This window comes from Corynebacterium sp. (assembly GCF_030532715.1).
GTDB lineage: Bacteria > Actinomycetota > Actinomycetes > Mycobacteriales > Mycobacteriaceae > Corynebacterium.
Genome location: NZ_JAUNKO010000002.1, coordinates 372,756 through 430,426, shown reverse-complemented (window position 1 = coordinate 430,426; position 57,671 = coordinate 372,756). Strand labels below are relative to the sequence as shown.

At 59.9% G+C, this 57,671-nt stretch carries 54 protein-coding genes and 1 riboswitch (2 of these 55 cut by a window edge); of the genes, 15 read left to right on the top strand and 39 right to left on the bottom strand.

Going from position 1 to position 57,671, the window contains the following annotated elements:
- From Q4D83_RS05045 to Q4D83_RS05035, 3 genes are all read right to left on the bottom strand, one after another.
- A protein-coding gene (locus tag Q4D83_RS05045) for a hypothetical protein (protein ID WP_303173518.1) crosses the window boundary here: on the bottom strand, positions 1 to 4,113 show its 5' portion. It extends 396 nt beyond the left edge of the window; the window shows 4,113 of its 4,509 coding nt (coding positions 1-4,113); its start codon is at positions 4,111 to 4,113; its stop codon lies off the left edge, out of view.
- A gap of 3 nt (positions 4,114 to 4,116) precedes the next feature.
- Positions 4,117 to 5,004, bottom strand: coding sequence for a DUF4132 domain-containing protein (locus Q4D83_RS05040; protein ID WP_303173516.1), 888 nt, complete (start codon positions 5,002 to 5,004; stop codon positions 4,117 to 4,119).
- Between the two features lie 177 nt (positions 5,005 to 5,181).
- Positions 5,182 to 6,210 (bottom strand): ATP-dependent 6-phosphofructokinase, encoded by a 1,029-nt coding sequence (locus Q4D83_RS05035; protein ID WP_303173514.1) that lies wholly within the window; start codon positions 6,208 to 6,210, stop codon positions 5,182 to 5,184.
- Positions 6,211 to 6,591: 381 nt separating this feature from the next.
- Between Q4D83_RS05035 and Q4D83_RS05030 the strand changes: the two genes are divergently transcribed.
- Positions 6,592 to 7,038: a winged helix-turn-helix domain-containing protein gene (locus tag Q4D83_RS05030; protein WP_303173513.1), complete on the top strand. Its 447-nt coding sequence runs from the start codon at positions 6,592 to 6,594 to the stop codon at positions 7,036 to 7,038.
- 283 nt (positions 7,039 to 7,321) lie between these two features.
- A complete protein-coding gene (locus Q4D83_RS05025; RefSeq protein ID WP_303173511.1) occupies positions 7,322 to 8,671 on the top strand; it encodes an HNH endonuclease in 1,350 nt (449 codons plus the stop codon).
- A 49-nt stretch (positions 8,672 to 8,720) separates the two neighbouring features.
- Here the strand turns inward: Q4D83_RS05025 and Q4D83_RS05020 are convergent, their stop codons facing one another.
- The 5 genes from Q4D83_RS05020 to Q4D83_RS05000 are packed head-to-tail and all read right to left on the bottom strand — an operon-like array spanning position 8,721 to position 14,216.
- On the bottom strand, positions 8,721 to 10,097 hold the full coding sequence (locus Q4D83_RS05020) for a DHA2 family efflux MFS transporter permease subunit (protein WP_303173510.1): 1,377 nt from the start codon (positions 10,095 to 10,097) through the stop codon (positions 8,721 to 8,723).
- A gap of 10 nt (positions 10,098 to 10,107) precedes the next feature.
- Positions 10,108 to 11,286, bottom strand: coding sequence for an MFS transporter (locus tag Q4D83_RS05015; RefSeq protein ID WP_303173508.1), 1,179 nt, complete (start codon positions 11,284 to 11,286; stop codon positions 10,108 to 10,110).
- Between the two features lie 50 nt (positions 11,287 to 11,336).
- Positions 11,337 to 12,368: an ABC transporter substrate-binding protein gene (locus Q4D83_RS05010; RefSeq protein WP_303173602.1), complete on the bottom strand. Its 1,032-nt coding sequence runs from the start codon at positions 12,366 to 12,368 to the stop codon at positions 11,337 to 11,339.
- 34 nt (positions 12,369 to 12,402) lie between these two features.
- Positions 12,403 to 13,164, bottom strand: coding sequence for an ABC transporter ATP-binding protein (locus tag Q4D83_RS05005; RefSeq protein WP_303173507.1), 762 nt, complete (start codon positions 13,162 to 13,164; stop codon positions 12,403 to 12,405).
- Complete coding sequence (locus Q4D83_RS05000) at positions 13,164 to 14,216, bottom strand: iron ABC transporter permease (RefSeq protein WP_303173506.1); 1,053 nt, start codon at positions 14,214 to 14,216, stop codon at positions 13,164 to 13,166. Before Q4D83_RS05000 ends, Q4D83_RS05005 begins: the two co-directional genes overlap by 1 nt.
- A 48-nt stretch (positions 14,217 to 14,264) precedes the next feature.
- Positions 14,265 to 14,473, bottom strand: a riboswitch (cobalamin riboswitch).
- 20 nt (positions 14,474 to 14,493) lie between these two features.
- On the opposite strand from Q4D83_RS05000, the gene Q4D83_RS04995 reads away from it, so the two are divergent.
- Both Q4D83_RS04995 and Q4D83_RS04990 read left to right on the top strand, forming a co-directional pair.
- The gene (locus Q4D83_RS04995; RefSeq protein ID WP_303173505.1) at positions 14,494 to 14,808 is read left to right on the top strand and encodes a hypothetical protein; all 315 of its coding nucleotides are present in this window, start codon (positions 14,494 to 14,496) and stop codon (positions 14,806 to 14,808) included.
- Between the two features lie 266 nt (positions 14,809 to 15,074).
- Positions 15,075 to 16,289 (top strand): RtcB family protein, encoded by a 1,215-nt coding sequence (locus tag Q4D83_RS04990; protein ID WP_303173504.1) that lies wholly within the window; start codon positions 15,075 to 15,077, stop codon positions 16,287 to 16,289.
- Here the strand turns inward: Q4D83_RS04990 and Q4D83_RS04985 are convergent.
- Positions 16,270 to 17,319, bottom strand: a complete 1,050-nt coding sequence (locus Q4D83_RS04985; RefSeq protein WP_303173502.1) for an NAD(P)-dependent alcohol dehydrogenase — start codon at positions 17,317 to 17,319, stop codon at positions 16,270 to 16,272. The two genes, Q4D83_RS04990 and Q4D83_RS04985, sit on opposite strands and share 20 nt — an antisense overlap.
- 125 nt (positions 17,320 to 17,444) lie before the next feature.
- Between Q4D83_RS04985 and Q4D83_RS04980 the strand changes: the two genes are divergently transcribed.
- Together Q4D83_RS04980 and Q4D83_RS04975 are read left to right on the top strand one after the other, a co-directional pair.
- Positions 17,445 to 17,672, top strand: a complete 228-nt coding sequence (locus Q4D83_RS04980) for a hypothetical protein (protein WP_303173500.1) — start codon at positions 17,445 to 17,447, stop codon at positions 17,670 to 17,672.
- A 166-nt stretch (positions 17,673 to 17,838) separates the two neighbouring features.
- On the top strand, positions 17,839 to 18,030 hold the full coding sequence (locus Q4D83_RS04975; RefSeq protein ID WP_303173497.1) for a hypothetical protein: 192 nt from the start codon (positions 17,839 to 17,841) through the stop codon (positions 18,028 to 18,030).
- Positions 18,031 to 18,091: 61 nt separating this feature from the next.
- Here the strand turns inward: Q4D83_RS04975 and gatA are convergent, their stop codons facing one another.
- Together gatA and gatC are read right to left on the bottom strand one after the other, a co-directional pair.
- Positions 18,092 to 19,582, bottom strand: a complete 1,491-nt coding sequence (gatA, locus tag Q4D83_RS04970; protein ID WP_303173496.1) for an Asp-tRNA(Asn)/Glu-tRNA(Gln) amidotransferase subunit GatA — start codon at positions 19,580 to 19,582, stop codon at positions 18,092 to 18,094.
- Positions 19,583 to 19,586: 4 nt separating this feature from the next.
- A complete protein-coding gene (gatC, locus tag Q4D83_RS04965; protein ID WP_303173495.1) occupies positions 19,587 to 19,880 on the bottom strand; it encodes an Asp-tRNA(Asn)/Glu-tRNA(Gln) amidotransferase subunit GatC in 294 nt (97 codons plus the stop codon).
- Positions 19,881 to 20,057: 177 nt separating this feature from the next.
- Between gatC and Q4D83_RS04960 the strand changes: the two genes are divergently transcribed.
- The 3 genes from Q4D83_RS04960 to Q4D83_RS04950 all read left to right on the top strand — a co-directional run bounded on the left by Q4D83_RS04960 (position 20,058) and on the right by Q4D83_RS04950 (position 22,324).
- Positions 20,058 to 20,717, top strand: coding sequence for an amino acid-binding ACT domain protein (locus Q4D83_RS04960; RefSeq protein ID WP_303173494.1), 660 nt, complete (start codon positions 20,058 to 20,060; stop codon positions 20,715 to 20,717).
- Between the two features lie 79 nt (positions 20,718 to 20,796).
- Positions 20,797 to 21,792 (top strand): UDP-glucose 4-epimerase GalE, encoded by a 996-nt coding sequence (galE, locus tag Q4D83_RS04955; RefSeq protein WP_303173492.1) that lies wholly within the window; start codon positions 20,797 to 20,799, stop codon positions 21,790 to 21,792.
- Positions 21,793 to 21,892: 100 nt separating this feature from the next.
- Complete coding sequence (locus tag Q4D83_RS04950; protein WP_303173491.1) at positions 21,893 to 22,324, top strand: hypothetical protein; 432 nt, start codon at positions 21,893 to 21,895, stop codon at positions 22,322 to 22,324.
- Here Q4D83_RS04950 and ligA read toward each other — a convergent pair.
- A complete protein-coding gene (ligA, locus tag Q4D83_RS04945; protein ID WP_303173490.1) occupies positions 22,321 to 24,357 on the bottom strand; it encodes an NAD-dependent DNA ligase LigA in 2,037 nt (678 codons plus the stop codon). The two genes, Q4D83_RS04950 and ligA, sit on opposite strands and share 4 nt — an antisense overlap.
- An 84-nt stretch (positions 24,358 to 24,441) precedes the next feature.
- Here ligA and Q4D83_RS04940 point away from each other — a divergent pair, with 84 nt between their 5' ends.
- Positions 24,442 to 25,131 carry a 3'-5' exonuclease gene (locus Q4D83_RS04940; protein ID WP_303173489.1) on the top strand — a complete coding sequence of 230 codons (690 nt, stop codon included), beginning with the start codon at positions 24,442 to 24,444 and terminating at the stop codon, positions 25,129 to 25,131.
- Here the strand turns inward: Q4D83_RS04940 and Q4D83_RS04935 are convergent.
- The gene (locus Q4D83_RS04935; protein ID WP_303173488.1) at positions 25,128 to 26,102 is read right to left on the bottom strand and encodes a hypothetical protein; all 975 of its coding nucleotides are present in this window, start codon (positions 26,100 to 26,102) and stop codon (positions 25,128 to 25,130) included. The genes Q4D83_RS04940 and Q4D83_RS04935 overlap by 4 nt on opposite strands.
- Positions 26,096 to 27,193: a tRNA 2-thiouridine(34) synthase MnmA gene (gene mnmA / locus Q4D83_RS04930; protein ID WP_303173487.1), complete on the bottom strand. Its 1,098-nt coding sequence runs from the start codon at positions 27,191 to 27,193 to the stop codon at positions 26,096 to 26,098. Before mnmA ends, Q4D83_RS04935 begins: the two co-directional genes overlap by 7 nt.
- A gap of 117 nt (positions 27,194 to 27,310) precedes the next feature.
- On the opposite strand from mnmA, the gene Q4D83_RS04925 reads away from it, so the two are divergent.
- Positions 27,311 to 28,615, top strand: a complete 1,305-nt coding sequence (locus Q4D83_RS04925) for an MFS transporter (protein ID WP_368502180.1) — start codon at positions 27,311 to 27,313, stop codon at positions 28,613 to 28,615.
- Here Q4D83_RS04925 and Q4D83_RS04920 read toward each other — a convergent pair.
- The 5 genes from Q4D83_RS04920 to Q4D83_RS04900 all read right to left on the bottom strand — a co-directional run bounded on the left by Q4D83_RS04920 (position 28,612) and on the right by Q4D83_RS04900 (position 33,509).
- Positions 28,612 to 29,721, bottom strand: coding sequence for a cysteine desulfurase family protein (locus Q4D83_RS04920; RefSeq protein ID WP_303173485.1), 1,110 nt, complete (start codon positions 29,719 to 29,721; stop codon positions 28,612 to 28,614). The genes Q4D83_RS04925 and Q4D83_RS04920 overlap by 4 nt on opposite strands.
- The gene (locus tag Q4D83_RS04915; RefSeq protein ID WP_303173484.1) at positions 29,718 to 30,668 is read right to left on the bottom strand and encodes an electron transfer flavoprotein subunit alpha/FixB family protein; all 951 of its coding nucleotides are present in this window, start codon (positions 30,666 to 30,668) and stop codon (positions 29,718 to 29,720) included. The genes Q4D83_RS04920 and Q4D83_RS04915 overlap by 4 nt, the downstream gene beginning before the upstream one ends.
- 13 nt (positions 30,669 to 30,681) lie before the next feature.
- Complete coding sequence (locus Q4D83_RS04910; protein ID WP_303173483.1) at positions 30,682 to 31,461, bottom strand: electron transfer flavoprotein subunit beta/FixA family protein; 780 nt, start codon at positions 31,459 to 31,461, stop codon at positions 30,682 to 30,684.
- Positions 31,462 to 31,545: 84 nt separating this feature from the next.
- Positions 31,546 to 32,682: an SAM-dependent methyltransferase gene (locus Q4D83_RS04905; RefSeq protein WP_303173482.1), complete on the bottom strand. Its 1,137-nt coding sequence runs from the start codon at positions 32,680 to 32,682 to the stop codon at positions 31,546 to 31,548.
- Positions 32,679 to 33,509, bottom strand: coding sequence for an ABC transporter ATP-binding protein (locus tag Q4D83_RS04900; protein ID WP_303173481.1), 831 nt, complete (start codon positions 33,507 to 33,509; stop codon positions 32,679 to 32,681). Before Q4D83_RS04900 ends, Q4D83_RS04905 begins: the two co-directional genes overlap by 4 nt.
- A gap of 130 nt (positions 33,510 to 33,639) precedes the next feature.
- Here Q4D83_RS04900 and Q4D83_RS04895 point away from each other — a divergent pair, with 130 nt between their 5' ends.
- Both Q4D83_RS04895 and glgB read left to right on the top strand, forming a co-directional pair.
- Positions 33,640 to 35,670 carry an alpha-1,4-glucan--maltose-1-phosphate maltosyltransferase gene (locus Q4D83_RS04895; RefSeq protein WP_303173480.1) on the top strand — a complete coding sequence of 677 codons (2,031 nt, stop codon included), beginning with the start codon at positions 33,640 to 33,642 and terminating at the stop codon, positions 35,668 to 35,670.
- A gap of 151 nt (positions 35,671 to 35,821) precedes the next feature.
- On the top strand, positions 35,822 to 38,005 hold the full coding sequence (gene glgB, locus Q4D83_RS04890; RefSeq protein ID WP_303173479.1) for a 1,4-alpha-glucan branching protein GlgB: 2,184 nt from the start codon (positions 35,822 to 35,824) through the stop codon (positions 38,003 to 38,005).
- A gap of 22 nt (positions 38,006 to 38,027) precedes the next feature.
- Here the strand turns inward: glgB and Q4D83_RS04885 are convergent, their stop codons facing one another.
- From Q4D83_RS04885 to Q4D83_RS04875, 3 genes are all read right to left on the bottom strand, one after another.
- Entirely contained in the window at positions 38,028 to 38,717 is a 690-nt protein-coding gene (locus Q4D83_RS04885; protein ID WP_303173478.1) for a CPBP family intramembrane glutamic endopeptidase, read from the bottom strand.
- The gene (locus tag Q4D83_RS04880; protein WP_303173477.1) at positions 38,717 to 39,601 is read right to left on the bottom strand and encodes a tetratricopeptide repeat protein; all 885 of its coding nucleotides are present in this window, start codon (positions 39,599 to 39,601) and stop codon (positions 38,717 to 38,719) included. The genes Q4D83_RS04885 and Q4D83_RS04880 overlap by 1 nt, the downstream gene beginning before the upstream one ends.
- A gap of 65 nt (positions 39,602 to 39,666) precedes the next feature.
- The gene (locus tag Q4D83_RS04875) at positions 39,667 to 39,963 is read right to left on the bottom strand and encodes a thiamine-binding protein (RefSeq protein ID WP_303173476.1); all 297 of its coding nucleotides are present in this window, start codon (positions 39,961 to 39,963) and stop codon (positions 39,667 to 39,669) included.
- Between the two features lie 67 nt (positions 39,964 to 40,030).
- Here Q4D83_RS04875 and mce point away from each other — a divergent pair, with 67 nt between their 5' ends.
- Complete coding sequence (gene mce, locus Q4D83_RS04870; protein ID WP_303173475.1) at positions 40,031 to 40,486, top strand: methylmalonyl-CoA epimerase; 456 nt, start codon at positions 40,031 to 40,033, stop codon at positions 40,484 to 40,486.
- A gap of 13 nt (positions 40,487 to 40,499) precedes the next feature.
- Here mce and Q4D83_RS04865 read toward each other — a convergent pair whose 3' ends face one another.
- From Q4D83_RS04865 to rho, 17 genes are all read right to left on the bottom strand, one after another.
- Positions 40,500 to 40,781, bottom strand: a complete 282-nt coding sequence (locus Q4D83_RS04865; protein WP_303173473.1) for a hypothetical protein — start codon at positions 40,779 to 40,781, stop codon at positions 40,500 to 40,502.
- Positions 40,781 to 41,473 carry an endonuclease NucS gene (gene nucS, locus Q4D83_RS04860; protein WP_303173472.1) on the bottom strand — a complete coding sequence of 231 codons (693 nt, stop codon included), beginning with the start codon at positions 41,471 to 41,473 and terminating at the stop codon, positions 40,781 to 40,783. The genes Q4D83_RS04865 and nucS overlap by 1 nt, the downstream gene beginning before the upstream one ends.
- Positions 41,474 to 41,493: 20 nt before the next feature.
- The gene (locus Q4D83_RS04855) at positions 41,494 to 41,958 is read right to left on the bottom strand and encodes a DUF2550 domain-containing protein (protein ID WP_303173470.1); all 465 of its coding nucleotides are present in this window, start codon (positions 41,956 to 41,958) and stop codon (positions 41,494 to 41,496) included.
- A gap of 253 nt (positions 41,959 to 42,211) precedes the next feature.
- Positions 42,212 to 42,583 (bottom strand): F0F1 ATP synthase subunit epsilon, encoded by a 372-nt coding sequence (locus Q4D83_RS04850; RefSeq protein ID WP_303173467.1) that lies wholly within the window; start codon positions 42,581 to 42,583, stop codon positions 42,212 to 42,214.
- Positions 42,584 to 42,596: 13 nt separating this feature from the next.
- Entirely contained in the window at positions 42,597 to 44,042 is a 1,446-nt protein-coding gene (gene atpD, locus Q4D83_RS04845; protein WP_303173465.1) for a F0F1 ATP synthase subunit beta, read from the bottom strand.
- A gap of 3 nt (positions 44,043 to 44,045) precedes the next feature.
- On the bottom strand, positions 44,046 to 45,023 hold the full coding sequence (locus Q4D83_RS04840; RefSeq protein ID WP_303173463.1) for a F0F1 ATP synthase subunit gamma: 978 nt from the start codon (positions 45,021 to 45,023) through the stop codon (positions 44,046 to 44,048).
- A 52-nt stretch (positions 45,024 to 45,075) separates the two neighbouring features.
- Positions 45,076 to 46,719: a F0F1 ATP synthase subunit alpha gene (atpA, locus tag Q4D83_RS04835; protein ID WP_303173460.1), complete on the bottom strand. Its 1,644-nt coding sequence runs from the start codon at positions 46,717 to 46,719 to the stop codon at positions 45,076 to 45,078.
- Between the two features lie 60 nt (positions 46,720 to 46,779).
- The gene (locus Q4D83_RS04830) at positions 46,780 to 47,598 is read right to left on the bottom strand and encodes a F0F1 ATP synthase subunit delta (RefSeq protein WP_303173458.1); all 819 of its coding nucleotides are present in this window, start codon (positions 47,596 to 47,598) and stop codon (positions 46,780 to 46,782) included.
- Positions 47,599 to 47,603: 5 nt separating this feature from the next.
- The gene (locus tag Q4D83_RS04825) at positions 47,604 to 48,176 is read right to left on the bottom strand and encodes a F0F1 ATP synthase subunit B (RefSeq protein ID WP_303173457.1); all 573 of its coding nucleotides are present in this window, start codon (positions 48,174 to 48,176) and stop codon (positions 47,604 to 47,606) included.
- 20 nt (positions 48,177 to 48,196) lie between these two features.
- Positions 48,197 to 48,439, bottom strand: coding sequence for an ATP synthase F0 subunit C (locus Q4D83_RS04820; protein WP_303173455.1), 243 nt, complete (start codon positions 48,437 to 48,439; stop codon positions 48,197 to 48,199).
- Between the two features lie 106 nt (positions 48,440 to 48,545).
- Positions 48,546 to 49,331: a F0F1 ATP synthase subunit A gene (atpB, locus tag Q4D83_RS04815; protein ID WP_303173453.1), complete on the bottom strand. Its 786-nt coding sequence runs from the start codon at positions 49,329 to 49,331 to the stop codon at positions 48,546 to 48,548.
- Between the two features lie 363 nt (positions 49,332 to 49,694).
- A complete protein-coding gene (locus tag Q4D83_RS04810) occupies positions 49,695 to 50,123 on the bottom strand; it encodes a hypothetical protein (RefSeq protein ID WP_303173452.1) in 429 nt (142 codons plus the stop codon).
- A gap of 12 nt (positions 50,124 to 50,135) precedes the next feature.
- Positions 50,136 to 51,308, bottom strand: coding sequence for an MraY family glycosyltransferase (locus tag Q4D83_RS04805; RefSeq protein WP_303173451.1), 1,173 nt, complete (start codon positions 51,306 to 51,308; stop codon positions 50,136 to 50,138).
- A 1-nt stretch (position 51,309) separates the two neighbouring features.
- A complete protein-coding gene (locus Q4D83_RS04800) occupies positions 51,310 to 51,960 on the bottom strand; it encodes an L-threonylcarbamoyladenylate synthase (RefSeq protein WP_303173450.1) in 651 nt (216 codons plus the stop codon).
- A 30-nt stretch (positions 51,961 to 51,990) separates the two neighbouring features.
- On the bottom strand, positions 51,991 to 52,824 hold the full coding sequence (gene prmC, locus Q4D83_RS04795) for a peptide chain release factor N(5)-glutamine methyltransferase (RefSeq protein ID WP_303173449.1): 834 nt from the start codon (positions 52,822 to 52,824) through the stop codon (positions 51,991 to 51,993).
- Positions 52,821 to 53,894 (bottom strand): peptide chain release factor 1, encoded by a 1,074-nt coding sequence (gene prfA / locus Q4D83_RS04790; protein WP_303173447.1) that lies wholly within the window; start codon positions 53,892 to 53,894, stop codon positions 52,821 to 52,823. The genes prmC and prfA overlap by 4 nt, the downstream gene beginning before the upstream one ends.
- On the bottom strand, positions 53,894 to 55,807 hold the full coding sequence (gene rho, locus Q4D83_RS04785) for a transcription termination factor Rho (RefSeq protein WP_303173445.1): 1,914 nt from the start codon (positions 55,805 to 55,807) through the stop codon (positions 53,894 to 53,896). The genes prfA and rho overlap by 1 nt, the downstream gene beginning before the upstream one ends.
- A gap of 301 nt (positions 55,808 to 56,108) precedes the next feature.
- On the opposite strand from rho, the gene Q4D83_RS04780 reads away from it, so the two are divergent.
- Positions 56,109 to 57,671 carry the 5' portion of a long-chain fatty-acid--CoA ligase gene (locus tag Q4D83_RS04780; protein ID WP_303173443.1) on the top strand. Its footprint extends 153 nt past the window's final position, so the window shows 1,563 of its 1,716 coding nt (coding positions 1-1,563); it begins with the start codon at positions 56,109 to 56,111; the stop codon falls past the right edge of the window.

Genomic DNA, 57,671 nt, shown 5'->3' with positions numbered 1-57,671 from the left:
GGCGTCGAAACTCACCTCATGGTGCTTCGCCACGGCGTCAACAATTTCCGGTGCGCTCACCGCAGGGTCGTGGGGGTCGCCTGGGCGCGCGTACACCTCACGCAGGTCGTCGATCAAGGCATCGAAGTGTCCTTCCGCCAGCAACCGCGCCTGGAAATCCGCTTGCCTGGCGTTCGGGAGTTTTTCAAATTCCGAGCCGAAATCCACCGCAACCAGCTTCTCCCGCGCGTCGGCCGCCATCTGACCCAAATTGCGCTCCGCAAGCCCACGCAACCACGCCAAACGCTGCGCCAACAATGGTCGAGTTGGATCATCCAAACTCCGCTGCTCCGCCAACGTCAACAGCCAACCCAACAATTCCTCACGCTGCCACGCAGACAAGGACTCACCATTGCCCAATGCGGAAGCCTCGCCCATGATCATCCGAAATAATGTCGAACCCGACCACTCCACCTGGGAATTCAGGGTCGTGTACTCCTTATTAGTCAACGAAAGTTCCACCGGGCCGTACATTTGCTTCCAGTAACTCAGCACGGCGTCGGCATCCGGGCCATGGTGAATATAGTCCGCCACATTATCCTGCGGCACCGCCGCCGAAAGCACACCGCGAAGATGCTCATCAAACGCACGTACCTGAATGCGCGCGGCCGTTGCCGTGGTGGCTTTCCAACCGTAAACCTCGCGTTGCTCCGCGCTCAAAAATGACGTGTCCCACGTGCGCAAACCAAACATACCCGTGAACATGTACATCACACCCTCGGGCGTCAGCGGCGTGTGCTGTGCCAACTTCGACAACGTCTCCACCCGCAAACGGCGACCGGTCAACTGCTCCTCAATCGCATCCAGCCCGGCAAGAAACGCAGGCGCATCCAGCGAAAAATCCTTGCCCTCGTTCATGACGGACAATGCACCAAACTTCGAACGTCGTGTCGCTGGGACCCACGCCTTGACTACATGCCATGTGCTTGTGCTCCCCCAAACATCGGTGAACGCCAACACATTGCAATCGTGTAACTCCGCAATCACCTCCCGCTTACTCACCACGCGATCCTCGAGCGGTTGGAGCTCAACATAGCGGCGACCAGCAGCGAGCACACCGAGTTCCACACACCGGCGCAAGAAAAAGATGAGATCACGCAGCACCTGCTCCCCATACACCTCCGCAAACATCGGTGAGCCCACCAAGGCGAGCAGGAACCGTTCTTGACCGGATAACCGCAACCAGCCCAACTGATTCGAGTACTTTTCAAACACCTCGGTGTCGGTGCCACCGTCCCGCAACGCCCCGATGGCGAGCGCAATCTCCGAAACACTCTGCGGGGTGTAGGAATACCCAAAGTCCGCAAAGTCTTTCAGGGCCGCAAGCGCCTCCGTAGTGACCAGCGTGTTCCCCGGCTGTCCCGGTATCCCAAGCGCGGGTTGCATGCTCTCAGAGAGCATCTTTTCAAACCGAGATGTGTACTGGTGCACTGTCTCTGCGATGCTCACGACAGGTTCGATAACGGATGGATCGGTGGTGCCCAACTGCTGCGCGAGAACGTCCCGCACATCCGCATCAGCCGATGTGGTTTGCAACGCCGCCAACACCCGCTCCGCCTGTTGGCGCGTGTACGCGCGCATCACCGCGCTAGCCTTCACATCTCGAGGTTGCAGCTGATGCCAACCAGCCTCCGGCAAATACTCAACATCGGCCTTCACACCGGCAACAGTGGCAACAGCAACGGGAAGCCCAGAATCAATATCTGCTAACCGCGACGAGCCATCAGTACTCCCCAGCCAAAAACCGCCACCTGGTCGCCGCACAACAAAGCCGCATGCATCGCCCACCTCGAAGTTTCCAAGTGCACTGAAAATCTTGCACTTGCCCCCATCGAGCACAGCAAGGCTGATATGCACCCCGTCAAGTTGACCAAACGGGCTGTCCTGGGTAGTAGGTTGCGCCGGGATAACCACGCACGAGTTTATGGCGAATTTCGCGCTCTCGAAATAAGTTGAGGCATCAAAACCAAACCGGTCAAGGCCAAGCAATTCAGCCAACGGTTTAATGCCCTCCAGTGTCCACGGGTAGCGCTGGTGCCCATCCCACCGATGCATGCTCCACTCGTAACGCACGCCCACCGAAGGCGCACCCGTGGCGTCCGAAGCCAACACCGAACCGGCATCGGAACCGAACGAAACGTCACCGGGCGTAATCAAACCATGCGCAGTCAACCGGCCCTGTGCGACAGGCAAAGAATACCGCTGAAGCGAACCATTAATGTAATCAACAACCTTGGGCGCGCCGCCGTCAAGCCATATCACTTGCGTGCGATAAGTATTCTGGGGCATGTACGTCACTACCACGTCCCCATCGACGAAACGTGCGGAAGAGACCCTACTATGCGTGACGGGCAGCTCGCCGCTGTACAGAACTTTTTCACCGTCAATGACCTCAACGAACGATCCGCTGGCCACTGCCACCGCCGGGTACGATTCGAACACTCGCACATCGTTGGTGCCGGAACGCTCACGCACCCGCGCCAAGGCTTGCTCATACGTCGGCCACGTGTATTCAGCCAGCGTACCGCTTCGGATGGCGAGCTGGAGCGATTCCGCGGCGTCGAAATCCAACAATTGCTCAATCCGCCCACCGGCAGCTGCGCGCAACTTCGGGTCGGACAATTCCGTGGCCACAGAGTCAAGGAACGAACCTATCCGCGGAATACTGCCAGCCTCCCGGGAGCGCTGCTCAATGTACTCGTCCAACCGTTCAAGCACGATCTCAAACGCAGGTTCGTTAGCTAAGAACACGTCGACGTGCGTAGCGATAGCCTTAGGCGTGAGGTCATTCAGCAAATCACGCCGGAACGTAGGGTGCTTCGCAAGAAACGCCAATGGGCGACGATCGGCAGCGTATTCGGATTCCAACCAGGTATCCCAACAAGGGTGCGAGTAATAGTGCGTCCCACCGACAGTGTGGAAATGCACCCCATACTCAAGCAACGCATCAAGCACACTCAGCGGCAACCATCGAAGCGCCGCCGTAATCGTGCGATCCTGCAACGCGTCCGCCGCAAGATTTACCTCGCTGAGCACAAGGCTCGCCTCATCGCCACCGTGCACCGAATACCTATTAATGACGTCGATTAACCATGCGGCGTGCTTCGGCCGATCCTGCCGCAGCTTCACCAAAGCCTCAGCCGCATTGAGCAACTCAAAATACTGCTCGAGCGTAAAACTAGCCGGCTTGGTGGCCAGCAGAAATGCCGCAACCGCCGGCACCTCCGCCGCACGAGGCACCAACGAACGGCGAATCGCCTTCCAAAAACCCGCCGGCGCATGATACGTCGCTTTGAGCTCCATAAAAGCATCAATAATGCGGTTATCCACCTCGGCGGCAGCAATACCGGCCGCTTTCCCGGCTTTGCGCAAATCACGCACCAGGTACGCGTATGGCTCCACACCAGCACGCACCCGCTCCAAGTTCACCGTGAACAAATATTCATACGCGTCCTTGGGGTCGGCGAAACGCTGCAAGGCAGCAGTCGTTTCAATGGTCATATCACGCGCCGAAACCACACCCGCAATCGCAAACTCTAAAAACACCGCTTGGTGCCGGTCAGGGTCAACAGGAATATCGTACGAACGCTCGATCTCACGGGCTTTACTAAAATACTGGCGCGCAAGCTTGTCACTATCCGCCTCGTAGAAAATCCGACTCAACTCTTCCAACAACGTCGGCACAAAATGCGGCGCCGACGCCGTGAGCTCGGTAGTGAGAGCATCAAAGCGCTCCTTCACCTGCTTCGGCCGGTTGCGGGCACTTTTACGCGCCCATTCAAGATCGCCCACAAGGTTCAACGCGTGCCGCGCATTGTCAGGATCATGCATAATCGGCCACGCCGGAAAACCCACCGCACGCTGCACCACCGCCCCCACCTCACGGGAACATTCACTCGACACTCCCAGCGCTCCGAGCGTCAATTCCTCCGCCGTAACAAGTTCCTCCGCGACCAATCGCACGATCGGACGGCCATGGTAATCAAACTGCACCGCCAACAAGTGACTCGCCTGATCAGGGCACCCTTGATCGAGCGGCAAAATACCGCCCAATTCCAGCACATCATTCCCCATTGCTTACTGCCCTCCATCCGTAGTAATCGTGCGACCCGCATACACAAACTCACACATTCTGACCCCCTCAGACCAAGCGATCGGACCGACCCTATCCGCCGGCAACAACACCCCACGTTCCGTAAACGACAACGACCCAATGATGGCCTCTTCGCCCATGTCATACGCATCAATGCCCAACTCCGCAGAAACCGTCCTGCCATCTTCATGCACATCGATGGAAACCTGATTCATGGTGACCACAAAACCGCCGCCACGCGCACGACCAAACAAATGCGCCGCACGACCATAATTCCCGTCCGAATAGGCAGCCATAGCCCGCTTTTGACCATCCGAATCAGCAGGCTTACGGTACACATCGCGGAACAATTGATCTAACCCTTGACTAATGCCCAGCTCAACGGCGAATTCGCGCCATTCCTCAAGCTCCGCCATCACCGCAGGGTGCTGCAACATGACGGTCGCCGCCTCACTATAAGCAATTGTGTTCGACTCGCCGTCGAGATCCACGATCTGCACCCCGGCATCATCCGCCGCGCGCAAAAAACCGGTGATCTGGCCATCAGAAACGACCACATCGCGCAAAAACTTGCGCCACGACGGATCCGGCCACACCGCGCACAGCACACTCACGGGCACCGGCAACCCATGCAAAAACCAGCGGCGTACGGTATACAGGCAATGCTCCTCATGCTGGGCAAGAAACACGCGCAAACCATCAATTTGTTCGAACTGCGGCAGCTTCTTCGCCTTCGCTGGAACCGTCTTCAACACCCGGCCCTTATCATTGCGGGCAACGATCACGCCGTCCTGAAGTTTAAAACTATAACTACCAGCGTCCACCCAGCCATCATCGGCGACAGTTGGGGACGCGGTCTTCGTATCTGCCACGGCGCACAACACCTCTCAACATCGGAACAATTTCCAAAGATCAAGATAACAACGCGGCCATACAAAACCGGTCCCAGCTGGGAAAATCGCACACTTTTGCGTAAGAAAAACACCCCTGAAATACCCCACGTCGACTGCCCAACATGGTTTTTCAGGGGTGATTTAACAACCAAACAATTACCCGAACAACGCCTGTGCGGTCCGATAGCGGCCGTTCGGCACAACCTTCAACGTGCCCACCGCCTCCTGCAAATCGATCAGCTCAATGTGCTCGCCACGCAACGCGACACACTTGCCAAAATCGCCATTCTCACAAGCCCGCGCCGCGTGCACACCGTACCGGGTAGCAAGCACGCGATCGTACGCCGTCGGGGTGCCGCCGCGCTGAATGTGCCCCAGCGTCGTCGTGCGCACATCGTGGCCCAAACGCTGCTTGATTTCATCACCGATAACCTGGCCGATGCCGTTGAAGGTTTGATGCCCAAACTGATCCACCCCGCCCTCATCAAATTGCATCGTGCCTTCCTTCGGCAACGCGCCCTCCGCGACGACAATAATGCCGTACTTCTCCCCCATCTGGAAACGACGCTCCATAGCCTTACAAATCTCGGCAATATCGAACGGAACTTCGGGAATGACAATGTAGTGGGCGCCACCGGCCATGCCCGCATGCAACGCAATCCAGCCGACGTGACGGCCCATGACCTCCACAATCATCACGCGATTATGGGATTCCGCCGTAGTGTGCAACCGATCAATCGCATCCGTAGCTACCGACACCGCGGTATCAAAACCAAAAGTGTAGTCCGTGCCATTGACGTCATTATCAATAGTCTTAGGCACGCCGACCACGGGGATACCGTTATCGGACAACCACTTCGCACCCTTCAACGTACCCTCACCGCCGATAGGGATCAGGGCATCAATCTCAGCATCCGCAAGGTTTTCCTTGATCTGCTCCAACCCCGCCTTGAACCGCTCGGGGTGCAACCGACCCGTACCCAAAATGGTGCCGCCGCGGAGCAAAATCCGGTCAATTCCCTCATCGTCATACAGCTGAATTCGGCGATCCTCCATCAAACCAACCCAGCCATCTTCATAACCAACAACCGTCGACCCATACGAGGAGGCGGTACGGACAATTCCGCGGATAACAGCATTCAATCCCGGACAGTCGCCGCCGGAGGTCAGTGTGGCAATACGCATAGTTCCGATACTAGCCGGTACGATTTGAATCTGCCCGAACGGAAGTGAACCAGAACTCCGATCTGTGGCGAACCCCTCACCAAAACCACCCACAACCCGCCGTTGCCCACACCCAACGACCCCCGCGCTCCGAAGAAACCCCAGCACAGCGACGCCAAACGGCAACCGCTTCACGACGCCGCGCGCAAACCCCACCAAAATGCAAACCAAACGGGCACCCAAACAAGCGATAACAATCACAACGATTCCCCAGCCGGACAAACCACAGTGGGCGTGTGAGCAAGGTGGCTAGGCGGGGCGTCGAGAGGCGACGTACCTGTGATCGGGGACCGGCGATCAAACCAAAACCCAGAATTTTAAAATATTGCTAGCGTGTACACCATGCCTCACACGAGCGAACTCGACGCCCGAATCGCCGCGCTAGAAACACGAATCGCGGCACTCGAAGACGCCTACAACGCCGAACACCCCGCCGCGCCAACCACCGGAACCATCGAATTCTCCGGCGACGTCGAACTCCCCATCGGCCACATCAGCTACCAGCGAGTACGACCCGCCGCAGCACTCACCGACGCCGCTTGGAACGAATCCCTCAACCGAATTTCAGCACTCTCACACCCCATTCGCACCGACATCATACGGCACCTCCTCCAACAACCCGCCAGCGTAATGGAACTAGTAAACGAAAAAGTGGTGACCTCCGCAGGCACCGCATACCACCACATTTCCACCCTCGAAAGCGCAGGCTGGGTAGCCAAAAAACGCGGCATCTACAGCATCCCAGACTCCCGCATCGTGCCCCTCCGGGGATTGGTCGCCTGGGTCTAACACCCGGGGGGGGGGTTTTTGGGGGGGTGGTGGGGGGGGTGGGTGTGTGGGTTTGGGGGGGGGGGGGGTTTGGCGTGGGCTGGTTGGTTTTGTGGGGCGGGAGGGTTTTGAGTGAGGGAAGCAGCGTTCGATTGAGAGCGCAGCGGTTCAGTTTCGCGCCGAATATAACTGTGATGAAGTGCACATTTTTGGCTCTTGTCAGGTTTGCAGCCTGACGGTAGAATAAGTGGTAACAACATCGGGAGCAGGGAAACATTAACAACCAATTATCGGAGGGTCCCCCATGGAAACCATTACCCGCGAGGAGCTCGTCGCCCTCATGGGGCCAAAGGGGGAGTTCTACGGTCTGAATAACCCCGACGGTGATCCGCTCACTATGGCGTATCACCGCGGCATCCTGCGGAAGCATTTAGAACACCACATCGACCCATTAGGTGAAGATGTGGGCACGCATTGCTCGAAGTATGCGGTGATCTACAACACGAGCGCGCACGTGCAACGCAACTGGTTGTACTGTATTGAAACCCTGCTGCGCCTGCCCCACCTAACAAAGCACGCACTCAACCTCGGCCACTTAGACTATTCGCGCCTACGTGCGATTGAATCCGCCACCAAGTTCGTGCCGCTCGACAACGCGGACGCATGGCACAGCATCGACGTGTTCCTCGTGCGCGCACTGACTGCATCGCGGGCCAACCAAGCTGTGCCGAATGCATCGAAAATCAAGGCAATCACCACAGAGTTCGTTAAGAAACTACAGCTTGCAGGTGAAGTGGACCAAGAACTCACCCCGAGCTCAAGTGTGTTAATCTTCCCCTCATACATTCCCGGCTACTCCCACCTCAATATTGAGGCTCCCACCGAAGTGGTAGAAGCCGTAGCCCAAGCAGTAGACGCACTTGCCACAAAACACGACCTCACCCACGCGGAAGCATTCGCACTGCCATTCCTCAAAGATGAAGTGCTGGAATTTCCAAAATCTTGGACAGTGCACTTCTTTGGCACCGGCCCGCAACCGGTGGACTTCCAACCAGACTATGTGGAAGACATCGGGATCCTCACCGCCGCACAACAGGAACTGTTCAAGCAAAACTACACGTACTTCGACCTTGAAAAACTTACGCAAATCCGGTTGACGTGCTACACACCGCCGCGGGAATTGAAAGAAGCCGTGCGGCTACGAGACGGGCATTGCCGGTACCCCGGGTGCAACGTTCGCGCCACCGAATGCCAAATAGACCACGTTATCCGCTACCAAGACGGCGGATGGACCACCTACGTGAACCTGCAATGCCTGTGTAAAAAGCACCACAACTACAAAACCGACCAGCGGGTCTCCTGCACCATGGCCAACGACGGGACCGTCACCTGGGTCATCGCAGGAGAAACGATTGTCACGCCACCGGAAGGCAGAATCGCGGGCATCATAGGCAACCCGCTAGGAAACCTCACGCTGCGGCCAGGATTTACGTTCCCAGTGCCGCTGCGACTCGCTAAACGAGGCGGGCTCGGAGACTGGGGCACAAACCTCAACTCCCTGCTGGAAAAACGGCGCACACCGAAACCACCGCCGAAACCCATTGAGCCGATACCGGCGGAACCCCCACCAGACGAGGGCGATCCCCCGTTCTAAAGCTAGCGCGCCCCGAAACACCCAGCGTGACGGGGCCGCCCAGCCATGCCTACAGGCGATTGCGGAACCGCGACACCGCAAACAAACCCAAACACAACGCAACCACCGCCGGAATCACAGAATTACCCATAGCAGAAGCAATATCCGTCGCCGCAACACCCATCTGCATCGCCGCCCCAATAATCGCCGCGCCAACCACGGACCCCACCTGCCGAGTCGAGTTATACACACCCGACGCCGCGCCAACACTACTCACCGGCAAATCCCGCATCGAAGTCGCCGAATTTGGCGACCACACCAAACCATTACCAAAACCCAGCACCGTAATCGGGAGCATAACCCACCAGAATCCAACACCATCACGCATCACCACCACCAGCAGAAGCACCGCCACCGTCATGCATGAAAAACCACTCACCGACAAAATCCGCGGATCCAAGCGATCAGACAACCTCCCCACAAACGGCGCCAACAACCCCGAAATCACCGCCATGGGGACCAGCATAAAACCCGCCTCCTGGGCGCTCAACCCATGGCCCTCCTGCAAGAAAATCATCACCGGCAGCATCGTTCCGCTCACCGCGAAACCCATCATCGAAATCGAAAACGCGCCAATAGAGAAATTGCGATTACGGAAAATATCCAGCGGTACCAGCGGATCACGGCCACGCGCCTCCGCGGTTTTCTGCAACCACACAAACACCCCCACGAAAACGAAACCGGCAGCAAGCACCAACCAGATCCACGCCGGCCAACCCAGTTCCGGGCCCTCCTGCACCGCAAACACAACGCCGAACATAGCAGCGATTGAGACGATAACGCTTGCGAAATCGATCCGGCGGGCCATCCGCGGCATCTTCGGCACCCACATCGCCACCAGCGTGAGAGATAGCACGCCGAGGGGAACATTAATGAAAAACACCCACTGCCAGCCCACGGAATCCACGATGACGCCGCCAAGTACGGGGCCAGCAAGCGTGGCCAAACCTGCGACCGCGCCCCACATCCCCATAGCCGATCCCCGACGCTCACGTGCGAACACACGGTTGATTACGCTCATCGTTTGAGGTGCCATTATCGACGCCCCGAGCCCCTGCGCCGCGCGAGCCACAATCAACGTCACAACATCCCCCGCCAAGCCGCAAGCCAACGAACTCAACGTGAACACCGTCATGCCGACAAGGTACACATTCCGCTGCCCAAACCGATCACCTAACCGGCCGGTGACCAGCAACGGGACCGCGAAAAACAGAAGGTAGATGGATGTCACCCACACAACCTGGTTGATGCTCGCCCCCAGCTCCACCTGAAACTGCGGAGTAGCCACTGCAACAACTGTTTGATCCAGCAGGATCATAAAGAATCCTATGCACAGCGCCGCCAACGCGCGCCACGCCTGCCGCTGAGGCAATACCGAACTACTCACCCCCGAGATGTTACGCCGACGGTGCCGGTTCGGAAATTTTTACCAATCCACGCTGCGTCAAAACGATCGCCGATAGCATCCACGCCCCCGCCAAGCACACGGCCACCGTATAGATTGAGAGTTGGGTGAGCATCACCGTGGTTACCGCAAACCCCAACGGGGCAGAAACCTGGCCGATCGCCATAAAGAGGGAAAACGCCCGGCCACGCAAGTTTTCGGGAACTGACTCGGTGACTAAAATCATCTGCAAAGGGCCGATCACGCCCCCACCAATGCCGGCGATGGCCATGCCCGCAAGCAAGATCCACTGATTGGACAAAAAGCCCATACCCACGAACCCCAATGTGAAGCACAGCATGGAAACAGACCACACCAGTTTGCGGTTGCCGGACCCCGTAGCCGCAATCGCGGCGCCGCCGACCATCATGCCCACCGCGTAGCCAGCGTGGACGACACCCATCATTGTCGGGTTATTCACATTCTGAAAATGCGCCGGCACAAGCACCATCAAATAGGGAGTGACCAGCATAGAACCAATGAATTGCGCACTAGCCATAATGCGGATCATTGGGGCTTTCAAAATGCTCAACCACGCGTCCAATGAGAAAGCTTCGGAAGTCATCTCGCCCGCAGTTACACGCACTAACGAGGTCAAAGCCGCGGCAAGCAATGAACACGAAGCCGTCACCACCAGCACCTGGGAAATAGGAAGATTCGCCAACAGCAAGCCCGCCAACACCGGCCCAAGGAACATCGACATCCCAATGAGCGTCTGCTGAACACCCGAAATCATATCCAAAGATTTTCCGGACGCCTTCGCCACATCTCCGGCGAGGGCGGCGCGCGCGGCCATGCCCGGGACGTCGCCAAGCGCGCCGAGAATGCCAATAGCGATAAACCACGCGAGGTTTAACTGACCCCAAGTGTCCACAGCGATCAGCGCAATTACCGACGCCCCGCTCACCACATCCGAAACAACACTCATGCGCTTACGCCCAAAAGTGTCAATCAAATGGCCGCCAAAAATGGCGAAAATCAGTGAAGGGACAGCAATCGCCGTGACGACAGTGCCAGCGGCCGCCGGATCACCTGTACGTTGCAAAACAAGCCACGGCCACACCACCATCGCCAAACTATTGCCCACCAACGATATCGCAGCCGATCCTAAGTACAAGGAAACTGTTTTCAAGATGAATCCTCCTAGGATCGTCGCGAAATCTTAGCTACGTAGACTTCAGATTATTGAAAGTACTCCGTACCCGGGAGATTGTCCGGCAACGCCAGAGCAGGCTTAATATCCGACTTCGGGGCAAGCTGGAACTTTTCCAAACCCTTGCGCACATGTTCGGCGGCATCAATGTTCAGCGGGCTAGATGTCCACATCGCATACGGGAGGTTAATAAAACGGTTTTCCTTCACCGCAGGGAGATCCTTAGTGACGGGGTTTTCCTTAAGGATCTTCACCTTTTCTTCGAACTCTTGCCCGGGGTACTCGACGAACACAAACACGTCAGGTTTGGTTGCGGTGAGGTGCTCCCAGCCAACCTTGGTCCAGGTATCCTCAACATCCTCGGCGCCATTCTTCGCGCCGGCAGCCTCGAGGATCGCCTGCGGAGCGCCAAACTTACCCGAGGTGAAAATCGTATCAGAGGCGGAATCGAATACGAAAGCCACTGGGGCGGTGTCCGGCTGATCCGCCGTACGCAGCGCGGCAAGGCGATCCTGCTGATCCTTCACAACCTTGTCGGCGGTCTCCTTATTGCCGGTGATGGCGCCGATGTTGGCAAGGTCCATTTCCACGGCTTCCCAAGGATCCACAATGCCCCGCTTGGTGGTGCCTTCCTGGCGGCACGACTCAGTAAGGATGTACGAATCGATGCCTTGATCCTTCAACGAATCCGGGGTGAGGTTTTTACCTTCGTCGAACCCGTAGTTCCAACCGGCAACGAAAATGTCGGGCTGTTTGCTCACGACCTCTTCGAGGGATGGGTATTCCTTGGCCACACTGTCGAGGCCAGAAATGACATCCTTGCCGTACTTTGCGGACAAAATATCAACATCACGCTGCATCGAACTAACATTCGCGATTTTGTCTTGGGCGCCGGCCGAAAGCGCGATCGAAATGATGTTGCCGTCGTTGACGAACAGTTTGTCCGCTTGGGCATACGTCACCTCCTTGCCACAGTTGGTGATGGTGACGCCGCCATCAGCTACCGTATCGGCGGTCTGGCCGCCACATGCGGCAAGGAATAGCGCCGAACCAGTAAGCAGCGCAAGAGTGTACTTTTTCACGGTTTCTCCTGTATCAGAGTGAATCAACAATAAGGTGCGTGCGCGTAGCTTCTGGAAGCTTGGTTAACATCGCCTGGACGTTAAACACCTCGCGCACATGGTGTGGGAGCAGAACCTCTTCCGGCGGGCCAGCCGCGAGCATGCAGCCCTCGTGCAAGACCACCACTTGGTCAAAGTGGGAAACGGCGAGGTCAAGATCGTGAATCGTGGCCAAAATGGTACGGCCCGATTCGCGCAACACCTTGAGCAGTTGCAGCTGGTGGTGCACGTCAAGGTGGTTCGTTGGTTCGTCGAGCAACACCAAATCAGTCCCTTGGGCGAATCCCCGGGCAAGCAGCGCGCGGCGCCGTTGGCCGCCGGATAACTGATCGCACGAACGATCAGCAAGGTCCGCGAGACCGACCAAGGCAAGTGACTCAGCGACAATGCGGCGTTCCTTGCTGCCACCAAGTTGCCAGGACTTCAAATGCGGCAGCCTACCCAGGGCAACCATTTCAGACAGCGTGAGATCGCCAGGCGGGGACTCCTCCTGCCCCACCAGCGTCAACTGTTGGGCACGGTGACGAGGACGCATCGCATGCACATCGGCACCTTCAAGCAGTACGGAACCCGCGTGCAGTGCAGTAATGCCGGCGATGCCGCGGAGCAGCGTGGACTTTCCGGCGCCGTTGATGCCCACGAGTGCGGTCATGCTGCCGCGCGCCACAGTAAAGGAAATATCGCGAACAATGGTGGTTGCGCCGATGCCCGCCGCAACACCCCGAATATCGAACATTAGTTCTGGCCTCCGAAGTGGTAGCGGCCCCGGGCCATCAGAATCAAAAACATTGGTGCGCCGAGCACACCAGTAACAACACCCAACGGAATTTCCTGCGGGGGCGCCGACACCCGTGCAATGACATCAACCCACAGCAAGAACAGCGCGCCGGTCGCCATCGCAATAGGCAACAGGCGCCAGTGCAACGACCCCACCAGCATGCGCGCCAAATGCGGAATAACCAGCCCCACGAACCCAATTCCGCCGGCGACAGCGACCATGCAGCCGACCAGCAACGCTTGGATAAAAAACAGGACCTGTCGCAGAACGCCTACACGAACACCAAGCGCGGCCGCGGTATCGGGGCCCGCAGCCAGCGCGTCCATATGGTTGGAAATCAGCATTAATGCCAACGCCGCGATCATCACAATTGCAAAAGGAAGCGCAAGTTTGTTCCACTGTGCGCCCGCCACGGAGCCAAGCATCCAAAACATGACGCCCTGCGCCGCACGGGCATCTGGCCCCTTGAATACAAGGAAGCTTGCCATGGCGGAGAACGCCGAGGAAAGCACCACCCCAGACAAGATCAGCCGCAACGGAGTGAGGCCGCCTTGAGCCATCGTAATGCCGTACACGGTCGCCGTGGCCACGAGCGCACCGATCAACGCGCCACCCGAAAGTGCGTACAAACCCAACGAGGAAAACACGCCGAAGGTCAATACCGCGGTGGCACCGACACTGGCACCCGCAGAAACCCCAAGCAAGTACGGATCCGCAAGCGGGTTTCGCACAAGAGTTTGCATTGCGACGCCCGCGAGCGCCAAGCCAGCGCCCACAATCAACGCAAGCAACCCCCGGGGCACTCGCAACTCCCACACAATTGAATCAATTGCCTGATCAGGTCCCTTGGCGCCGTTGAGCCGGGCCCACACAACTTCCCAAACGGCGCCACGAGCGTAGTCGACAGAACCAAACGTCAATGAGATGACAAAGCTCACCGCGATGAGCAGCAAAAGCAGCACGAACAACGCTACGGTGAGCGCGTTTTTGCGCACACCAGTTCCAGTCATGTGGAACTCCTTCAACACTGCCCCTCCATCTCGAACGCGGAGACGAAAGGAGCCCAGCGAAGAGCCGGCAGGTATTCGGACTCGTTGGATCACCCCACCCCCAATGCACCTTCCCAGCCTGAAAGACCAGTGGCGACTCCCAATTTGGGGGTAGTACCCAATCACCGCTGCGCGCCAGTTTCGGATTCTCACCGAGATTCCCTTGACCAGCTCACTGACGGTTCGAATTGTAGCCCACCGAACGTTGAAACGACTAAAGCGAGTACATTAGTTTGCTATGAAGTTCAAAAACGCGTCCGAAGTTAAAACTGCACCTATTGTGGCTACTGGGCTCATCGGTGGGTGGCTCACAGCCCGCGAGACCGGGGTCCGTCCCCTCGGCGGAGCGCTCCTCGCCGCGGCTGGCGTATGGGCGGCGCGCAGCTGGTATGCCAAGGGCGGCGTGCCGTTGGCAGCCGGGTTAAGCACCGCCTACATCGCCGCGTTCGGGCTATCCCATCCCCTTGCCAAAAAGATCGGCGCGTGGCCCGCAGTACTAGCCGTGACCAGCGGTGTTGCCGGCGCTGCACTGGCGCTTTCCGACACCCAGTAGCACCCCCGAATGCGGGCAGGTTTCCGCACCTGTGCTAATCATAATTTTGGTAAATCACCCCGACTACGACGAAAGGACGCGAGATGCGGCGAGAACAGCAAAATCCAAGCATTGTGCGTCCTGCGTGCGTATTGCGGGGTCATTGACCTCACGAGCTCGAATCGCAGGACGCCTCACAGTCAGAATTCACTTCTGGCGGGGGCGGTTTTTTGTGAGAACCTGCGCTTCCCCCGCCGCAAACTTTTGGAAAAGGACAGGGGAAACCCATGGCTCGAAACCGACGCGCTCACCACGCGTCTCGCATCGCGGAAATCACTCAGCACAAGCCGAAAGTGCACATCTTCGCTAGCGAAATCGAAGACTCCACCGTGGAGCAGGCCAACGCGACGGCAAAACTGCCGTTCGTCTACCCCCATGTGGCGCTCATGCCCGATGCACACACCGGACTCGGTTCCTCGGTGGGAACCGTATTCGGCACAATCGGTGCGGTGATCCCAGCCGCAGTTGGGGTGGACATCGGTTGCGGCATGATCGGGGTTCGCACCCAGTTCACTGCCGCTGACCTGGCGGAAAAGCAGCTAGAGAATCTCCGGGATGCCATCATTCGCGCGATTCCACTCTCGCCTGGGCGTTACAACCGCGGCCGCCTGGAGCCGACTGCGGATGCGCGCTGCCGGGAGCTCGAAGCGATGGCGATCGAGCACGACGTCGATTTGCGGCACTCCCCCAAATGGCGGGAACAGCTGGGTTCCTTGGGCGGCGGCAATCACTTCATCGAATTATGCCTCGATGAGGATGACGTGGTGTGGATGTTCCTGCACTCGGGCTCCCGCGGCGTAGGCAATAAGATCGCGCAGAAACACATCGCCATCGCGCAAGCCAACATGGTGAAATGGTGGATTCCCATCCCCAATGCAGACCTAGCGTACTTCGTGGAAGGCACCCCCGAATTCGACTCCTACATCAACGAACTTCGGTGGGCACAACACTTCGCGTTTTTGAACCGCGAGGAAATGATGGACCGCTTCTCCCGCTGCCTCAGCGCCTTCATGGGCGAGCCAGTCGAAGAGGTGCAGCGCATCAACTGTCACCACAACTACACGGTCAAAGAGCACCACTTCGGCCGCGACGTATGGCTGACTCGCAAGGGCGCCATCCGCGCAGATGAGGGAACATTGGCGCTCATCCCGGGGTCCATGGGCACCGCGTCCTATGTGGTCGAGGGCAAGGGTTTCGCACCCGCGCTGCACTCGGCGCCGCATGGGGCGGGGCGTCGATACTCGCGGACGGAGGCGCGGCGGCGCTTCACCGAGGCCGACCTTGCCGCGCGCATGGAGGGCATCGTCTACCGGCCCGGCGACGCGTGGGTCGACGAAATCCCCGACGCGTACAAGGACATCGACCAGGTAATGGCGGACTCGGAAAAACTAGTGGAAATTAAGCACAAGCTGCGGCAAGTGCTTAATGTGAAGGGAACGTAGCGGTATCGATAACGAAGCGGAACTTCACGTCGCCTGCAACAACGCGATCGTAGGCGGCATCCACTTCGTCAACGCCGATTTTTTCAATGACGGCGCCGATGCCGTGGCGTCCGCAAAAGTCAAGCATGTCCTGGGTTTGCCGAATCCCGCCAATATTCGAACCCGTGAGCACCTTGCCGCCCATAATCAAACTCCCGAACGAAAGCTGTTGACGCTCCGGAGGCAAACCAACAACCACCATCACCCCGTGCGGCTTCAGCAAGCGCAAGTACGCATCCACGTCAAGGTCGGCGCTGACAGTATTGAGAATGAAATCGAATTCACCCCGGTACCTGCGGAAAAACCCCTCCTCGGTGGTGGCCAACGTACGAGCCGCCCCAAGTTGACGGGCCTCGTCCTCCTTCGCAAGCGACCGGGATAACACGGTCACGTCAGCGCCGAGCGCAGCGGCGATCTGCACCCCCATGTGGCCAAGGCCGCCGAGGCCCACCACCGCAACCTTGGAGCCTGCGGTAATACCCCACCGCTCGATCGGGGAAAAGGTCGTGATCCCGGCGCACAACAACGGAGCCGCGACGTCAAAATCCAACGCGTCAGGGATGCGGCACACGAACCGCTCGTTGACCACGATTTTTTGGCTATATCCGCCTTGGGTAATGGTGTCGTCGACGTCGCGGGAATTATAGGTGCCTACTGCTGCCGGGCAGTTTTGTTCCTCCCCTTGGCGGCACCACTCACACTCACCACACGCATGTACGAGGCAGCCGACGCCGACGCGATCCCCCACCCGCCAGGCAGAAACCTCTGCACCAACCGCGGAAACTACCCCCGCAATCTCGTGGCCGACCGTGAGCGGGAAATGCGCCTCGCCCCACTCGTTGCGGATGGTGTGAATGTCGCTGTGGCAAATACCTGCGGCTTTGATGTCGATGACTACGTCGTCAGCACGCGGGTCACGCCGCGGCAAATCCACAACCTGGAACGGCGCATCGGGGGATATTTTCTGCAAAGCTTTCACGGTGAACGGCATGCCTCGCAGTATATGAGCGATTGTTTTGCGCCGCATAGTGGAAATGATGTTCTATATATACGTGCGACGAACGTGTCGGCTAGCATCGACACCAGCAAACCGATCCAATGAGGGAGAAGTACACCGTGCCGCAACAACATCCACCGATCACCGCCCACCCAGTTGGGGTGAACGTGCCGTCAAGCGTAGACCTCATGAACACCGGGTCTTACGGCTCCTCACAATTGATTACCCCCGGCGGCTTCGGGCGCGGACTGCAGGTGTTAGCCGACCTGATGCCCTTGACGTCCTACAGTTTCACCGCACAATTTTTATCGATCATTCCGATAGATCACTTCGCGCATCTTTCGTAGCCCCTAATAATTGGGGCGAAACGATTTCCACGTCCGCGGCTAATACATAAGAAGACCCAGCCCACGCAGCACCTCGTTGCGTATGCCGGGGTCGATTGTAGGTTTGGGCAAACAACCCCTACAATGTAGAACCCAAGAACTACTTCATCAGAAAGGGCAGACCTTTATGAACACCGCAGTACCAGTAGCAGCACCCACGAGCTCCGAAATCGTCTCCGACGCAACCTACGGTTCCATGGCGTTCGTTGGCTCCGACTTCAACACCGGGTCGGCCGTCCTCAACAGCCTGCCGGGCATGCTTTCCTTCAACATCACCTCGCAGCTGCACCAGTTCCTGAACCTCATCGGGATTTCATAACTGCATACCCACTCCACTAGGGGCCGCGCAGCGAAAGCGCGGCCCCTTTTTTGCCCCTAGGTTAGTGAGCAGCCTCGAATGCCGCGCCAACCTTGTACAGGCGGTCATCGGCAAACGCGGGCGCCATAATCTGCAAACCAACCGGCAGCTGCGTATCCGGCGCCAAACCAGCCGGCAGCGACATGCCACACAACCCCGCAAGGTTCAGCGGCAGGGTGCACAAGTCGAAGTTGTACATAGCCAACGGATCGGACACCTTTTCGCCGAGCTTAAAGGCGGTCGTCGGGGTCGTCGGCGACACCAACACATCACACTTCTCATATGCGGCGGCGAAATCACGGGCGATCAACGTGCGCACACGCTGCGCCTGCAAATAGTACGCGTCGTAATAGCCGACCGATAGCGCATACGTACCCAGGATGATCCGGCGCTTCACCTCCGGGCCGAAGCCCGCGGCACGGGTCAAAGCCATCACCTCATCTGCGGAACGGGTGCCATCATCACCCACACGCAAGCCGTAGCGCATACCGTCGAACCGGGCAAGGTTTGAGGAAACCTCGCACGGCAGAATGAGGTAGTACGCCGCGAGCGCGTCGTCGAAATGCGGACAATCCACCTCAACAACTTCCGCGCCTTGCTGCTCCAGTTGGGTCACTGCCTTGTGGAACTGCTCGAGCACGCCCGGCTGGTAGCCGTCCCGATCAAACTGCTTGACCACGCCCACGCGAACCCCGCGCAGATCCCCCTGTGCGCCCTCCCGCGCCGCCGCCACCACGGGGGCTACGGGCCGGTTCACGCTGGTCGCATCATGACGATCATGACCTGCAATAACCTCGTGCAGCAACGCAGTATCCATCACGGTGCGCGCGGTCGGCCCACCCTGATCGAGCGAGGAGGCGCACGCCACCAAACCGTAGCGGGACACGGTACCGTACGTCGGCTTCACGCCCACCGTGTTTGTCAACGCCGCGGGCTGTCGAATGGACCCACCAGTATCCGTACCAATCGCCAACGGGGCCTCACCCGCAGCCAATGCAGCTGCGGAACCGCCACCGGAACCACCAGCCGTACGCTCCAAATCCCACGGATTATGGGTGGGCCCATAGGCAGAGTTTTCGGTTGACGAACCCATAGCGAATTCATCCATGTTGGTCTTGCCCAAGATGGGAATGCCAGCTTCGCGGATGCGCCGAGTGACGGTAGCATCGTACGGCGCCATGTAGCCTTCCAACATTTTCGAAGCGCACGTCGTAGGAGCATCCGTAGTGGTAAACACGTCCTTCAGCGCGAGGGGCACACCTGCCAACGGCGAGGCGGGGGCCTCACCCGCATCCAACCGCGTATCGACATCCCGCGCAGCCGCCAACGCTTCCTCCGCACTCACGTGCAAAAAGGCGTGGATTTCGCCGTCGATTTCGGCGATACGATCCAGGTGCGCTTGGGTGACCTCCACGGAGGAAACCTCGCGCGCGTGAATCTTTTCCGCCAGCTCCGCGGCGGTCAGTTTGGTCAACTCGTGGGCGGTTTCGGCGCCGACAAGATACTTGTTCATTGTGTTATTCCCCCAAAATTTGCGGTACGACGAAACGCTGCTCGGCTACTTCAGGAGCCTGATCGAGAGCTTGTTGCGGGGTGAGAGTTTTTTCCACAACATCTTCACGCATGGCGGTGTGGATCGCGTGCGGGTGGCTCATCGGCTCCACCCCTTCCGCGGCGACCTGCCCCACAGCACTCACGTTGGCAATGATCCCGTCAATCTGATCCGCAAATTGATCGAGTTCTTCCGCGGTAAGAGCAAGGCGAGCCAAGCGTGCAAGGTGAGCGAGTTCATCGCGTGAAATTTCAGGCACGGTTGCGTATCCCCTTCTGTTGTTCAGGGTGTCTGATTCACTCAGCTTAACGTAGCCTCTTGCGCCCCACTTGATCGGGCCGGACTTGATCACACCTGGGAACTATTCGCCCCCGCGATCCGTTCAAGAACATGAAGGTAGTTCGTTTCCGCCAGGCGCTAAGGAGAGTTTCCCACCATGTCGTATCTGATTCGTGTCGTCCTGCCCGACGTTCCCGGCAGCCTTGGGCAATTGGCAGACGCGTTCGGCGTAGTCGAGGGCAATATCCAATCGGTGGACGTGGTTCATCACGCGCCCGACGGAACCGTCATCGACGACATTGTGGTGACCCTGCCTTCCGCGAAACTTCCCGACAGTCTCATTACCGCTGCCCAACAACTCCCCGGCGTGGAGGTGGATTCCATCCGACCGTTCACTGGGACCGTGGATCGCCGCGGTCAAATCGAAATGCTGGCCGCCGTGGCCTCGCACCGCCGCGACGTGCGGCGCGCAATGGAGGAACTGGTGGCGGTAATTCCGCGGACCATGACCTCCGGCTGGGGCATCGTGCTTGACGTTGCGGACGGTTCCAGCCGGATCGCAGCCTCGCCCGCCGCCCCAGCGGATGACGGCTCCTCCCCCGCCATTGAACTCGACGGCGCGTGCGTGCTCACGCCCGAGCATGACCCGTGGGTTCCTCCCGGCTGGGCCATGCTGGATTCCGCGCTGGCTGCCACCTCGATTGACGGTACGTCCTTGGTGCTAGTCATTGGGCGCCCCGGTGGCCCGGATTTCTTGGCCAGCGAGGTGGAGCACTTGAGCGACGTCGGCACGATCATTGGTTCGATTCTGAATTAGCAGCCTCAATACCTTTCGCGCCTTCTGTGAGTAACATCGGAACTGTTTGAATACCCTACGAAGTGCGAAGGAGCACCGAATGAAGGTCCTCGTCACTGGCGGTGCAGGTTTTATCGGCAGTACCGTCACCTCACGGTTGTTGGATAGTGGGCACGACGCCGTCATCGTGGATAATTTTTCCACGGGGCGGCGTGAATTCACTTCTGGGCGCCCCGCATATGACGGCGACTTCGCGGACCGCGAACTGCTGGACACGATTTTTGAGCAGCATCCCGACATTTCAGCGGTGCTGCATTGCGCGGCGTTGATTGTGGTGCCGGAGTCTGTGGCGGATCCGGTGAGCTACTACCGCAACAACGTGTCCAAGACGCTGGAGCTGATGGATTATCTCAATGCCCGCGGCTGTCACCGAATGGTGTTTTCGGGTTCTGCATCGATCTACGCGCTCACCGACGATTTCACAGTTGATGAAGACTGCCCCTTCGACCCAATGAGCCCCTACGCGCGCACGAAAGCCGTGCTTGAGGGCATGATGGCGGACGTCGCCGCGGCGACCGATCTGAAGATCATCTCCCTGCGGTACTTCAACCCGATCGGCGCGGACCCGCAATTGCGCACCGGCCTGCAATTGGAGAAGCCAACCCATGCCCTCGGCAAATTGATTGAGGCGAAGGAGACCGGTGAGCCGTTCCAAATCACCGGTGTGGACTGGCCCACCCGCGACGGCTCCGGTATTCGCGACTATATCCACGTGTGGGACCTCGCCGCCGCCCATGTCGCAGCGCTGGAACGCTTTGACACCATCATGGCTGACGGCACCTACCTGCCCATCAATTTGGGCACGGGCAGGGGCACCACGGTACGCGAATTGGTTGCCGCATTCGATGAGGTCACGGGCACCCCCCTCCAAACTGTCGACGCCCCGCCCCGCCCCGGCGACGCAGCCGGCGTGTATACCCGCAGCACGCGGGCGAAAGAACTTTTAGGTTGGGAAGCGGAACACAGCATCAGTGAGGGCATCGCCGATACCTTGAAGTGGTTTGAGGTCCGAGGCAGCATCCTTCAAGGCTTTTAAGATAGAAAGAATCCGCGACGACACAATGACGCCTCCGCAGATCCCCCCGAACGACTTTCCAATAGCTCTCAGTCGGGTAAACCAAGGCACCCTGCTTGCATTGGTGCAAGCCACGCAAGCGCAGGCGGACGGCAGCCGCATTGCCGAGGTGACGCTGATTCCGCGCGGGGACGGCGTGGAGGTGTTCTGGGGAAACCTCAGCCTAGGGACTGTGGCGCAACTGGGCGGGCATGCCAACAGCTACGTGCGGGTTCATGGCGGCCGCTGTTACCTTGCACCCATTTCCTCAGGTGAGATGCATTGGGCGGTGTTTTACCCACTAGTCATGATCGCTGGCTGCAGCGTGACTTGTGTTGGCTTGGCGCTGATGTTGGGTGTGCTGATCCTCGTTGCCGACATGAACACGGATTCGTTGGCAATGTTGACCATCATCAATCTCAGCGCGTTTCTCGCGTTAATTTCTCCGTGTTTGGCCGCCGCGGCGGGGCACACGTATCGAGTGCGCCAGCGCCACCGGCGAGGGGTCTCCTAAAACTCCCCAGTCTCCAACAACCGCACGAAGCCATCTTCGTCGAGGATGGGCAGGCCAAGGTCCCGCGCCTTCGTTTCCTTCGACCCAGCGTTTTCGCCGACAACCACGACGTCGGTCTTCTTTGACACCGAGCCGGACGCCTTGCCGCCACGGGCCAAAATGGCGGCCTTCGCGGAATCCCGCGTGAAGCCGGTGAGCGAACCGGTGACCACCACGGTTTTACCTGCCAGGGTTTGCGGGATTTCCTCGACGGCTTCGTCCTCCATACGCACACCAGCCGCAGCCCAGCGCTCCACAATATTGCGGTGCCAATCCACCTCAAACCACGCTTTCAGCGAATGGGCGATAATGGAACCAACCCCGTCGGTTTCGGCGATTTCATCCACCGAGGCTTTCAGCATGGCGTCGATGGAGCCGTAACGTGCGGTAAGCGCCCGCGAGGCGGTGGACCCCACATGCCGGATGGATAGCGCAACGAGGACCCGCCACAGCTCCACGCCTTTCTGCTCTTCAAGATTGCGGAGCAATTTCTTCCCGTTAGCGTTTACCTTGCCGGCTTTGGTCGTATAAACGCTCGACTTCAGCAGTGCGCTTTCATCCAGGTCAAACAGTGTGGCCTCGTCGGTGAGGATGCCGGAATCGACAAGGTCCGCCGCGCCTTTTTCCCCAAGCGCCTCGATATCGAAGGCACCCCGCCCGGCAAGGTGAGCCAGCCTGCGTTTGATTTGGCTAGGGCAGGATCGTGCGTTGCCGCACCGCCAATCCACGTCGCCTTCCTTCGCGGGGGCAAGTTTCGTGCCGCACTCGGGACAATGCTCCGGGAACACAAACTCGTATTCGGTGCCGTCGCGGAGTTCCACCACGGGCCCGAGCACCTCCGGGATGATTTCGCCGGCTTTGCGGATCACCACCGTATCGCCAATGAGAACACCTTTGCGCTTCACTTCGGTGGGGTTGTGCAGCGTAGCCATCGAAACGGTCGAACCGGCCACGAACACCGGTTCCATTACCGCTTGGGGGGTAACGCGCCCCGTGCGACCCACCTGCACGCGAATATCCAGCAGTTTCGTGGTCACCTCCTCCGGCGGATACTTGTACGCGATCGCCCACCGAGGCGCCCGCGACGTCGCCCCCAATGCCCGCTGTTCGGCCATGGAGTTCACCTTGATCACAAGGCCGTCCATTTCGTGGGCGGGGTCGTGACGATGCTTCTCCCAATAACGGACACGCTCGTGAACTTCCTTTGGTGTGGTTACAACACGAACATCGTCGGACACCGGCAGGCCCCACGCCTTCAGCGCCTCATAGGCCTCGGATAAGCTCTTCGGACTAAACCCCTCCACTGCGCCAATACCGTGGCAAATGATGCCAAGTTTCCGTTTACGCACATCCTCAACGTTCTTCTGGCGCAGCGACCCGGCGGCGGCGTTGCGCGGATTAGCAAACGGTTTACCACCTTCAGCGATGCGCTGGGCGTTGACCTCCCCGAAATCCGCCACCGCAATAAACACCTCGCCACGGACTTCTAACAATTCTGGGATCGGGAACTGCTCGCTGGCTTCAAGCTCGTGCGGCAAGCCGTGGATCACCCGAGCGTTTTCGGTAACGTCTTCACCGACGCGGCCGTCGCCACGCGTGGCGGCGCGATCGAGTTTGCCACCCCGGTACACCAGGTCCAGCGACAGGCCATCAATTTTTAATTCGGTAATGTATTCGGCGGCCGGGGTGCGGGCCAACCATTCGGAAAGCTCCTCCGAATCGAAGACGTTATCAAGGCTGAGCATACGTTCAAGGTGCGCAACGTTCGCAAAGCTGGACGTCACCGACGGCGGGGCGCCGACCTGCATCGTCGGACTGTCCGGAACCGCCAACTCGGGGTGCGCTGCCTCCAAATCTTGCAGCTGCTTCAGCAGCGCGTCGAAGTCAGCATCGGGGATGCTCGGCTGATTGTTGTAATACAGATCGCGGTGATGGCGCACCTGCTGGGCGAGCTCGTCCCATTGGCGCCGCAATTCGGTGGAGATGGCAGTCATGGGAGATAAGTGTAGTCAGCCACCCCAACAGCTACCCCGCAGGGCACACGTAGTTTCGAAAAGCCGGAACGGCTGTGCGGCGCGATGTCTAAGGTAGGTGGCATGGCCCATTTTGATACCTCCGCAATGCTCAGCTTCGACCTTGAAACCACCTCCGCAGACCCGAAAGAAGCCCGCATTGTTACCTCGGCGATGGTGCGCATCCACGGCCGAGACGTCACCCCCGTCGAACTCCTCGCCGACCCCGGGGTAGAAATCCCCGAGGAAGCCACCAAGGTCCACGGCATCACCACCGAATACGCACGTACGCACGGCAAACCACACGAGGAAGTCTTGCGTGAGACAATCGCTAGTATCCAACGCGGTTGGGCCGACGGGCTCACGCTCATCGTGTTTAACGCGGCGTACGATTTATCGGTGTTGCGTAGCCTGACCGGTGACTTTTTGGTCACTGGACCGGTGTACGACCCGTTTGTGATCGACCGTGCCAAAGACCCGTACCGGAAGGGGCGGCGAACGCTGACGGATTTGTGCGACTTTTACGGTGTGCGGCTCGACAACGCCCACGAGGCGACCTCCGACGCATTAGCGGCGGCCCGCATCGCGTGGAAGCAAACGAAAATGTGGCCGGAACTCGCAACCATGGACAGTGACCAACTCATGGAAGCCCAGGCCGTGTGGCACCACCACCGGCAAACTGACTTCCAGCGCTACCTCAAGGGTCAGGGCAAGGATCCGAACACCGTGAACACCGCGTGGCCGATGATGAGCTAGAGGTCGCCGGCATCGCGGACAAGCATGTCGTTGATTTCGCGCGCAGTCCGCAACGCTGCCGCCGCGCCCAGGAGCGAACGCGTGTGCAAATCCCCAAGTGGGTGAATATCGACGGCCGTGACCAGCAACGCGCGCTCCAAGCCCAGCGTGTCCCACCACGCCGCGATCCGCTGGGCGGTGGCGCGCGAATCAGTTTCCGCGGTGAGTGTGAGCCCGAGGCCAATGCGAGTGCCTTCGGAAACGGCGTGACCGAGGGCGTCGAGCTGGTCCGTGCTGGTGATAGCGGACCATGCCACGTGGATTACATCGGCTCCGCTACCTCGGGCGGCGTCCCACACCACAGTCGAATTCGAAAGGTTCAGGCGCACCGCGGAGAAACCAGGCAGCGGTTCGATCAGCTCCTTAAGGCGTGCCCCAAGCTCCGGCGCGGCAAGTGCGGGAATCGGGTCAAACTGCGTGGTGCCGCCGATGGCGCCAGCGGCAAGTCGCTGCAGCAACGGCTCGTCGATTTGCAGCTGCAGGGAGCAATCGAAACGACCGCGCAAATCGTCGGCAAGCCGAACGATCGCGTGGCCCAAATGCTCAGTGATATCTCGGAGCGCACCTGTGTCGGTGAGCGCACGATGCCCGGCGGCCGTTTCGACCGATGCCGCGAGCGACCACGGGCCCACTACCTGCATTTTTAACGCATCCAAACGGGACCAGGTGGCCTCGCACTCGTCGAGGTCCGCGGCTGTGCGATCCCATAACCGGCGGGTGGAAAGCTGCGGCCGTGTGGTGAGGACCCAGCTGCGGGCGCGGGCGTCGATAGGCAGCTCAGGCATGAGCGAAAAGGTGCGGCCAACAGCATCGGAGCCAAGACCGCGATCAGGTAATTGTGGCAAGCACACCAATTCGGATTCGCCGGCAATGACGTCCGCGGCGGCCGCCACATCGGTACCCGGCATCTCCCCCAAACCGAACGCTACCACGATCGCCCCGTACCGCAAATGGTGCCGGAGCCCAGCACGATATCGCCGCAGCTATCTGGCAGGTACAGCACCGCGGCTTGGCCACGGGCCACCCCAAACAACGGCTCGGCAAGCTTCAGCGTCATGCTATCCGGGCCAACCTCGGCGCGGCAGGACACCACGCCACCGTGCGCCCGCACCTGGACCTCACAATCGAACTCACCGTTCATTGCAGGGTGAAGGACCTTGATGCGATCCGCGTGAATCACCCGCACCGCAAGGCTCTCCCGGGGACCCACCGTCACGGTGGCGGTGGCGGCGTCGATATTGGTGACGTAACGCGGGCGACCATCGGCGGCCGGGTTCCGCAAATCCAAGCCTTTACGCTGGCCGATCGTGAACTCGTGCACCCCGTCGTGTTCCCGAAGCACCGCGCCCTCCTCATCCACGATCAGCCCCGGGCGCAGGCCAATACTCCGCCCCAGAAACGCCTGGGTATTTCCGTCCGGGATAAAGCAAATATCGTAGGAATCCGGTTTTGATGCCACCGAAAAGCCAAGCTGCGCGGCCTCTTCGCGGATCTGGGGTTTACGGGTATCACCCACGGGAAACATGCAGCGCGAGATTTCCTCCGGGCCGAGCACCCCGAGGACGTAGGACTGGTCTTTTTCAGGGTCGATGGCGCGCCGCAGATATCCGTCGCCACCATCCACTGGTTGCGTCAGCCGCGCATAGTGGCCGGTGGCGATCGCGTCGAAACCAAGCGCAATACCGCGCTCCAACAAGGCTGTAAACTTGATTTTCTCGTTGCAGCGCAAGCACGGGTTCGGAGTTTCACCGGCCTCGTAGGAAGCGATGAAATCCTCGATAACGTCGTGGGCGAAACGGTCCGAAAAATCCCACACATAGAACGGGATGCCGAGGTGATCACACACGCGGCGGGCGTCCGCGGAATCCTCGAGCGAACAGCAGCCACGGGCGGACTCACGCACCGCCTGTGGGTCGCGCGCGAGCGCCAGGTGCACGCCAACCACGTCGTGGCCGGCCGCCACCGCTCGAGCTGCAGCGACCGCCGAATCCACGCCGCCGCTCATCGCCGCGAGTACGCGCATGTGTTCCTCCTCGTCTTGGTAAGGATTGCAGTGTAATCACTACCTTCCGATTGTGTCCATTACAAGCCCCACCCCCCAGTAAGTGTATTTATTACACATATGTGCCATAGTGGAAACATGTTAAGCCGCAGCGAACGTTTAGACGAACTCCCCGTATCCCGCAAGCATTACCGTATGCTCGGCATCTCCGGCGTAGGTTGGGCGCTGGACGCCATGGACATCGGGCTTATTTCCTTCATCATGGCCGCACTAGCCGTGCACTGGAACCTCAACGCCACGCAGGTCTCCGTCCTCGGATCCATCGGTTTCGTCGGCATGGCACTCGGCGCAACCCTCGGCGGTTTACTGGCAGACCGCTTCGGCCGCCGCAACGTGTTCGCATTCTCCATGCTCGTCTATGGGCTGGCTACCGGCGCCTCCGCGCTATCGAGCGGGCTGGCCATGCTGCTGGCGTTGCGGTTTCTCGTCGGCCTCGGACTCGGCGCCGAACTACCAGTCGCCTCCACGTACGTTTCGGAATTCTCCCCGCGGCGCGTTCGCGGACGCATGGTGGTCATCCTCGAAGCGTTCTGGGCGGTAGGGTGGATTCTTGCCGCCATTATCGGAACAACAGTGGTCACGGCGGGCAACTCCGGTTGGCGGTGGGCGCTAGCACTCGGCGCAATTCCGGCAATTTATTCGATGATTGTACGGCGCGGCCTACCCGAATCCGTGCGCTTCCTCGAGCTGCGGGGCCGCCACAACGAAGCCGAGGCAATCGTTCGTTCCTTCGAGCAGGCCGCCGAGCACACCAGCGCACCTGCGCGTATCGACGCCCCCACTTCCGCACCCGTTACCGCCCGCTCCATCTGGTCCGCTCCCCTGCGCGCTCGCACGGCAAACCTGTGGGCTATCTGGTTTTGCATTAACCTTGCCTATTACGGCGCCTTTATCTGGATCCCCTCGATCTTGGTGGCGCAAGGGCACGATCTGCTGAAATCCTTCACATACACGCTCATCATCACCCTGGCGCAATTGCCGGGCTACGCGTGCGCCGCTCTCCTCATTGAACGCTGGGGCCGCCGCAACACCCTCGCCGCCTTCCTATTTGGCTCGGCGTTAGCCGCCGGATTGTTCGGATTCGCGGAGTCTCCGGAGGGGATCATCGCGGCGGGATGCATGCTGTCCTTTTTCAACCTAGGCGCCTGGGGCGCGCTGTATGCCATCGGCCCAGAGCTCTACCCCACGTCGCTACGAGGTGCGGGCACGGGTGCGGCGGCCGGTTTCGGCCGCATCGCCTCCATAATCGCGCCCCTGATCGTGCCGCCGCTATTGGCCCTCGGCGGGGTGCCCAGCCTATTCGCGCTCTTCGGCGGGGCGTTTGCAATCGCCACGCTGGCGGCCTGGCTACTACCAGAGGGGAAAGACCGCGCACTCGCCTAGGCCATGCCTGCGATACGGGCGCGGCGCACCACATCCCCCACCTGTGCAGCCACCGCATCAATATCCGCCGCCGTGGTGGTACGCCCCAGGCTAAAACGCAACGCACTACGGGCGTGCTGCTCGCTCACGCCTTGAGCCAACAGTGTTTCGCTCGCCCGGTTGACCCCGTGCGCACAGGCCGAACCAGTGGAACACTCGATACCAACCGCATCGAACAACATGATCAAACTATCGCCTTCGGCACCTGGGAAGGACACAAACAGATGCCCTGGCAGCGCGCCGTGGGACGGGGTGTGAATCAGCACGTCGTCCACCTCCGCAAGGATGCGATCGCGCAACTCGTCGCGCAGCCCGGCAAGGCGGGTGTGTTCAGCCGCCATGGTTGCTACGGCCTCTTCCAATGCAGCTGCGGTGGCAACCGCGCCGGCGACATCGACCGTACCGGGACGCAAGCCGCGTTCCTGGCCGCCGCCAGTAAGCACAGGTTTCGGGGCTGGAGACCGTTTGGCGAGCAGCAGCCCAACACCTCGCGGCCCGCCAAACTTATGTGCGCTTGCGCTTAGCGTGGTGGCCCCCACGCCGCGAAACGACACCGGCAAATGTCCCACCGCCTGCACCGCATCAACATGAACTGGCGTTTGACCTGCGGCGGCGATCACGCGGTCAATTGGCTGAATCGCGCCAGTTTCATTATTCGCCCACATACAGCAAATCACCGCTGCGGGAGTGGAGAGCGCGTCAAGGTCGGCGACTACCCCATCGCTACCGACCGGCAACCACTCAGGCTGCGAAGCCAGCGCGCGCACCGTCTCAAGGACGGACGGGTGCTCGATTGGGGTGGAAACAATCCGCGGGGATTGGGAAGCGGCCGCCAAGCCACGCACGGCGAGATTATTGGCCTCAGTACCGGAGGCGGTAAAAATCACCTCCACGGGGTGGCAATCCAGCACGCCGGCAATCCGTTCGCGTGCTTCCTCCAGGGCGCGGCGAGCGCGCCGCCCAGAAGCGTACTGACCACCGGGGTTGAGCAGTTCGGATGCCTCCAGCCACGCCGTCCGAGCGCACTCCCGCAACGGCGTGGTGGCGGCGTGGTCGAGGTAGGTCATCGGCGCCGAAGCTCCTCGATAAGTTCGGGGACGATCTGGTGCACATCGCCCACCACACCCAGATCAGCAATTTCGAAAATGGGAGCATCTTCATCATTGTTTATGGCGATAATCGTCTTGGACGTTTGCATCCCGGATTTGTGCTGGATCGCGCCCGAGATACCGAGACCGATGTACAAGTCCGGGGAGACCGTGACGCCCGTCTGGCCGATCTGGTACATGCCGGGATAATAGCCGTTGTCCACGGCGTCACGGGTTGCGCCGACAGCGCCTTGCAGGGCGTCGGCAAGTGGTTCGACGAGGTCGTGGAAACCTTCCGCGGACCCCACGCCCCGGCCGCCAGCGACGACAACCTTCGCCTGAGTCAAGTCTGGACGCATGCCCCGCTGCGCCGGTTCAAATGCGGTAACGGTGACATCCTTGGCGGTAGCACCCGGAAGTTCAAGGGTTACCACTTGACCCGCGGCGGGTTGCGGCTGCGCGTCCACCGCGCCGGGGCGCAATGTGTACAGCGGGCAGGTACCCCCCACCGCCGCGGTCACCGCAATGGTATCGCCAAAAATGGACATCTGTGCGGTTCGATCGGCGTTGACACCCACCACGTTGCACAACACGCCACTGGCTAGGCGCGCGGCGAGACGACCCGCGGCCTCGTTGCCCACCACGTCGGCGGCAAGCAGAATCGGGGCGGGGTTGGTGGAAGCGAGCAGCGTGAGGGCGTCCACGATCGGGAGCACCACCCGGCTGGACACAGAATCGGATTCGGCCGCCACGATTTGGTCTGCGCCAAGCTGCGCCAACGCCGGGGCAAGCGCCGCAGCGGTACCGGGAGCACCCACCACAACGGCAGACACAGCGCCGAACACCTTGGCGGCGGTAATGAGTTCCCCGGTGACGGCGTCGAGTTCGCCGCCGGAGTGTTCGACCGCAATATATGCGAAAGACATTGGTTTCAGGCTCCTAGATCAATTTTTGGGCGGCGAGGAATTCGATGATTTCAGCGGCACCGTTGCTGCGCACGATTTCGCCGCTGGTGCGTTCGGGACGGGTTTCGGCGGAACGCACCACGGTGACCGCGTGCGCTAGGCCAACTTGCTCTGGGGCAACGCCGATTTCCGCAAGTGTGAGCGTACGAATCGCGGCCTTTTTCGCGGCCATGAGGCCCTTGAAATTCGGGAACCGCGGCTTGGCGGACTGCTCGGTGACGGACACGATGGCGGGCAGCGGCGCAGTGACGTGGTATTCGCCGTCGTGGGATTCGCGCACGCCGGCCAGTTGGCCGTCCGCCAGGGTGAGCGAACGCAGGTTCGTTAATGCGGGAAGTTGACGGTACTCGGCCAGCATGCCCGGCAACGCGCCACAACCGCCATCGGAGGAAGCGTTGCCGGCAACGATCAGCTGCACGTCGTCGAGGGCGTTGAGCGCATTATGCAGCACCCACGCCGTGCCGAGCATATCGGAGCCCGCAAGGCTGGGGTCGGTGACCAGCACAGCATCGTCAGCACCCATGGCCAAGGCTTTGCGCAACGCGGTTTCGGCGCGCTGCGGGCCCATGGAGAGGGCGACCACGCGGAACCCTTCGTTAGCTTCCCGAAGTTGCAGCGCCTGTTCAACCGCGTATTCGTTAATTTCATCGATAACTTCGTCCACACCTTCACGATGCAGAGTAAAGTCCGGATTTAATGTCTTTATCGACCATGTGTCCGGCACATTTTTCACCAAAACCACGATTGTGGACATGAAGTTGGGCACCTTTCTGTTCGCGCAAACGCAACACATCATAGTCGCCGCACGCCCAAAGCGCACGACAAACTAAGGCTACACTTACCCGCGTTGTCGTGGCTCGCACACGAACGCCACCCCGCGCGAGCCGATCCGCGTGCACACCACCGCCAACGGCCGCGTGCCTCGCAGCTTGCACTCACGCCGCAATCGATCGGGGTCCACATCTAGTCCACGCACAAGGATTTCCACACTGCCGCATCCCCAGGACCGCAACCGCTGTTTCAAACGTTTCATCGACACTTCCTCAAGGATCCGGAAACCGCTGTAACCGCGCGGAATCCGATTGCCAGTGAGGTAGGCAATGCGCTCATCCAGCATCCACAAGCCTTCACGCTGGGCAAAGTGGCGAACAAGGCCAGCGCGCACAATCGCACCATCGGGGTCGATAATGTATTCGCCAGGGCTTGCCGCGCCGACATTAGAGTCGAACGTATCGTCAATAACGTCGCGGGTATCGCCACGCAACACCACCGCCTCTCGACGTCGCCCCTCCCCCAACGCCGCGCTATACAAACAGGCTTCCTTCACACCCCCTTCGAGGCTGACCACACTGACCAAACCGGGCCAACCCGAAAAATCAAGCCCCGGCGCACACTTAATAGCTATGTTCGAATCACGCCAGGTGTGCAACAACCTCGGCAACGGCGGAATCAACTGATCCGGCGAGCTAATCCGGCGGCCACCGTCACGGCGCGCGGGATCCGCCACGACGACGCTGGCGGCGGTGATGGCGGGAGTCAGGGCGTCGGCAAGCAGGTACGGCGCGGGGACATTGTAGCGCGCCATGAGCACTCGCGGCAGGGAGATATCGGCGCCGATGTAACCCAAACCAGCCGCCAACATCGCATGACCCTCCGTGCCAATCGAGCAGGTCACATCGAGAACTTGGCACTCTCCAAGGGTGCGATACAGCCGATCCGCGCGCACCTGCGCAACAGCCAACGCCGTGGCCTGCTGCGCGGAATCCCGGCACATGAGCCAGTGCTCCGGCAACTTGCCTGCGGCACTGCGGCGCGCCTGAATCAACTCCGCAACCGCGCGCGCACCCTCGCCGAAACGTTCACGCAGCAACGCGGTGTCACGGAGAAGCGTCGCCGGAGTCAGCGGCGCATCCACCTCCGCAAATTCGTCCGCATGTTCGGCGAGAAAACGGACTTCGGCGGGGCTGAACGTCACCCCGTCACCTTCCGATGCACGCCGCCGGGCCGCAACCTGCGGGCAAAATAGCGGCCGTCAATCTTGTCAATACTGATCGGCTGATGGAAAGCGCGGGTCAAGTTTTCGCTGGTCAGCACGTCATCGATCAAACCTTGGGCGACCACGGAACCCTCGTCAAGCAGCATGGCGTGGGTGAAGCCATTAGGGATTTCCTCAACATGGTGTGTGATCATCACTATCGCCGGGGCGTCCGCATCCATAGCGAGGTTCCCGAGGTAGCCCACAAGATCTTCACGACCCCCTAAATCTAACCCCGCACCGGGTTCATCGAGGATTAACAGTTCCGGGTTGGTCATCAACGCGCGCGCCACAAGCACCCTTTTTCGCTCGCCTTCACTCAACGTTCCCCAGCTCCGATGACGCAGATGCAATGCGCCAACCTGTTCGAGGATTTCGTCGGCTTGGTCGAAGTCCATCTCCTCGTAATCCTCGCGCCAGCGCCCCAAAATCGCATACCCGGCGGACACCACAAGGTCACCCACTTGTTCGTTGGGCGGAATGCGGTTACCCAAGGCCGAAGACGACATTCCGATCATGGTGCGAAGGTCCCGCATATCGGTTTTTCCGACGCGCTCACCCATGATGTATGCCTGCCCGCCAGACGGGTATTCCTCCGCCGCGGCGAGCCGAACAAGCGTAGTTTTCCCGGCGCCGTTGGGGCCAATAATCACCCAGCGTTCATCTAATTCAATCTGCCAGTCAACCGGCCCAACAAGCGTTTTTCCACCTCGAACAAACGTTACATTTCGAAAATCTACAAGGAGATCTGGATCAATATCATTCACACTTCTATCATGGCTGAACTCTTGTGAGTTTTCACTGAGCCTCTGTAGAAACCGTGTTGCCTCAACTAGGCTGGCAAAGGACAGCTGGCCTGGGTTGGTCAGAGGACATAAATTGAAAGCGAAGTGAGCAGTGACTGGAAGACTAGGAATTGATGACGTCCGCCCACAGGTTTCGGGAGGGGCGCATCCCTCCAAAGCTGTTGTCGGGGAGGTTATCCCAGTGTTCGCCGTGGTATGGCGAGAAGGGCATGATGCACTCTCCGCAACGGTGAACATCAAGGGGCCGAAAGCTTCCTCCGTGGCTCCCACGACACGCCGCATCACCATGCAGCGCAGTGAGCACGACCCCGATCAAGTAAACGCGATTTTCGTGCCGGACGTGCCGGGTGACTGGACGGTGCGGGTGGACGCCTGGTCTGACCCGATGGCCACGTGGCGGCACGCGGTAAACGCAAAAATTGAAGCGGGCCAGGATGCGGAGCAGCTGGCCAACGACCTCGAACACGGCGCACGGTTGTTCGAGCGCGCGGCGCAGGGGGTGCCGAAGGCGCAGCGGCCACGGCTACTCAAAGTGGCGGAATCACTTCGCGGGAATGGGGACCTGCGGGCACGCGTGGCACCGGGGTTGTCGCGCGAAACGTTGCAGCTATTGGAGCTGCACCCACTGCGTGAATTGTTAACCCGCGGCAAAACCCGCAAAGTAAAGGTGGAGCGCCGCGGAGCGCTCGTTGGCTCTTGGTACGAATTGTTCCCCCGCTCCACGGGCGGCTGGGACGAGCATGGCAACCCGGTCCACGGAACCTTTAAAACGACTGCCGACGCCTTGGAACGCGTCGCACGCATGGGCTTTGATACCGTCTATTTCCCGCCCATCCATCCGATCGGCGAAATCAACCGCAAGGGCCGCAACAACACGTTGGAAGCCGCCCCGGAAGATGTGGGATCCCCGTGGGCTATTGGTTCCAGCGCGGGCGGCCACGACGCGGTGCACCCAGAACTGGGCACCTTGAAAGACTTTGAAGCGCTGGTCAAGCACGCAAAGAAGCTTGGGCTTGAGGTGGCGTTGGATCTGGCGTTGCAGTGCGCGCCGGATCACCCGTGGGCGGAAAAGCACCCGGAGTGGTTCACGGTGTTGCCGGATGGCCACATCGCGTACGCGGAAAACCCGCCGAAGCGCTACCAGGACATCTACCCGCTGAATTTTGATAATGATGCGGAGGGTATCTACAAGGAGATCCTGCGGGTGGTGTTGTTCTGGATCAAGCGGGGTGTGAAGACGTTCCGCGTGGACAACCCGCACACCAAACCAGCGAACTTCTGGGAGTGGCTCATCGCTACCGTCCATGAAACGCACCCGGATGTGATTTTCCTCGCGGAAGCTTTTACCCGTCGGCCGCGGCTGTACGGTTTGGCAAAGCTCGGGTTCTCGCAGAGCTACACGTATTTCACCTGGCAAACCTCCAAGTACGAGCTGGAGCAATTCGGGAAGGAAATCGCCAACATGGCGGACGTCTCCCGCCCGAACCTGTTTGTGAATACCCCGGATATTTTGCATGCCTCCCTGCAATACGGTGGCCGCGCAATGTTCGCCATCCGCGCGGTATTGGCCGCCACGATGTCACCGCTGTGGGGCGTGTACTCCGGCTACGAACTGTACGAGCACCAGGCCGTGGCGCCCGGCAGCGAGGAATACGACAACAGCGAAAAGTACGAGCTGCGCCCGCGCAATTTCGAGCAGGCGTTGGAGTCCGGCGACTCCTTGGAGCCGTTTATTACGATGCTGAACAAGATTCGCCGCGAGAATCCGGCGCTGCAACAGCTGCGGAACTTGCATTTCCACGCGGTGGATAATGATCAGCTCATGGCGTACTCCAAGGTGGATGCTTTGACCGGCAACACTATTTTGGTGGTGGTCAACTTGGATCCGAACAATGCCCAAGAGGGCACGCTGCACCTTGACCTGCGCGCTTTAGGGTTGAGCGGCGCGGTTGGTTTCGAGGTGCACGACGAAATAACTGGTGCCACGTACACTTGGGGCGAGCACAATTACGTTCGGCTGGAACCTTGGCGGGACGTAGCACACATCTTTGTCCTACCTGAAGTGCCGGCCCAGCGCCGGGAAAAGCTCGCTTGGCGTGAGGTTTCCGAATATCACGACTAGCACCTTGTGAGCGAAGGTGATTGAGTTCACCTTCAGCGAGCCCCCAGCACCCGCTTTGTTCGGTAGCGTCGAAGTATAGAGCGCTGCTTGAATGTAATGCGGGTGCTGTTATTTTTTAAGTCAACATTCATTTTTCTTGAAGGGTCCCCACATGACTGATTCGAAGGTCCCCAGTTCGCTCGCGATTCCGCGCTCCGATCTGGATCGTCTGCGCAATTGCCAGCACCATGATCCCCACGGTTTCTACGGCTGGCACGGCAACGTCGTGCGCACCCGCCAGCTTGGGGCTGAGCAGGTAGAATTGCTCATTGACGGCACCGAGATCCTCATGCAGCCGATTGGCGACGATATTTTCGCCGTCGAGGTTGAGGGCGAGCAGCGGGATTACCGCCTGCGAATCACATGGCCGGGCTTCGAACCTCGCGTGATTGCCGACCCCTACGCGTTTCTCCCCACCCTCGGCGAGACTGATATTTACCTGATTGCGGAGGGCCGCCACGAACGCTTGTGGGAGGTTCTGGGTTCGCATGTGCGCACGTTTTCCACGGAGCTCGGCGAGGTGTCGGGCACTTCGTTCGCGGTGTGGGCCCCGAACGCTATTGGTTGCGCCGTGGTTGGCGATTTCTGTGGTTGGAATTCTTCCCAGTTCCCCATGCGCTCGCTGGGTTCCTGCGGCATTTGGGAATTGTTCATTCCGGGCGTGGGCGCTGGCGAGGTGTATAAGTACGCAATCCAGACCCAAGAAGGGCACCGGCGCGATAAGGCGGACCCGCTGGCACGCCTCGCGGAAACGCCTCCCGCTACGGGGTCGGTGATTACCTCATCCGAGTATCAGTGGCAGGACGCAGAGTGGCTGGCGCATCGCGCGGCCGTGAACGCGGACGAACTGCCGATGAGTGTGTACGAGGTACACTTAGGCTCCTGGAAGCAGGGTTTGGGATACAAAGAGCTCGCCACGGAGCTGGTGAATTACGTTGCGGACATGGGCTATACGCATGTGGAATTCATGCCCGTTGCAGAACACCCATTCGGCGGCTCCTGGGGGTACCAGGTGTCGGGGTATTTCGCACCGAGCTCGCGCTGGGGCACCCCGGATGAGTTCCGCGCGCTGGTGGACGCATTCCACGCCCGCGGCATCGGCGTCATTGTTGACTGGGTGCCTGCGCATTTCCCCAAGGACGATTGGGCGTTGGCGCGTTTCGACGGCCGCGCCCTGTACGAGCACCCCGACTGGCGCCGCGGTGAACAAAAGGACTGGGGCACCTACGTGTTCGATTTTGGCCGCCACGAGGTGCGCAACTTCCTTGTTGCGAACGCCCTCTACTGGTGCGAGGAGTTCCACATCGACGGGCTGCGTGTCGACGCCGTCGCCTCCATGCTGTACCTGGATTACTCCCGCGACGCCGGCGAATGGGAACCCAACCAATACGGCGGCAATGAGCACTTGGAAGCTGTGCAATTCCTTCAGGAGATGAATGCCACTGTGCACCGCGAGCACCCCGGCGTGTTGACCATCGCCGAGGAATCCACCTCATGGACGGGCGTGACCTCCCCCACGGAGGACGGCGGCTTGGGCTTCTCCTTCAAGTGGAACATGGGTTGGATGAACGACACCTTGGAGTACTTCTCTAAGGACCCCGTGCACCGCGAGCACCATCATCACGAGATCACCTTCTCAATGGTGTACGCCTATTCGGAAAAGTTCGTGTTGCCCATTTCGCACGATGAAGTGGTACACGGCAAGGGTTCACTCTGGCACCGCATGCCCGGCGACACCTGGAACAAGGCCGCAGGTATGCGCACGTTCCTCGCCTACATGTGGTCCCACCCTGGCAAGAATTTGCTGTTCCAAGGCCAGGACTTCGGCCAGATTCAAGAGTGGTCGGAAGCACGCTCCCTGGATTGGGGGGACATGGAAGGCTGGGAGGGCGAGTACCACCAGGGCATCCATACACTCGTGCGCAACCTGAACGCGTTGTATAAGGACACCCCAGCGCTGTACACGCAAGACTACAATTACGCGGGCTTCTCCTGGGCAAAGTCTGACGACGCCGCGAACAACATCCTCGCGTACCACCGTTACGGCTCCCAGGGCGAGAAGTTGTTTTGCGTCTTTAACCTCGGTGGCACATCGCAAAAGGCGTACCGCCTGGGCGTACCCGAGGAGGGCACGTGGCGCATGGTGCTGAACACCGACGATTCGCTGTACCAGGGTGCCGGCAATCCCCTGCCCGGTACGGTGGAAACCCAGAAGGAAGGCTGGGACGGCTACGAGCACTCGTTGATTCTTCACCTGCCAGCGATGAGTGCGCAGTGGTACCGCTTCGAAGGTTAAATTCCCCCTCGCCGCCGATGGGCTAGGCTGCCGTCAACAGTGCGATGCCCATCCCCACGGTGACCAGAAAGTTATTGAACACGTGGTAGGCCACACCAGCCCAGAGGGAGCGGTGCCAGCGCACGAGAACGGCGCCCCACACGCCTAGGAGGAAGGTCCATACTACGATTGCTGGCACCATGTGGATCGCGGCGAACAATAACGCGCTGACCCCGATGGAGATCGCTGGTTTGTTCCATCGGTAGTCTAGCCAGCCCATGATAAATCGGCGGAAGACGAGCTCTTCCCAGATGGGGCCCGCGATGACGGCGAAAAAGAAGACGACGATGTAACCGAGCAGTATGTTATCCGGCGGGATGAAGGATTCCAGCCCGGTGGAGGGTTGTTCTTGTTCGGGTTGAAGGTTCAGGATTGCGCCGACTGTAGCGGCGATGACCAGTGAAACGATGAGGCCGGCGGGGATTTGCCAAACTAGATGCCAGCCGCGCGGGCCGAGGGGTTGAAAGCCGAAGTCGTGGCGTGTCCAGCCGCGGCGCGCGAAACTCCACACAACAAGCGCCACGATGATCATGGCCACACTCACCCCGAGTATCGACCACACCACGTTGTGCAACAGCAGGTGCGCGAGCATCCCGGCAACACCAACGATGAGCGGCACCACAAACCCCAAGCCGAACATGTAGGCGACGTCGCGCCCGGCGATGTCGCGCATCAGAACAGCACACTCGCCATACGCCCTCGAGCCGCCACCACGCGGGGGTCACTCGCATCGAACAGGGCGAAAAGTTCGATCAGACGTGCGCGCACGCGTTCCTTGTCGCGGGGCAGCGCACCAATTAAACGATCGAACGCAGCGTCGACGTTTCCAGCGGCGATTTCCGCATCCGCGGCCGCAAACTGCTTATCGACATCGCTCAAGTCCGCGTCGGCCAACTCCACCGCGTCCCCGGCACCGCCGGACTCCGCCAACCTACCAAGAAAGATCGCTTGCAATCGGGCCGATTTAGCCTGTTCATTGGCGGGCTCGTGGGCCAAAATATCGTCATAGACGGCGATAGCGGCGGCGAAATCACCGGCGTTGAGGGCGTCGGTCGCGGCGTCGAAACGCGGGTCGGCGGGCGGCGCCTGTTCCTCAGCGTTGGCGATACCGGGAAGCTGTCCCGCGACTGCGGAAACGACGGCGGCAGTCCATTGTTGCAGCGCCTCCATTGGTTGACCGCCCTGGAAATCGGCGAGCGGTCGGCCGTCGGCGAGGGCCACGACCGTCGGCACACCCGTAACCCCGAATGCTTGAGCAATTTCCGGGGTGGTGTCGACGTCGGCGTAGGCAAAAATCCAATGCAAACCCGCTTGCGAGGCCAAGGTTGCCAAATCAGCACGGAGCTGCTCGGACTGCTCGCTGCGGGCGGAACCCAGCTGCACAATCACGGGCACCTGCAGCGAGCGGCGCACCACCTCCTGCTCGAAATTCGCGGCAGTCACCGTCACCACGGGCGGCACCCCACCTTCCGGCGGCCGTTGTGCGCGGGCTTCCGCACGCGCTTTCACCTCGCCAAGGTCGATGGCACCACCAACAAAACGGTCGGGAGTTGTCACTTGTCACGCCTTCCAAAACTCTTGTTGCAACTCAATGTTCTTTTCAGCGATGGTATCAGCGCCCACTACAGGTGCCGCTCCAACGATGCTACCTTCTGGGTCATTTGCCCCGTATAGCCCGGGCGAATGTCCGCCTTGAGCACAAGGCTCACGCGTGGGGAAACCTCAAGCACGGCTTCGGTGGCGCGCCGCACAACGTCCATGACCTCGTTCCACTCCCCCTCGATGAGCGTAAACATGGCGTTGGTTTCGTTGGGCAGGCCGGAGTCACGCACCACCCGCACGGCAGCCGCCACCGCCTCTGACATTTCCGCATGCGAGTTCGGTACTTCCGTGGGGGCTACAGAAAAGGCAACGATCATGCCCACGAGGATACCGCGGCAACATTTCCCCTGCGCGCGGGCTACGGAGAGGTCTACACTTGTGGTTATGAGCGATTTTTCCAGCATTGATATTCCCCACGAGTACGTTGTCTGCCTCGACCATGTCGGCATCGCCGTGCCGGATCTCGACGCCGCGGTTGAGTTCTACCGCTCCAACTTCGGCTGGGTGAATCACCACCAGGAAACCAACGAAGAACAAGGCGTTGTCGAAGCTATGATCGGCCCGAAAGACGCCACGAAGCGCGACGGGCTCATCCAGCTGCTGGCGCCCCTCAACGAGGATTCCACTATCGCGAAGTTCATCGACAAGAAGGGCCCCGGCCTGCAGCAAATGTGTGTGCGCACCAACGATATCGACGCGCTGAGCGAGCACCTCCGCGGCCTGGGCACCCGCCTGCTGTACCCAGAGCCGAAAACCGGCACCGGTGGCGCTCGCATTAACTTTGTGCACCCAAAGGATGCTGGGGGCGTACTGCTGGAAATCACCCAACCGGTCGAGTAATTCAGCGGCGTGGTTAGCGGCGCTCCCAACAGGGGGCGTGCCAATGCCGACGCTCGTCGGCACGATCCGTAGGCCACGCCACCACGTGTGACACCCCCGGTGGAATGTTCTGGTTGCACCCTGGGCACACATAAAACTTCGTTGCGGCCGCGGCCCCCATGCGCCGCACTAGGTAGGGGGCGCCGAAGGTCCAGCTGGGCCCCGGCTGCACCTGCGTACCAAAGAAACCAGCCCCATCGCGAGGCAACGCCCGCGGTGGTTTTTTATGCTCTTTGCGATGGTTGCGGCGCGGCATTAAAACAACCGCAACTCGTCCGACTCGATGCCCCGTAATGCCTGGTAATCCAAGGTGACGCAGCGAATACCACGATCCTCCGCAAGAGTCCGGGCCTGCGGCTTAATCTCCTGGGCTGCAAACACCCCCTGCACCGGGCTTAACAACTCGTCCCGGTTGAGTAGGTCCAAGTAACGCGAAAGCTGTTCCACGCCGTCGATACCCCCGCGGCGTTTGATTTCCACCGCGACAGTCACGCCGGCAGCATCCCGGCACAAAATATCCACCGGCCCAATTGCAGTCGGGTACTCGCGGCGAATGAGGCTATACCCCTCCCCCAACGTTTCAATATGCTCCGCAAGCAATTCCTGCAGGTGGGACTCCACACCATCCTTGACAAGGCCGGGGTCCTCGCCGAAATCGTAATAAAAGTCCGAATGCACCGCCTCAATGGTGATGCGCAGCTGCTCGCCCTTCTTATTCTCCACAACCCACAAGCGAACGCCCAACGCCTCCCCGTCTTCAGTTCGAATCTCCTGCTCGTTTAGCGTGCAGGGCGGGGTCATCCAATTCAATGGCTTGTACGCGCGATCATCCGCGTGAATGGATACCGAACCATCGGCTTTGACCATGAGCAACCGGTCCGCCATGGGCAAATGAGCTTCCAAACGGCCAACATAATCAACAGAACACCGAGCAATGACGAGACGCATTCCTCAACTGTAGCCCAAGGTTAAGTAGCATTTCGCTTTTGGGTGAGGTGACGAATCGCCTCCCTGGGATCCGCCCGCTCCAGCCGCGCACTTGGGGCTGATTCTAACCACGCCGTAAAGGCCATTTCACTGCGGGAATCCATCGCGATTTCGAACTCAGTGTCGCCGACGAGAATGTCTACGATCTTGGTGCCGGGTTCCATAAACTCCGACTCGTGGGAGGTGGGCTGACGGCTGTGAATGAGATTGGTGTGTTGACGATCAATTGCAATATTGGCCACAGGTGACAACGAACGAAGCTTGTAATACTCCACATAGGCGCCGTTATAGCGGATCAAACCGTGGCGCCAGCCGTGCGCCCCTTGGGCTGGCATGCTGCGTAAGATGACAAGGCTGCCACTACTACGCAGCATGTAAAAGCGCCACACGGCAAGCATCACCACCGTCGCGGCCACGATTACGAGGCCATACCAAAAATATTCCACGCGCACACACCACCAATCTGACTAGCGGTGGCGAGCCTCCCACCTGCCACCGCAGTATTTTTGAATCATCATACCCCTTGTGCACAAGCAACAATATTCCGGGCTGAGCTGCACATGTGCCTCTTATCGAACATCCTGCTTAAGCGGGGGCGAATAATAGAGTGCCTATGCTTTTGTACACAAAGGGCCACCCGCAAATGCGGGTGGCCCTAAAAGTAAGCAGAAAGCAGACGGGTGTGCCTACAAGAAGCCCTTAGGCCTCCTTTTCGCGGCGTAATGCGCGCAGTTCAGCTTCGGCACGAGCCTTGACTTCGGGATCGTCCGACGTCAGGTTCGCCTCAGCTGCAGCAGCATCCACTTCACTGGCCCACACTGCATAGTGGGCCAGAATGGTCACCTTGTCCTTGGAAATGGAAAGGAAACCACCCGGAGCGGCGGCGACGAGTTTATCGCCGTCGACGGGACGGATGACCACTACGCCGTTTTCGGCCAATTGGCCAAGCATGGGCTCGTGGCCGGGCAGCACGCCGATCTCACCCTCGGTGGTCTGGGCCGTAACGATGGTGGCCTTGCCAGACCACAACGGACGTTCCACGGAGACCAATTCAGCGGTGATTTCAGCCATGTGTCTCGCCCCTTTACTTTCCGGTCATCTTCTTGTAAGCGGCCTCGACGTCGTCCAAACCACCCAGGCCGTTGAACGCCTGCTCTGGGTAGTGGTCGAAGTCGCCGTTGCAGATGCGCTCGAACGCTTCGATGGTGTGCTCCAGCGGAACGTACGAACCAGGAATGCCGGTGAACTTCTCCGCAACGAAGAAGTTTTGGCCGAGGAAGCGCTCCAAACGACGCGCGCGCTGCACGGTGATCTTGTCCTCTTCAGACAGCTCATCCATACCGAGGATGGCGATGATGTCTTGGAGTTCCTTGTTCTTCTGCAGAATGTGGATCACACGCTGAGCGACATTGTAGTGACGCTCGCCAACAATACCCGGCTCGAGAATACGAGAGGTAGAGGTCAGCGGGTTTACGGCCGGGTAAATACCCTTCGAGGCGATACCACGGTCCAGCTCGGTGGTGGCATCGAGGTGCGCGAAGGTGGTGGCCGGGGCGGGGTCGGTGTAGTCGTCGGCGGGAACGTACACGGCCTGCAGCGAGGTAATCGACTTACCCTTGGTGGAGGTAATGCGCTCCTGCAGGATACCCATCTCATCAGCGAGGGTGGGCTGGTAGCCCACGGCCGAGGGCATGCGGCCCAGCAGCGTGGACACCTCGGAACCTGCCTGGGTGAAACGGAAGATGTTGTCGATGAACAACAACACGTCCTGGTGTTGCACGTCGCGGAAGTACTCGGCCATGGTCAGGCCGGACAAGGCGACGCGCATACGAACTCCCGGCGGCTCGTCCATCTGGCCGAACACGAGGGCGGTATCCTGCAGCACGCCCATTTCTTCCATTTCAAGGAAGAGGTCGGTACCTTCACGGGTGCGCTCACCCACACCGGCGAACACGGAAGTACCGGAGAACTCGCGCGCGATACGGGTAATCATCTCTTGGATCAGCACGGTTTTGCCCACACCGGCACCACCGAACAGACCAATCTTGCCACCCTTCACATAGGGGGTAAGCAAGTCGATGACCTTAATGCCCGTTTCGAGGATTTCGGTCTTACCTTCGAGCTGGTCGAAGGGCGGCGGGTCGCGGTGGATGCCCCACTGCTCACCGTCGCGGCCGAGGCCGGGCTCGTCGAGGCAGTCACCCAGGGCGTTGAAGACGTGACCTTTCACTACGTCACCAACGGGGACGGAGATCGGCTTGCCGGAATCAACGACCACGGCGCCACGGACGAGACCATCCGTGGGGGCCATGGAGACGGCGCGCACGAGGTTGTCGCCGAGGTGCTGGGCAACTTCGAGGGTAATGGTTTTGGCGACTGCTTCGAGGGTGACCTCGACAGTCAGTGCGTTAAACAGGGCCGGCAGCTCGCCGCGCGGGAATTCCACGTCGACGACCGGACCAATGACACGCACGACACGGCCGGCGCCTACCGCCTGCTGTGCGTTTGGCTCATTGAGAGCTGTAGTCATAATCTAGTCACTTTCTCCGCTTTCGGCGAGCGCTCCGGCGCCACCGACGATCTCTGTGATTTCCTGGGTAATCTGTGCCTGGCGGGCTTGGTTGGCCACGCGAGACAAGTCTTTCACCAACGCGGTCGCGTTATCGGTGGCAGACTTCATGGCATTGCGGCGGGAGGCAGATTCGGAGGCGGCCGCCTCGAGCAGCATCGCAAACAGGCTGCGGGAAACGTACTGCGGCAGCAGCGCGGCGAGCAGGGTGTCTGCGTCTGGCTCGAACTCGTAGTCCGGGGAGACTTCGCCCTTGTCGTCGAGAATGCCGTCGCCCATTTCCATCTCATCGAGCTCAATGATCGGTTCGATGGGGAGCACTTGGTGGGCCCGGGCAGTTTGGGTCAGCATAGACTCAAACTCCGTGTACACCACATGCAGCTGGTCGAATCCTTGGATTGTTTCGCCTTCGTCAACGTTGAGTCCGTCACGGTATTTTGCGGTACCGGTGGAACCAGCGATGAAGGCGTCAATCAAGTGGCGGCGCAAATTGTGCGTCTCTTTGTAGCCGGGATTTTGGGAAAAGCCGGTCCACTGCCCCGCGATTTCTTCACCGCGGAACTTGTAGTAGCCGACACCCTTGTTTCCGGCAACGTAGATGACTACGTCGTAGCCTTTTTCCTCAAGGAGGTTTTTCAGCTCAGTGGTCTTCTTAAAGACGTTGTAGTTGTAGCCACCAGCCATACCGCGGTCACTCGAAACCACCAAGATTGCGGCGCGTTGTGCGTTTTCGCGCTCGCGAAGCATCGGGTGATCAAGGGAGCTTGCGGACGCCAAACGTTCGATCACATCGTGGATCTCGTTGGCGTACGGAAGCGAAGCCTCGACCCGTGCTTGGGCCTTGGTGATTCGCGAGGTGGCGATCAGTTCCTGGGCTTTGGTGATCTTCTTGGTTGAGTTCACCGACTTGATGCGGTTACGCAATTCGCGAAGATTTGCCATGAATCATCGCCTCCCTTCTTTTCCTTGGACGGTCATAGTGCTTGTCACAGCCCTACTTCTTGGCGGTCTTACGGGAAACCGTGATCTGAGTCTTCTTCAACTCGTTTTCCTTCAACGGGTCGACCTCGGGCTCGTTGATCACCGGCGTACCGTCCGTGGTTTGGAAGGAGTGCTTGAAATCGTTGGTTGCGGAAAGCAGTGCTTTCTGCGAATCCTCAGAGAAGGCGGCGCCGCCCGCGATCTGCTCGTATACGGCAGCTGCGTTGGCGTGCAGGAACTCGTGCAACTCGGATTCGAAGCGGCGGATGTCTTCGACGGGAACGGAATCGAATTCACCTTCGCCGGCGAGCCAAATGGACACCATTTGGTCTTCGACAGACATTGGGCTGTTTTCCGGCTGCTTGAGCAATTCCACCAGACGCTGGCCGCGCTGGAGCTGCGCCTTCGAGGCGGGATCCAGATCGGAGGCGAAGGCGGCGAATGCTTCGAGGTCGCGGTACGCTGCGAGGTCCAGACGCAAGGAACCGGAGACCTTCTTCATGCCCTTGGTTTGCGCGGCGCCACCGACGCGGGAGACAGAAACACCCACGTTGATAGCTGGGCGAACACCCTGGTTGAACAGGTCCGACTCGAGGAACACCTGGCCGTCGGTAATGGAGATCACGTTGGTGGGAATAAAGGCGGAAACGTCATTTGCCTTGGTCTCAATGATCGGCAGTGCGGTCATGGAGCCAGCGCCCATGTCGTCCGACAGCTTCGCGGCACGTTCCAGAAGACGGGAGTGCAGGTAGAACACGTCGCCGGGGTAGGCTTCACGGCCCGGCGGGCGACGCAGCAGCAGGGAGATGGCGCGGTATGCTTCGGCCTGCTTGGTCAAGTCATCGTAAATAACCAGCACATGCTTGCCCTGGTACATCCAGTGCTGGCCAAGTGCAGCGCCGGCGAACGGGGCCAACCACTTGAAGCCAGCGGAATCAGAAGCCGGTGCCGCCACAATGGTGGTGTACTCCAGCGCACCGTGCTCTTCGAGGGTACGGCGAACCGCTGCGATGGTGGAACCCTTTTGGCCGATGGCTACGTAAATACAGCGCACCTGCTTGGTGGGGTCGCCAGAATCCCAGTTGGACTTCTGGTTCAGGATCGTGTCCAGGCAGACTGCGGTTTTACCGGTCTTGCGGTCACCGATGATCAGCTGGCGCTGACCACGGCCGATGGGGGTCATGGCGTCGATAGCCTTGATGCCCGTCTGCATCGGCTCGCCCACGGGCTGACGCTGCAACACCGAGGGTGCCTGCAATTCCAGTACGCGGTCTTCTTCTTTTTCAATAGCACCCAGGCCGTCGATGGGCTGGCCCAGGGGGTTAATTACGCGGCCGAGGAATGCATCTCCGACCGGGATGGACAGAACCTCGCCTGTCCGCTTAACTTCGTCGCCCTCTTTCAGAGTCTCGTAGTTACCCAGCACCACCACACCGATCTTGTCGGTGTCAAGGTTCTGTGCGACGCCAATGACGCCGTTCGGGAACTCGAGGAGCTCATTCGCCATAACCGACGGCAATCCCGTTACTTGGGCAATACCGTCAGCTGCCGAAATGACCAGGCCGACCTCCTCGCGGGAGGCCTCCGGGGAGTAGCTCGAGGTGTAGTTCGCAATCGCGCTACGGATCTCATCGGAGGAGATCGTCAGCTCCGCCATGTTCTTCCTGCTCTCGGTTGTTTCTTCCAGCAATTGTTGTCTAGTGATGTAAGTCGTGCCTTAAACAAGGTGGTTGCGCAGCCGCTCGAGTTTGCCCGAGGTGCTGCCGTCAATAACCTCATCGCCGACGCGGACGACCATTCCACCGAGGAGGCTGGGATCGACCTCAGCGTGGATGCTCATCTCTCGACCGTAAATGCGGCCCAGCTTTTGGGCCAGTGCCTGTTCCTGTACCTCATTCAGCTCGACAGCGCTGACCACATGCGCAACGGACTTACCGTTCAGATCAGCAGCTGCTGCGGAAAGGTTCGCCATATCGTCGATGGGGTTGCTGTCGGGTCGGCCAATGACCTGAAGCGCTAACGCTTCGGTGATGGAGTTCACCTTGCCGTAGAGCACGGAGGCCAGCAGTTGACGCTTCGCGGCCGGGGTTGCGTTACGGTCCCCCAGCAGCCCGGTCAGTTGCTTTTCACCTTCCAGGATGCGGCCGAAGCGGAAGAGTTCCTCTTCGACCTGTGCCAACTGGTTCTGCTTTTCGGCTGCGCGCAATAGGGCGCGACGGCCTAGTTGGACGAGGCCTGTGCGCAGTTCGCGCGGGGTGGACCAGACCTGGGCCGCGGCGTCGACAAGGACACGGAGGGTGGTGTCGGACACCTTCCCACCGAAGACTGCCGTCACCAGGCCAGAGCGCTGCTCGGGTGCGGCTGACGCATCAGCCACAGCAACACGCAGGGCGCGGTCACCGTCAAGGACCTCGACGACGTCGAACAGTTCGGTACCAGTCTGTGCGGCGACAGCGACTACATTGGTGCCCCCAGACAACGCGGTGTCAAGGATGCTCGTTGCGTTCGCCAGTGCTTCGCGGCTCGCTGCGTGCATGTCGCTCACTTTCCTGCGTTGTTCACGGTGTCGAGATCGGTCAGGAAACTATCGATCGTGCCGGAACGCTTGACGTTGTCGGAGAGTTGCTCCCCAAGCAGGCGCTCTGCCAAGTTGATCGAGTTCTGCCCCATCTCGCGGCGCAGCTCAGCCACCACCTGCTCACGCTGTGCGGCAAGCTGCTTTTCACCAGCTTCGATGATACGGTTGCTTTCTTCAGTGGCCTGGGCCTTCATTTCCTCAATGATCTGCTTGCCCTTGTCGCGGGCTTCTTCGCGGATCTGAGCGGCCTCTACGCGCGCCTCGGCAAGCTGGGCGTTGTACTTCTCTAACGCAGCCTTTGCTTCCGCCTGTGCGGTTTCAGCGCGCTTGATACCACCCGCAATCTGTTCCGAACGCTCGGTGAGTACTTGCTGGAACGCCGGAAGGATCAGCTTCCAGAACAGGACGCCGACGACGAGGAGCGGAATGACGGACCAGACGAGGTCGTACGTAGCAGGCAGCAGCGGGTTGATGGGCTCTTCCAATGGAAGAGTTTCCGCCCCTCCTGCCGCAAGGTAGTTAATGACGTTCGTCATGAGTCTCCAGCTTTCGTGTCTTAGGTGAGGATGAAGCCTGCGACCAGGCCGATGAGGGCAAGAGCCTCAACGAAGGCGATACCCAAGAACATGGTGGTACGGAGCTGGCCGGCCATTTCGGGCTGGCGTGCCATACCCTCGAGAGCCTTACCAACAAGGATGCCAATGCCAAGGCCGGGGCCAATGGTGGCGAGGCCGTAGCCGACGGTGGCAATGTTGCCAGAGATGCCAGCGGCGTCCTGTGCGAGGATGACTTCGTTCATGAGAGTGTCGTTCCCTTTCTAGCTGCCCAAGCGACTCGTGCAAGCCGTTGGGCGAAAATTGGTGTGGATTTGTGGTTGACTGTGGTCCGCCATTCGGCGGGCTGGGTCAGTGTTCGTCAGCGTGCAGCGACAATTCGATGTATACGGCCGACAGCAGAGAGAAAATATATGCCTGCAGGAAAATGACCAGAAGTTCGAAAAGCGTGAACGCGACCGCGGCGATGATGGTCACACCGGACAGTGCCGTCCAACCATTCAGCTGCCAGAAGAAGAAGTTGGTGGCAGAGAACAACAGCACAAGAATGATGTGGCCAGCGAGCATATTGGCCATGAGACGCAGGGTCAGCGTGGCCGGTCGCATAATGAACGTCGAGAAGAACTCGAGCGGAACCACCAGCAAATGCAGCGCTGGCGGCAGGTTCGGGATCACTACCGAAGACTTCATGTACTTAAAAAAGCCGTACCGCTTGGTGCCGGCGTAAATGAAGGTTAGGTAGCCGAAAACCGCCAGCACGAGGGGCATACCCACCCGCGCATTTGGCGAAATATTGAGTCCCGGAATGACCGAGGGCAAGTTCATCGCAAACACCAGGAAGAACATGGTAGCCAGCACCGGCAGGAACCGGCGCCCTTCCTTCTTCCCAAGGATTTCCTCTGCGATGTGCACCCGGACGAAATCAAGAGCAATCTCAGCGACATTCTGGAGGCCAGTAGGAACCGTTTGCGGTTTCCGCATTGCCACCAAGAAGAACAGCGCCACGAGAGCCGCCATTAACAGGCGGACGAACATCAGACGGTCGATAGTGAACCAGCCGTTCGCAACATCTGCGAACCACAAGGCATCCGGGAAAAATTCGTGTTCCAGGGAGGGTGCGTGGAACTCACCCCGCATGGACAGTGTTGTAACGCTCAGCGTTCTCTCCCGTGTTCGGGCCGTACAGGGTTTCCCGTACGGTGCGATGGACGTCTGAAAAACTACCTGGACCGCCACGGACTCCGTCGCACATCATCGCAGCGGCCACTGGGGAAAAATGCCGATCCTTTTCACAGGTTTCATAAACCTGCGCCTTAGTTAGACACCCTTACCCGCTCGATAGAATAACAGGTACGTTTGGGTTTTTCCGAAGTATCACGGGGGGTAGCAACTACCCCTTTATATAGCACTTTATGTAAGCGCCCTGAGCTGCTGAAACAAAATTTTGTAAGGTACGTCACACCACACGCGGTGTGTCACGGACGGGGGTAGCCGTCTCGCCTAGTTTCCTGGCTGTACGTACGTCACTTTCGTGGTGATTACGCCCCAAACTTCACTGCTCAGCACCGCCACCAAAGCCAACACTGTGGTAACCAAAAGTGCCCATTTGTGGTAGAAGGTCAAATCTTGGATCAGGTATAAAACGATGATCAAAACAATAACTTTGAGCAGCCAACCGCCGAGCACCACTGCCCCCGTCACCGACGGCGATGTATTCGATGTCACTAAAACACTAAGAACTGTCAGCAACATAAAACCACCCCCTATTGCGGCTCCCAACAACACCCCCCACACGCCGGCGAGGTCGGCGACCCACCCCCACAGCGCGAGCGAGGCTATGCAGATGACCACGAGCGCGTAGCCGCCGTAGCGGAGCGCACGCAGCAGCGGTCGGCGGGGGTCGTCGTATTCCGAAGGTGTTGCAGTCACAGCTATAGCATCCTACCGTGCGTGGACTGAGCGCTTATCGTGGGCTCGTTCCGCGTTTCGACGCCGCGCATCCAGCACCGGCCGCGCCGTCAACGCCGCAGCTACAAGCAAACCCATTCCAACGCTGATAAAGGCATATCCTGCGGGCAGAATCGTAAACGCCACGGCGCCGAACGCCACCACGGACACCCAGGTATACAGCACGAGGACCACCCTGCGGTGGGTATGCCCTAATTCCAATAGCCTGTGGTGCAGGTGCATTTTGTCGGCGCTGAACGGGGAACGACCTTTGGACACGCGCCGCACCACCGCCATCACCAAGTCGAGCACAGGTACGAAAATGGCGGCGACGACGACGATGAACGGGCTCATGACAGCGATGAAATCCGCCGTCCCGTACAAGCTCATATTGATCTTGCCGCTCGCCGAGGTAGACGCCGCCGCCAGCAGCAAACCGATCAACATGGCGCCGGAATCACCCATGAAAATCCGCGAAGGTTCGAAATTATGTGGCAAAAAGCCGAGGCACATGCCTACCAGTGCGGCGGCGATAATTGCCGGCGGATACGCGGAGACAGTACCCCCTTGATCGTGCAGCACCGTCAGCGAGAACACCAAGATGGCCAACCCCGCGATCATGCCCAACCCGGCCGCCAATCCATCGAGGCCGTCGACGAAGTTGATGGCGTTGATCAGCATCACCGTAAACACGGTGGTCAAGATTGTAGACTGGACCTGATCCAGTACGGCGGTCGTGCCACCACCAAAGGGGATGTACACCAGCGTCCACGACAACCCCACCAAACTCATGATCACGGCCCCGAGCAGCTGCCCGATCAGCTTGGTCAAAGCATCGATGTCAATCAGGTCGTCGATGACGCCTACGATAACGATCACCACGGCAGCCCACATCACCGCATCCATTTCTGGAGTGATGGGTTTAAAGCCGCGGGTAAGCGCCGGAAGTTGGTGCGCCAGCCACACCGCGCAGGTAAAACCAAGGAACATGGCCGCGCCACCCAAACGCGGCTTCAACTGGGTGTGCACATCTCGATCCCGGATTTCCAGCATTTGCCCACTGCGTACGACCCAGTGGCGGATCAACCCGGTGGCCAGATACGTCACCGTGGCGGCGGCGAGCAGAACGAGGCCCAGCTCGCGCAATGGCACACCCGCAACACCCATCTCAGCGCAACACCTCCACTGCTATGCCCAGGACCTCGGCAATGCGGTCCGCCGAAATGGCTCCCTCGCGCAGCAATTTCGGCTGCGCCCCGGAAAGATCCACAATGCTGGAGGCTTCCCCCACCGGGCAGGGCCCGCCATCGAGGTAGGCCGCCGCGCCGGCGCCGAGTTGCCGCTTAGCATCCGCGACTGTGGTCGCTGGCGGCTGGCCGGAAATATTGGCGCTGGACACCGCCATGGGTCCGGTTTCGCGCAACAATTCGATGGCCACGGGGTGCAGCGGCATGCGCAACATGACGGTGCCGCGGGTATCCCCAAGATTCCACGGCAGGCTGGGGGCTTGCGGCACCACGATGGACAACCCGCCGGGCCAAAACGCCTCCACGAGCGCTTTGGCCTGCGGGGTGTATTCGCGAACCAAACCCTGGATGGTGTCCCAGCTTCCCACCAGCACCGGCACCGGCATATCGGGGCCGCGCTGCTTGGTCAGCAAGAGCTTGGCCACCGCATCGTTGTCAAAGGCATCGCAGCCGAGGCCGTAGAGCGTGTCGGTGGGGAGCACCACCAAACGCCCTCCCTTGACCGCGTTGACCGCTGCCCGTAACCCGAGTTCCCGGGTTTCGGAATCGGCGCAATCGTAAATTCGGCTCACGTTTCATCTCCTGAGGATTCACTCTTGGTTTTACAGCTTACTCGCAGTTACAAAACGGTCCCGGCCCGCCAGATCGCGGTGCTGTGTGACCGTAACAAAGCCCCCGTGGGCGGCAAACGCGGCCCGCACAAGCTCGCCGGTTGCGTCATCGTGTTCGATACCAACCAGGCCGCCGCGCCGCACAAGCGCATGGATGATCGGCACCATCGCGGTAATCGTATCCATGCCGGTGACCCCGCCGAATACGGCGTCGTGGGGGTCGTGCCGGGTTTCCGCATCCACCTCCGCGCCGAGGGGAACATACGGCGGATTACTCACAACCAAATCGACGCCTTTTGGAAGGTGCTTCAAGATGCCAGCATTTCGCGCATCACCGTGAAGAAGCTGCACGCGAGGTGCGAAACGCTGAATGTTTTGCTGTGCCCAAGGTAGCGCCGCGGCTGAGTATTCGACGGCGTGAACGTGGGCGTCGGCACGCGCGTGCGCGATCATCACGGCGAGCGCCCCAGACCCGGTGCATAGGTCCACCACCCGCGGCTTCTCGACGCCGCGCAACGCATCCAACGCCCATTGCGCCAGCGCTTCGGTCTCAGGGCGCGGAATAAACACTCCGGGACCGACCGCGAGTTCCAACGGGCCAAACGGCGCGAGGCCGGTGATGTGTTGCAGGGGTTCGCGGTTGGCGCGGCGGGCCACGGCCTGCCAAAATTCCTCAGGCAGCTCCCCCGAATGAAAGGTCAGTTCGAGGGGTGCGCAACCGAGGAAGTGGGCGGCGAGAAGGCGGGCGTCGACAAGCGGCGACGCCACCCCAGCGGATGCCAAGGTGGCGGCGGCGCGAGCGAGATCAGCGGCTACGGAGGTCACTCAGCTTCCAAGCGGGCGGCGCGGTCGGCTGCCTGCAACGCGGTAAACAGGTCGCCAAGCTCCCCGTTCAGCACCGTGTCAAGGTTGTTGGCTTTATAACCGATGCGGTGGTCGCTGATCCTGTTCTCCGGCCAGTTATACGTCCGAATCCGCTCGGAGCGGTCCAGCGTACGAATCTGGGCGGCACGGCCCTCCGCGGCCTCCGCATCAGCGGCTTCCTCCGCGAGCTGCTGCAGGCGTGCGGCCAGTACCTGCATTGCGCGAGCCTTGTTCTGAATCTGCGAACGTTCTTTCTGGCAGGTAACCACGATCCCAGTCGGTAGGTGGGTGATACGCACAGCGGAGTCAGTCGTGTTCACGCCTTGCCCGCCCTTGCCGGAAGACCGGTACACGTCAATGCGCAGATCCTTATCGTCGATTTCCACAGCCTCAACCTCGTCCGGCTCGGGGTACACCAGCACCCCAGCCGCCGAAGTTTGGATGCGGCCCTGCGACTCGGTCACCGGCACGCGCTGCACGCGGTGCACCCCGCCCTCGAACTTAAATACGCTCCACGCGCCGTCCCGCGAAGGCTGCTTCGAACGGATGGACATGGTCAGGTCTTTCACGCCGCCCAAATCCGACTCCGACAACCCCAGAATCTCAATGCTAAAACCGTTTTTCTCGGCGTAGCGCTGATACATGCGGGCAAGTTCGCCGGCGAACAACGCCGCCTCTTCCCCACCCGCGCCGGACTTGATTTCCATCACAATATCGTCACCGTCGTGCGGGTCGCGCGGGGCAAGCAGGTCGGCGAGTTGTTCCTCCAACTCCACCTCGCGGGCCGCCAGGCGCTCCACTTCGGCGATAAAATCATGGTCCTCGTGCGCCATTTCGCGGGCATCGCGCAAATCCTCGCGCACTTGCGAAAGCTCTCGGTGCACGTTGATGATGGGCTGCAATTGCGAGTACCGCTTGCCCACCTTGCGGGCCTGCGCGGCATCGTTATGCAACTCGGGGTCGCTGAGCTGCATTTCCAAGCCCTGATATTCGGCGAGAATATCATCGACGGCGGAAACCTGATGAGACATTAGGAGAAATCCTCCTCCGTAGCGCCCGCCATCGGCGCGGAAGACGCAACCTGCATCAGGAATTCACCATTAGACTTCGTCTTCTTCAGCTGCTTAATCAGCAGGTCAATAGCTTGCTGATTGTCCAGCGCGGACAGAATGCGGCGCAATTTGTGCATAATGCGCGCCTCCTCAGGGGCGAGCAGCAACTCGTCCTTGCGGGTGCCGGACGGGTTCACATCCACCGCGGGGAACACACGACGCTCAGAAATCTTACGGTCCAGCTTCAGCTCCGCGTTGCCCGTGCCCTTGAATTCTTCGAAGATCACGGTGTCACCGGCGGAACCGGTCTCCACCATCGCCGTGGCGATAATGGTCAACGAACCACCGTGTTCGATATTGCGGGCGGCGCCGAGGAACCGCTTCGGCGGGTACAGTGCGTTGGAATCCACACCGCCGGAAAGGATTCGGCCAGAGGCGGGCGAAGAATTGTTGTACGCGCGGCCCAACCGGGTGATGGAATCCAACAGCACCACCACGTCTTGGCCCTGCTCCACCAACCGCTTGGCACGCTCGATAGCAAGCTCCGCCACGGCAGTGTGCTCGCTCGGCGGGCGGTCAAAGGTCGAGGCGATTACCTCACCCTTGACGTTGCGCTGCATGTCGGTGACTTCTTCGGGACGCTCGTCCACCAGCACCACCATGAGGTAGCACTCCGGATTGTTCGTGGCAATCGCGTTAGCCACGTTCTGCAAAATGGTAGTCTTGCCAGCCTTCGGCGGAGACACGATCAGCGCACGCTGACCTTTACCAATGGGCATGATCAGGTCAATCACGCGCGTGGTTAAGATCTTCGGATCCGTTTCAAGGCGCAGGCGCTGATTCGGGTACAGCGGCGTGAGCTTGGCAAACTCGGGGCGCTGGCGCGCCTCCTCCACAGTCAGCCCATTGACCTGATCCACGCGCTGCAACACGTTGTACTTATGGCGGTTGCGGCCCGTGCCATGCACCTGCTGCGGTCCCCCAACCTTGATCTGGCCGATCACCGCATCGCCGCGGCGCAAGCCCAAACGACGAATCATCTGCGCATTCACATACACATCAGCCGGGCCCGATTGGTAGCCGCTCGTACGCACAAACGCGCTGCCATTGTCGAGGATTTCCACGATGCCCGCAATCTGCTGCAGCACGTCGTCCTCGCGCAATTCCTCCACATAATCACGGTCGCGGCGATTCCGGCCACGGTCACGGCGATTCCGACGCCCCCGACGATCGTCATCCCGATCCCGGGAATGGCGCTCGCCTCGTTCGCCTCGCTCTTGGCGTTCCCCGCGTTCCTGGCGCTCCCCGCGATCGCTGGTGTCCGCGGTATCAACCGCCGGTTCTTGAGTTTGCTCCCCCCGGGAATCCTGCTGTGCGGCGGCCTCCCCAGCATCCGCGGTGGTTGCCACCTCGCGTTGCGCTTCGCGCTCCCGGCGTTCGCGTTCACGCTGATTGCTGCGCGCCCGGTTCCGGCGTGCGCGGCGGGCCTGCGAGCGAGACTCGTGGCGCTCCTCAGCTTTCGCTTCGCGCTCCTCCGCCTCACGCTCCTCGGAAGTAAGCTTTTCATCCGCGTCGGTCTCCGCAACTGCCGGAGGTTCTGCGGGCGCTTCCGCGCTAGGCGTTTGCTGGCCATCGGCGGTAGCGATGACGTCGGTGGTCACGCGACGGCGGCGGCGGTGCACAGGCGCGGCGTCCCCCGCAACATCCGCCTGCTCCGCCACGGGCTGCGGGGAGACGGCGTTCGCATTCGCGGTCTTCGCAGCTTGAATAGCTTCAATCAAAGCGCCTTTGCGCATAGCTGAAATCCCGCGAATCCCCAAAGTCTGCGCCATCCTGCGAAGCTCCGGCAACCGGAGGGCGGCTAGGTTTGCGGTGGTGTCCGTATCGGTCACAGATGTCCTTTCGTAGCACAACCCCGGTTCAATCAAACCGGTGTGCGTCTGTGGAATTCAGTCAACCCCTTAGAAATCCTCTGCGAATAGGGGCCAATCTAGGTGGACGTACCGGATACTCACGTTCGAGTGGGTACGGAATCCGACGGACATTAGGCTCCGTCCCGGCGGGAAAATACTCACAGAAACAGGCGTTTCTTTTCGCGCCTCAAACTCCCCTGGAACGGGCGACCTGTCGGTTCAGCAACAGTGTACCTCATTACTCCCGCTACATAGATAATCGGGCACTAAAGTGGTCTTCATGCTCAGCACAATGAATGACCTCCCGCTGTCCATATCCCGCATTTTGCGCTACGGCAGCAGCGTCCACGGCGGCACCACCGTCACCACGTGGGGGGTTGACGGCCCCGCGGTAACCACCTTCGCTGAGATTGGCGCCCGGGCGGCCGCGTTAGCCTATGCGTTACGCGACGAGTTAGGCATTGATGGCGATCAGCGCGTAGGCACGTTTATGTACAATTGCGCCGAGCACTTAGAAACCTTGTTCGCGGTTTCCTGCATGGGGGCGGTATGCAACCCACTGAATAAGCAATTAATGCAGGATCAAATCCAGCACATTATTAACCACGCCGAAAATGAAGTCATCGTGGCGGACCCGCGGCTGGCCACACAGCTCGGCGCGTTGCTCCAGCACTGCCCGACGGTGCGCGCCGTGGTATTTATTGGCGAAGACGACCTTGGTGAGGCCTACGCTGCCGTGCCGGAACACGTGGCCACGTATTCGTATGAGGCGTTGCTTGACGGCCGCAGCACCGATTTTCCGTGGCCGGAATTGCCGGAAAACACGGCCGCCGCAATTGTGTACTCCACGGGCACGACGGGTGCCCCTAAGGGGGTCGTGTATTCGCACCGCTCCATGTATTTGCATTCGATGAGCCTGCGCACCACAGATTCCTTTGCCATCACCCACGGCGAGCCGTTTTTGTGCTGTGTGCCCATTTACCACGTGTTGAGCTGGGGCGTACCGGTGGCGGCGTTTATGTCAGGCGCACCACTCGTGTTTCCGGGACGAGATTTATCCCCTGCCACACTCGCCACGATTATTGCGCAGACGCACCCACGGGTGGCGCACGGCGTGCCCACGTTGTGGATTTCACTCATGGTGCACTATTTGAGCAACCCTCCGGAGCGCATGTCCCTGGTGGAGATTTTTGTTGGGGGGTCGCCGGCACCGCCGATCCTGATTAAGTTGTGGGAGGAACGGTACGGGGTGGACGTGATCCACATTTGGGGCATGACGGAAACCTCACCGATTGGTACCGTGGCGCGCCCACCCTCGGGGGTCAGTGGTGAGGCGCGTTGGAATTACCGCATTAGCCAAGGGCGGTTTCCCGCATCCATTGAGTACCGCGTGGTCAACGACGGCGAGGAAGTGACCGGCACGGACCGTAACCAGGGAGAGATTCAGGTACGGGGCAATTGGGTCACAGCGTCGTACTATCATTCCCCTGCGGAGCTAGCTGGGGGTGCGGCCCACGAGTTCCGCGGCAAGGACGTTGACGACGCCCGCGAGAAGTTCACGGCAGACGGCTGGTTGCGCACTGGGGATGTGGGGTCGGTGTCGAAGGACGGTTTCCTTACTATTGAGGACCGTGCGCGCGACGTGATTCGTTCCGGCGGGGAGTGGATTTACTCGGTGCAATTGGAAAATTTGGTGATGGAGTCGGACAGCGTGGTGGAGGCCGCGGTTATTGGTTTCCCCGACGATAAGTGGGGGGAGCGCCCACTGGCGGTGACGGTGCTGCACAGCGGTGTGCCGGCGACCCGCGAGACTGCGGAGACGTTGCGGGACGGGTTGCGGGAG

What these genes read in the sequence shown, in the direction of transcription:
- mnmA (WP_303173487.1), bottom strand. Translation starts at nt 27,193, where the DNA reads ATGCGCGTACTCGCGGCGATGAGCGGCGGCGTGGATTCGGCGGTCGCT.
- atpA (WP_303173460.1), bottom strand. Translation starts at nt 46,719, where the DNA reads ATGGCGGAGCTGACGATCTCCTCCGATGAGATCCGTAGCGCGATTGCG.
- Q4D83_RS04925 (WP_368502180.1), top strand. Translation starts at nt 27,311, where the DNA reads ATGTTAAGCCGCAGCGAACGTTTAGACGAACTCCCCGTATCCCGCAAG.
- glgB (WP_303173479.1), top strand. Translation starts at nt 35,822, where the DNA reads ATGACTGATTCGAAGGTCCCCAGTTCGCTCGCGATTCCGCGCTCCGAT.
- Q4D83_RS04875 (WP_303173476.1), bottom strand. Translation starts at nt 39,963, where the DNA reads ATGATCGTTGCCTTTTCTGTAGCCCCCACGGAAGTACCGAACTCGCAT.
- prfA (WP_303173447.1), bottom strand. Translation starts at nt 53,894, where the DNA reads ATGTCTCATCAGGTTTCCGCCGTCGATGATATTCTCGCCGAATATCAG.
- Q4D83_RS04995 (WP_303173505.1), top strand. Translation starts at nt 14,494, where the DNA reads ATGAAGTTCAAAAACGCGTCCGAAGTTAAAACTGCACCTATTGTGGCT.
- Q4D83_RS04920 (WP_303173485.1), bottom strand. Translation starts at nt 29,721, where the DNA reads ATGACCTACCTCGACCACGCCGCCACCACGCCGTTGCGGGAGTGCGCT.
- Q4D83_RS04960 (WP_303173494.1), top strand. Translation starts at nt 20,058, where the DNA reads ATGTCGTATCTGATTCGTGTCGTCCTGCCCGACGTTCCCGGCAGCCTT.
- Q4D83_RS04985 (WP_303173502.1), bottom strand. Translation starts at nt 17,319, where the DNA reads ATGCCGTTCACCGTGAAAGCTTTGCAGAAAATATCCCCCGATGCGCCG.
- Q4D83_RS04915 (WP_303173484.1), bottom strand. Translation starts at nt 30,668, where the DNA reads ATGTCTTTCGCATATATTGCGGTCGAACACTCCGGCGGCGAACTCGAC.
- Q4D83_RS04940 (WP_303173489.1), top strand. Translation starts at nt 24,442, where the DNA reads ATGTCTAAGGTAGGTGGCATGGCCCATTTTGATACCTCCGCAATGCTC.
- ligA (WP_303173490.1), bottom strand. Translation starts at nt 24,357, where the DNA reads ATGACTGCCATCTCCACCGAATTGCGGCGCCAATGGGACGAGCTCGCC.
- Q4D83_RS04830 (WP_303173458.1), bottom strand. Translation starts at nt 47,598, where the DNA reads ATGCACGCAGCGAGCCGCGAAGCACTGGCGAACGCAACGAGCATCCTT.
- mce (WP_303173475.1), top strand. Translation starts at nt 40,031, where the DNA reads ATGAGCGATTTTTCCAGCATTGATATTCCCCACGAGTACGTTGTCTGC.
- Q4D83_RS05005 (WP_303173507.1), bottom strand. Translation starts at nt 13,164, where the DNA reads ATGTTCGATATTCGGGGTGTTGCGGCGGGCATCGGCGCAACCACCATT.
- Q4D83_RS04910 (WP_303173483.1), bottom strand. Translation starts at nt 31,461, where the DNA reads ATGTCCACAATCGTGGTTTTGGTGAAAAATGTGCCGGACACATGGTCG.
- gatA (WP_303173496.1), bottom strand. Translation starts at nt 19,582, where the DNA reads ATGAACAAGTATCTTGTCGGCGCCGAAACCGCCCACGAGTTGACCAAA.
- Q4D83_RS04805 (WP_303173451.1), bottom strand. Translation starts at nt 51,308, where the DNA reads ATGGGTGTTGCGGGTGTGCCATTGCGCGAGCTGGGCCTCGTTCTGCTC.
- nucS (WP_303173472.1), bottom strand. Translation starts at nt 41,473, where the DNA reads ATGCGTCTCGTCATTGCTCGGTGTTCTGTTGATTATGTTGGCCGTTTG.
- Q4D83_RS04850 (WP_303173467.1), bottom strand. Translation starts at nt 42,583, where the DNA reads ATGGCTGAAATCACCGCTGAATTGGTCTCCGTGGAACGTCCGTTGTGG.
- Q4D83_RS04975 (WP_303173497.1), top strand. Translation starts at nt 17,839, where the DNA reads ATGAACACCGCAGTACCAGTAGCAGCACCCACGAGCTCCGAAATCGTC.
- Q4D83_RS04840 (WP_303173463.1), bottom strand. Translation starts at nt 45,023, where the DNA reads ATGGCAAATCTTCGCGAATTGCGTAACCGCATCAAGTCGGTGAACTCA.
- Q4D83_RS05025 (WP_303173511.1), top strand. Translation starts at nt 7,322, where the DNA reads ATGGAAACCATTACCCGCGAGGAGCTCGTCGCCCTCATGGGGCCAAAG.
- Q4D83_RS05035 (WP_303173514.1), bottom strand. Translation starts at nt 6,210, where the DNA reads ATGCGTATTGCCACACTGACCTCCGGCGGCGACTGTCCGGGATTGAAT.
- atpB (WP_303173453.1), bottom strand. Translation starts at nt 49,331, where the DNA reads ATGCGGGGTGAGTTCCACGCACCCTCCCTGGAACACGAATTTTTCCCG.
- Q4D83_RS05030 (WP_303173513.1), top strand. Translation starts at nt 6,592, where the DNA reads ATGCCTCACACGAGCGAACTCGACGCCCGAATCGCCGCGCTAGAAACA.
- Q4D83_RS04825 (WP_303173457.1), bottom strand. Translation starts at nt 48,176, where the DNA reads ATGACGAACGTCATTAACTACCTTGCGGCAGGAGGGGCGGAAACTCTT.
- atpD (WP_303173465.1), bottom strand. Translation starts at nt 44,042, where the DNA reads ATGACTACAGCTCTCAATGAGCCAAACGCACAGCAGGCGGTAGGCGCC.
- galE (WP_303173492.1), top strand. Translation starts at nt 20,797, where the DNA reads ATGAAGGTCCTCGTCACTGGCGGTGCAGGTTTTATCGGCAGTACCGTC.
- Q4D83_RS04820 (WP_303173455.1), bottom strand. Translation starts at nt 48,439, where the DNA reads ATGAACGAAGTCATCCTCGCACAGGACGCCGCTGGCATCTCTGGCAAC.
- Q4D83_RS04865 (WP_303173473.1), bottom strand. Translation starts at nt 40,781, where the DNA reads ATGCCGCGCCGCAACCATCGCAAAGAGCATAAAAAACCACCGCGGGCG.
- Q4D83_RS04885 (WP_303173478.1), bottom strand. Translation starts at nt 38,717, where the DNA reads ATGCGCGACATCGCCGGGCGCGACGTCGCCTACATGTTCGGCTTGGGG.
- Q4D83_RS05000 (WP_303173506.1), bottom strand. Translation starts at nt 14,216, where the DNA reads ATGACTGGAACTGGTGTGCGCAAAAACGCGCTCACCGTAGCGTTGTTC.
- Q4D83_RS04990 (WP_303173504.1), top strand. Translation starts at nt 15,075, where the DNA reads ATGGCTCGAAACCGACGCGCTCACCACGCGTCTCGCATCGCGGAAATC.